This window comes from Kitasatospora sp. NPDC050463 (assembly GCF_040655255.1).
Classification (GTDB): Bacteria; Actinomycetota; Actinomycetes; order Streptomycetales; family Streptomycetaceae; genus Kitasatospora.
This window is the reverse complement of the sequence record NZ_JBFAJO010000018.1, coordinates 1-55,390: the sequence shown is the minus strand read 5'-3', so window position 1 is coordinate 55,390 and position 55,390 is coordinate 1. Positions and strand designations below refer to the sequence as shown.

52 protein-coding genes and 2 pseudogenes (1 of these 54 cut by a window edge) are annotated in these 55,390 nt (G+C 74.0%); 32 read left to right on the top strand and 22 right to left on the bottom strand.

All coding sequences use genetic code 11. The annotated features are described in order from the left end of the window. From AB0J08_RS14155 to AB0J08_RS14145, 3 genes are all read right to left on the bottom strand, one after another. Positions 1-179: the 5' portion of an MFS transporter gene (locus AB0J08_RS14155; RefSeq protein WP_360632176.1), read on the bottom strand. The gene continues 1,120 nt to the left of window position 1, outside the view; the window shows 179 of its 1,299 coding nt (coding positions 1-179); the start codon lies at positions 177-179; the stop codon falls past the left edge of the window. Positions 180-407: 228 nt separating this feature from the next. Beyond that, the gene (locus AB0J08_RS14150) at positions 408-1,355 is read right to left on the bottom strand and encodes an iron-siderophore ABC transporter substrate-binding protein (protein ID WP_360632173.1); all 948 of its coding nucleotides are present in this window, start codon (positions 1,353-1,355) and stop codon (positions 408-410) included. An 88-nt stretch (positions 1,356-1,443) separates the two neighbouring features. Further along, positions 1,444-2,262 (bottom strand): MerR family transcriptional regulator, encoded by an 819-nt coding sequence (locus AB0J08_RS14145; RefSeq protein WP_360632170.1) that lies wholly within the window; start codon positions 2,260-2,262, stop codon positions 1,444-1,446. Between the two features lie 201 nt (positions 2,263-2,463). Between AB0J08_RS14145 and AB0J08_RS14140 the strand changes: the two genes are divergently transcribed. From AB0J08_RS14140 to AB0J08_RS14130, 3 genes are read left to right on the top strand one after another with little or no spacing between them, the layout of a single operon-like run. Continuing rightward, positions 2,464-4,110 carry an NAD(P)/FAD-dependent oxidoreductase gene (locus AB0J08_RS14140; protein WP_360632167.1) on the top strand — a complete coding sequence of 549 codons (1,647 nt, stop codon included), beginning with the start codon at positions 2,464-2,466 and terminating at the stop codon, positions 4,108-4,110. Then, the gene (locus AB0J08_RS14135) at positions 4,107-5,054 is read left to right on the top strand and encodes an alpha/beta hydrolase (RefSeq protein WP_360632164.1); all 948 of its coding nucleotides are present in this window, start codon (positions 4,107-4,109) and stop codon (positions 5,052-5,054) included. Before AB0J08_RS14140 ends, AB0J08_RS14135 begins: the two co-directional genes overlap by 4 nt. Continuing rightward, entirely contained in the window at positions 5,051-5,944 is an 894-nt protein-coding gene (locus tag AB0J08_RS14130; RefSeq protein WP_360632161.1) for an SDR family oxidoreductase, read from the top strand. The genes AB0J08_RS14135 and AB0J08_RS14130 overlap by 4 nt, the downstream gene beginning before the upstream one ends. A gap of 97 nt (positions 5,945-6,041) precedes the next feature. Here AB0J08_RS14130 and AB0J08_RS14125 read toward each other — a convergent pair whose 3' ends face one another. From AB0J08_RS14125 to AB0J08_RS14110, 4 genes are all read right to left on the bottom strand, one after another. Next, positions 6,042-6,959: a serine hydrolase domain-containing protein gene (locus AB0J08_RS14125; protein ID WP_360632397.1), complete on the bottom strand. Its 918-nt coding sequence runs from the start codon at positions 6,957-6,959 to the stop codon at positions 6,042-6,044. A gap of 199 nt (positions 6,960-7,158) precedes the next feature. After that, the gene (locus AB0J08_RS14120; protein WP_360632158.1) at positions 7,159-8,085 is read right to left on the bottom strand and encodes a hypothetical protein; all 927 of its coding nucleotides are present in this window, start codon (positions 8,083-8,085) and stop codon (positions 7,159-7,161) included. Next, the gene (locus AB0J08_RS14115; RefSeq protein ID WP_360632155.1) at positions 8,082-8,924 is read right to left on the bottom strand and encodes a hypothetical protein; all 843 of its coding nucleotides are present in this window, start codon (positions 8,922-8,924) and stop codon (positions 8,082-8,084) included. Before AB0J08_RS14115 ends, AB0J08_RS14120 begins: the two co-directional genes overlap by 4 nt. A gap of 133 nt (positions 8,925-9,057) precedes the next feature. Continuing rightward, a complete protein-coding gene (locus AB0J08_RS14110) occupies positions 9,058-9,258 on the bottom strand; it encodes a hypothetical protein (protein ID WP_360632152.1) in 201 nt (66 codons plus the stop codon). A 156-nt stretch (positions 9,259-9,414) separates the two neighbouring features. Between AB0J08_RS14110 and AB0J08_RS14105 the strand changes: the two genes are divergently transcribed. Next, positions 9,415-10,188, top strand: a complete 774-nt coding sequence (locus tag AB0J08_RS14105) for an SDR family oxidoreductase (protein WP_360632149.1) — start codon at positions 9,415-9,417, stop codon at positions 10,186-10,188. Positions 10,189-10,414: 226 nt separating this feature from the next. After that, the gene (locus AB0J08_RS14100) at positions 10,415-12,232 is read left to right on the top strand and encodes an ABC transporter ATP-binding protein (RefSeq protein WP_360632146.1); all 1,818 of its coding nucleotides are present in this window, start codon (positions 10,415-10,417) and stop codon (positions 12,230-12,232) included. A 46-nt stretch (positions 12,233-12,278) separates the two neighbouring features. On the opposite strand, the gene AB0J08_RS14095 is transcribed toward AB0J08_RS14100, so the two are convergent. Beyond that, positions 12,279-12,947 carry a lysophospholipid acyltransferase family protein gene (locus AB0J08_RS14095; RefSeq protein WP_360632143.1) on the bottom strand — a complete coding sequence of 223 codons (669 nt, stop codon included), beginning with the start codon at positions 12,945-12,947 and terminating at the stop codon, positions 12,279-12,281. Positions 12,948-13,186: 239 nt separating this feature from the next. Between AB0J08_RS14095 and AB0J08_RS14090 the strand changes: the two genes are divergently transcribed. Next, positions 13,187-13,399 carry an EF-hand domain-containing protein gene (locus tag AB0J08_RS14090; protein WP_360632140.1) on the top strand — a complete coding sequence of 71 codons (213 nt, stop codon included), beginning with the start codon at positions 13,187-13,189 and terminating at the stop codon, positions 13,397-13,399. 109 nt (positions 13,400-13,508) lie between these two features. Here AB0J08_RS14090 and AB0J08_RS14085 read toward each other — a convergent pair whose 3' ends face one another. Beyond that, the gene (locus tag AB0J08_RS14085; protein ID WP_360632137.1) at positions 13,509-15,707 is read right to left on the bottom strand and encodes a bifunctional glycosyltransferase family 2 protein/CDP-glycerol:glycerophosphate glycerophosphotransferase; all 2,199 of its coding nucleotides are present in this window, start codon (positions 15,705-15,707) and stop codon (positions 13,509-13,511) included. Between the two features lie 777 nt (positions 15,708-16,484). Between AB0J08_RS14085 and AB0J08_RS14080 the strand changes: the two genes are divergently transcribed. Continuing rightward, the gene (locus tag AB0J08_RS14080) at positions 16,485-16,751 is read left to right on the top strand and encodes a hypothetical protein (RefSeq protein WP_360632133.1); all 267 of its coding nucleotides are present in this window, start codon (positions 16,485-16,487) and stop codon (positions 16,749-16,751) included. Positions 16,752-16,975: 224 nt separating this feature from the next. After that, positions 16,976-17,413: a YjbQ family protein gene (locus AB0J08_RS14075; RefSeq protein ID WP_360632130.1), complete on the top strand. Its 438-nt coding sequence runs from the start codon at positions 16,976-16,978 to the stop codon at positions 17,411-17,413. 24 nt (positions 17,414-17,437) lie between these two features. On the opposite strand, the gene AB0J08_RS14070 is transcribed toward AB0J08_RS14075, so the two are convergent. Next, a complete protein-coding gene (locus AB0J08_RS14070; protein WP_360632127.1) occupies positions 17,438-18,187 on the bottom strand; it encodes a DUF1990 domain-containing protein in 750 nt (249 codons plus the stop codon). A 278-nt stretch (positions 18,188-18,465) separates the two neighbouring features. Between AB0J08_RS14070 and AB0J08_RS14065 the strand changes: the two genes are divergently transcribed. Then, the gene (locus tag AB0J08_RS14065) at positions 18,466-18,687 is read left to right on the top strand and encodes a hypothetical protein (RefSeq protein ID WP_360632124.1); all 222 of its coding nucleotides are present in this window, start codon (positions 18,466-18,468) and stop codon (positions 18,685-18,687) included. Positions 18,688-18,770: 83 nt separating this feature from the next. Here the strand turns inward: AB0J08_RS14065 and AB0J08_RS14060 are convergent, their stop codons facing one another. Beyond that, on the bottom strand, positions 18,771-21,821 hold the full coding sequence (locus AB0J08_RS14060; protein WP_360632121.1) for an SMC family ATPase: 3,051 nt from the start codon (positions 21,819-21,821) through the stop codon (positions 18,771-18,773). Next, complete coding sequence (locus AB0J08_RS14055) at positions 21,818-22,987, bottom strand: exonuclease SbcCD subunit D (RefSeq protein WP_360632118.1); 1,170 nt, start codon at positions 22,985-22,987, stop codon at positions 21,818-21,820. The genes AB0J08_RS14060 and AB0J08_RS14055 overlap by 4 nt, the downstream gene beginning before the upstream one ends. Before the next feature lie 529 nt (positions 22,988-23,516). On the opposite strand from AB0J08_RS14055, the gene AB0J08_RS14050 reads away from it, so the two are divergent. The 4 genes from AB0J08_RS14050 (at position 23,517) to AB0J08_RS14035 (ending at position 26,797) form a co-directional block, all read left to right on the top strand. Next, a complete protein-coding gene (locus AB0J08_RS14050; protein WP_360632115.1) occupies positions 23,517-24,428 on the top strand; it encodes a hypothetical protein in 912 nt (303 codons plus the stop codon). Between the two features lie 205 nt (positions 24,429-24,633). Next, positions 24,634-25,302 carry a hypothetical protein gene (locus AB0J08_RS14045; RefSeq protein ID WP_360632112.1) on the top strand — a complete coding sequence of 223 codons (669 nt, stop codon included), beginning with the start codon at positions 24,634-24,636 and terminating at the stop codon, positions 25,300-25,302. Between the two features lie 4 nt (positions 25,303-25,306). Next, entirely contained in the window at positions 25,307-25,777 is a 471-nt protein-coding gene (locus AB0J08_RS14040) for a glyoxalase (protein ID WP_360632109.1), read from the top strand. 240 nt (positions 25,778-26,017) lie between these two features. Further along, positions 26,018-26,797 (top strand): SGNH/GDSL hydrolase family protein, encoded by a 780-nt coding sequence (locus AB0J08_RS14035; protein WP_360632394.1) that lies wholly within the window; start codon positions 26,018-26,020, stop codon positions 26,795-26,797. Between the two features lie 106 nt (positions 26,798-26,903). Here the strand turns inward: AB0J08_RS14035 and AB0J08_RS14030 are convergent, their stop codons facing one another. From AB0J08_RS14030 to AB0J08_RS14020, 3 genes are all read right to left on the bottom strand, one after another. Then, complete coding sequence (locus tag AB0J08_RS14030) at positions 26,904-27,782, bottom strand: nitroreductase/quinone reductase family protein (protein WP_360632106.1); 879 nt, start codon at positions 27,780-27,782, stop codon at positions 26,904-26,906. Positions 27,783-28,148: 366 nt separating this feature from the next. Continuing rightward, positions 28,149-29,276 carry a polysaccharide deacetylase family protein gene (locus AB0J08_RS14025; protein ID WP_360632103.1) on the bottom strand — a complete coding sequence of 376 codons (1,128 nt, stop codon included), beginning with the start codon at positions 29,274-29,276 and terminating at the stop codon, positions 28,149-28,151. Positions 29,277-29,488: 212 nt separating this feature from the next. Next, positions 29,489-31,318, bottom strand: a complete 1,830-nt coding sequence (locus AB0J08_RS14020; RefSeq protein WP_360632100.1) for an AMP-dependent synthetase/ligase — start codon at positions 31,316-31,318, stop codon at positions 29,489-29,491. Positions 31,319-31,824: 506 nt separating this feature from the next. Here AB0J08_RS14020 and AB0J08_RS14015 point away from each other — a divergent pair. The 8 genes and pseudogenes from AB0J08_RS14015 to AB0J08_RS13980 form a co-directional block, all read left to right on the top strand. After that, positions 31,825-34,692 (top strand): nitrate- and nitrite sensing domain-containing protein, encoded by a 2,868-nt coding sequence (locus AB0J08_RS14015; protein ID WP_360632097.1) that lies wholly within the window; start codon positions 31,825-31,827, stop codon positions 34,690-34,692. Continuing rightward, on the top strand, positions 34,689-35,108 hold the full coding sequence (locus AB0J08_RS14010) for a roadblock/LC7 domain-containing protein (RefSeq protein ID WP_329490565.1): 420 nt from the start codon (positions 34,689-34,691) through the stop codon (positions 35,106-35,108). The genes AB0J08_RS14015 and AB0J08_RS14010 overlap by 4 nt, the downstream gene beginning before the upstream one ends. Positions 35,109-35,116: 8 nt before the next feature. Next, on the top strand, positions 35,117-35,584 hold the full coding sequence (locus tag AB0J08_RS14005; RefSeq protein ID WP_360632094.1) for a DUF742 domain-containing protein: 468 nt from the start codon (positions 35,117-35,119) through the stop codon (positions 35,582-35,584). 70 nt (positions 35,585-35,654) lie between these two features. Next, positions 35,655-36,203, top strand: a complete 549-nt coding sequence (locus tag AB0J08_RS14000; RefSeq protein ID WP_360632391.1) for an ATP/GTP-binding protein — start codon at positions 35,655-35,657, stop codon at positions 36,201-36,203. Between the two features lie 230 nt (positions 36,204-36,433). Then, a complete protein-coding gene (locus tag AB0J08_RS13995) occupies positions 36,434-36,565 on the top strand; it encodes a hypothetical protein (protein WP_360632091.1) in 132 nt (43 codons plus the stop codon). Positions 36,566-36,817: 252 nt separating this feature from the next. Continuing rightward, positions 36,818-36,946, top strand: a complete 129-nt coding sequence (locus tag AB0J08_RS13990; protein WP_360632088.1) for a hypothetical protein — start codon at positions 36,818-36,820, stop codon at positions 36,944-36,946. 325 nt (positions 36,947-37,271) lie between these two features. After that, positions 37,272-37,880, top strand: a complete 609-nt coding sequence (locus AB0J08_RS13985; protein ID WP_360632388.1) for a winged helix-turn-helix domain-containing protein — start codon at positions 37,272-37,274, stop codon at positions 37,878-37,880. A 145-nt stretch (positions 37,881-38,025) separates the two neighbouring features. Further along, a pseudogene (locus tag AB0J08_RS13980) lies at positions 38,026-38,238 on the top strand (alkanesulfonate monooxygenase); the annotation flags it as partial. Here the strand turns inward: AB0J08_RS13980 and AB0J08_RS13975 are convergent. Both AB0J08_RS13975 and AB0J08_RS13970 read right to left on the bottom strand, forming a co-directional pair. Further along, the gene (locus tag AB0J08_RS13975; protein ID WP_360632425.1) at positions 38,215-38,346 is read right to left on the bottom strand and encodes a hypothetical protein; all 132 of its coding nucleotides are present in this window, start codon (positions 38,344-38,346) and stop codon (positions 38,215-38,217) included. The pseudogene AB0J08_RS13980 and the gene AB0J08_RS13975 overlap by 24 nt on opposite strands. Before the next feature lie 122 nt (positions 38,347-38,468). Then, on the bottom strand, positions 38,469-39,458 hold the full coding sequence (locus AB0J08_RS13970; protein ID WP_360632085.1) for an aldo/keto reductase: 990 nt from the start codon (positions 39,456-39,458) through the stop codon (positions 38,469-38,471). A 379-nt stretch (positions 39,459-39,837) separates the two neighbouring features. On the opposite strand from AB0J08_RS13970, the gene AB0J08_RS13965 reads away from it, so the two are divergent. The 4 genes from AB0J08_RS13965 (at position 39,838) to AB0J08_RS13950 (ending at position 42,487) form a co-directional block, all read left to right on the top strand. Beyond that, the gene (locus AB0J08_RS13965) at positions 39,838-40,404 is read left to right on the top strand and encodes a TetR/AcrR family transcriptional regulator (protein ID WP_360632082.1); all 567 of its coding nucleotides are present in this window, start codon (positions 39,838-39,840) and stop codon (positions 40,402-40,404) included. Between the two features lie 57 nt (positions 40,405-40,461). Next, positions 40,462-41,037 (top strand): DUF4865 family protein, encoded by a 576-nt coding sequence (locus AB0J08_RS13960; RefSeq protein WP_360632079.1) that lies wholly within the window; start codon positions 40,462-40,464, stop codon positions 41,035-41,037. Positions 41,038-41,054: 17 nt separating this feature from the next. Beyond that, the gene (locus AB0J08_RS13955; RefSeq protein ID WP_360632076.1) at positions 41,055-41,492 is read left to right on the top strand and encodes a carboxymuconolactone decarboxylase family protein; all 438 of its coding nucleotides are present in this window, start codon (positions 41,055-41,057) and stop codon (positions 41,490-41,492) included. A gap of 89 nt (positions 41,493-41,581) precedes the next feature. Then, a complete protein-coding gene (locus tag AB0J08_RS13950; RefSeq protein ID WP_360632385.1) occupies positions 41,582-42,487 on the top strand; it encodes a phosphotriesterase in 906 nt (301 codons plus the stop codon). Positions 42,488-42,538: 51 nt separating this feature from the next. Here AB0J08_RS13950 and AB0J08_RS13945 read toward each other — a convergent pair whose 3' ends face one another. Both AB0J08_RS13945 and AB0J08_RS13940 read right to left on the bottom strand, forming a co-directional pair. Continuing rightward, positions 42,539-42,931 (bottom strand): hypothetical protein, encoded by a 393-nt coding sequence (locus tag AB0J08_RS13945; RefSeq protein ID WP_360632073.1) that lies wholly within the window; start codon positions 42,929-42,931, stop codon positions 42,539-42,541. Positions 42,932-42,975: 44 nt separating this feature from the next. Continuing rightward, complete coding sequence (locus AB0J08_RS13940) at positions 42,976-44,034, bottom strand: FHA domain-containing protein (protein ID WP_360632070.1); 1,059 nt, start codon at positions 44,032-44,034, stop codon at positions 42,976-42,978. Positions 44,035-44,419: 385 nt separating this feature from the next. Here AB0J08_RS13940 and AB0J08_RS13935 point away from each other — a divergent pair, with 385 nt between their 5' ends. Next, positions 44,420-46,534 (top strand): ATP-binding protein, encoded by a 2,115-nt coding sequence (locus AB0J08_RS13935; RefSeq protein WP_360632067.1) that lies wholly within the window; start codon positions 44,420-44,422, stop codon positions 46,532-46,534. Positions 46,535-46,575: 41 nt separating this feature from the next. Here the strand turns inward: AB0J08_RS13935 and AB0J08_RS13930 are convergent, their stop codons facing one another. Continuing rightward, entirely contained in the window at positions 46,576-47,757 is a 1,182-nt protein-coding gene (locus AB0J08_RS13930) for a hypothetical protein (protein ID WP_360632064.1), read from the bottom strand. Positions 47,758-48,638: 881 nt separating this feature from the next. On the opposite strand from AB0J08_RS13930, the gene AB0J08_RS13925 reads away from it, so the two are divergent. After that, complete coding sequence (locus AB0J08_RS13925; protein WP_360632061.1) at positions 48,639-49,034, top strand: STAS domain-containing protein; 396 nt, start codon at positions 48,639-48,641, stop codon at positions 49,032-49,034. A 77-nt stretch (positions 49,035-49,111) separates the two neighbouring features. Here AB0J08_RS13925 and AB0J08_RS13920 read toward each other — a convergent pair whose 3' ends face one another. After that, entirely contained in the window at positions 49,112-49,543 is a 432-nt protein-coding gene (locus tag AB0J08_RS13920) for an Hsp20/alpha crystallin family protein (protein WP_360632058.1), read from the bottom strand. Positions 49,544-49,664: 121 nt separating this feature from the next. Continuing rightward, positions 49,665-50,318, bottom strand: a complete 654-nt coding sequence (locus AB0J08_RS13915; RefSeq protein WP_360632055.1) for a phosphoribosyltransferase family protein — start codon at positions 50,316-50,318, stop codon at positions 49,665-49,667. A 344-nt stretch (positions 50,319-50,662) separates the two neighbouring features. Between AB0J08_RS13915 and AB0J08_RS13910 the strand changes: the two genes are divergently transcribed. The 5 genes and pseudogenes from AB0J08_RS13910 to AB0J08_RS13890 all read left to right on the top strand — a co-directional run. Next, positions 50,663-51,097, top strand: a complete 435-nt coding sequence (locus AB0J08_RS13910) for an Hsp20/alpha crystallin family protein (RefSeq protein WP_360632382.1) — start codon at positions 50,663-50,665, stop codon at positions 51,095-51,097. A 183-nt stretch (positions 51,098-51,280) separates the two neighbouring features. Continuing rightward, positions 51,281-51,670: pseudogene (locus tag AB0J08_RS13905) on the top strand (DUF2267 domain-containing protein); the annotation flags it as partial. A 231-nt stretch (positions 51,671-51,901) separates the two neighbouring features. Next, positions 51,902-53,758, top strand: a complete 1,857-nt coding sequence (gene dnaK, locus AB0J08_RS13900) for a molecular chaperone DnaK (RefSeq protein ID WP_360632052.1) — start codon at positions 51,902-51,904, stop codon at positions 53,756-53,758. A 161-nt stretch (positions 53,759-53,919) separates the two neighbouring features. Next, positions 53,920-54,873, top strand: coding sequence for an NmrA/HSCARG family protein (locus AB0J08_RS13895; RefSeq protein ID WP_360632049.1), 954 nt, complete (start codon positions 53,920-53,922; stop codon positions 54,871-54,873). A 140-nt stretch (positions 54,874-55,013) separates the two neighbouring features. Continuing rightward, positions 55,014-55,390, top strand: a 377-nt coding sequence (locus AB0J08_RS13890) for a transposase domain-containing protein (protein WP_360632046.1), incomplete at its 3' end; no start/stop codon positions are given.

Below are 55,390 nucleotides of genomic sequence, written 5' to 3'. Positions count from 1 at the left end.
CCGACGGCCAGTGCCCCGGCCACCACCGAGCCGCGCCAGACGCTGTCGGTGTTGCGGGTGACCAGCAACAGGGTGCCGATCGGGCACATCGCGTTCGGCAGCCGGCCGAGCAGCGACCAGAGCAGGACCGGACCGCCCGTCAGCTGCGCCGCCGAGCGGAACTTCGTGACCACGGACATGTGTTGACCCCCACACGGAGCCGGAGTGGGCGCCCGCCTCCCACCACCGGCCCGACCTGGTGGCAGCGGCCCGCGGGTGAGTTCCGACCGTACGGCCCGGATGATCGACCGGGTAACCGTGCGATCACCCAGCGCAGCCGAACCGAGGCGCTCGGTCACCTTGGAGGACCACCCAACGACGGGCCGCCCACCGGCCGATGGAACGTCCGGCCCCGGCGCCCGCCCGGCTCAGCCGACCAGGTTGGTGCGGATCTGGTCCAGGATCAGCCTCGCGCCCGTGTAGCCGATGCCGAGCATCCAGAGGCCGTCGTCCACCTGGTACACCCGCCCGGCACGCACCGCGTCCAGGTTCTTCCAGAGCGACCCGTCGATGATCCTGGACCGGTCCGACTTGGCCGCGTCGCCGTACACCGAGTAGAAGATGACGTCGGCCGCAGCCTGGTCGACCTGCTCGGGGCTGATCTCGATGGAGAAGCCGGGCTTGTCCTGGTTGGCCGGCCGGCCCATGCCGAGGTCCTTGAGGAGCGAGCCGACGAAGGTGTCGTTCAGGTAGAGCCGGGTGGGCGCGCCGGCCAGGAAGCGGGCCATCTCCACCCTGGTGGCCGCCGCCTTCGCCGGCCCGCCGAGGGCGGTGACCAGCTCGGCCACCGCGGCCCGGTACGCCGACTCCGCGGCCGCGGCCTCGCTCTGGCGGCCCAGGGCCTCGGCGTGCAGTCGGACGTTCTCCTTCCAGGCGGGCCCGGTGGTTCCGGTCAGGACGGTCGGCGCGATCTTGGACAGTTCGTCGTACCGCTTGTCGTCGCGGACCCGGTTGCTCAGGATCAGGTCCGGCTTCAGCGCGGCGATGCTCTCCAGGTTGGGCTGGCCGATGGTGCCGACGGCCCTGGTCCCGGCCAGCCGGTCGGCCGACAGGTAGCCGGAGAACGGCGCGCCCTCGGCGACGGTGGTGGCGCCGACGGGGATGACGCCGAGCGTGACCACGGCGTCCAGGGCGTCGGTGTCCAGGGCGACGACCCGGGTGGCGCGCTCCGGCACCGCACTCTCGCCGCGCGCGTGCCGCACGACACGGGTGGCGGCCGGTGCGGCCCCCGGGCGGCTCCCGGACGAGCCGCAGGCGGCGAGCACCAGTCCGGAGGCGAGGGTGAGCACGGTGCGGCGGGGCAGGGCGGGGGGCATCGGGCGACTCCGTTCCGGCGGGCGGCGGGGTGCCCCGATCCCTGCCCGCCGGCGGGCGCGGCTACGCCCGCGGGCGGGCGCGCGCCGGTCAGCCTTCCGCGAGCTCGCGGTCGTCCTCGCGGTCGTTCCCGCGGTCGTCCTCGCGCTGCTCCAGCCGCTGCCGCAGGAGTTCGTCGTACTCGGCGTGCACCCGTCGGTCCATGGCCAGGGCGAACTGGGCGTCCGTGACCGTCCGCGCCAGCGGTCGCACGCGCAGGATCTGCTCGGTGAGGCGGGCCGCCTCACCGGGGGCCAGCGGGGTGTCGGCGGCGAGCGGGCCGAGGAGCTGGTCGCGGACCAGCGCGGTGAAGATCTCGGCGATCGCGTCCACGTGTTCCTGGGTGCGGCGGCTCGCCTCCAGTACCAGCGAGAGCGGCACCCCCTCGGCGACCAGGGCGGTCGTGGCGTCCAGCAGCCGGCGGCTGACGTGGGTGATCCCGTCCTCCTCGACCGTGACGTAGCCCTGGGCGACGGACTCGGTGGTGTTCTCCTCGGTGAGCTGGTCGCCGAAGGTGGCCTTCAGCTCGTCCCAGTCCAGGTGGACCGGCGTCTCGTCCGACCAGGGCGCGACGATCGCCGCCTCCAGGCCGATCAGCTCGGCGACGTCCCGCCCGCTCTCGCCGGCGCCGATCAGCTCGGCGATCCCGCCCAGGGTGTGGCCTCGTTCCAGCAGCTCGGCGATCACCCGCAGCCGGGCCAGGTGGGCCTCGCCGTACCAGGCGATCCGGCCCTCCTTGCGCGGCGGCTGGAGCAGTTTGCGCTCGCGGTAGAAGCGCAGCGTCCGGGTGGTGATGCCGGCCGCCTCGGCCAGCTCCTCGACCCGGTACTCGCGCCGTCCGTCGTCCGCTGCTGCTCTGACCTTGTCCACGGCGCTCAGCATAGGACCGGCGGTCGCCGAAGTGACGTGGTCGGGCTTCTTCCCTCCGCTGTCGCCAAGGGCTACTCTGCCAATCGTGCCAGTGATTGCTGGCACGGTCATCGCGACGGCACGACGGCACCATGGCAGGACGCACGACGGCACGTCGCGGCAGTGCGCACCTCACGGCCCCCACCCTCAGGAGGACGCCGCATGGCATCCAGCACCAAGCGCCCCCGCCCCGACGCGTCCGACCGGGACTCCCTCGACGTCTCCACCGGCGGGGCCGCCACCGGCCCGGCCGCTTCGGCCGCCGCCGCGCCCGAGGCGCCCGCCGTGACCGCCGCGCCCGACGTCCCGCACGTCCGGGTGGCCGTCATCGGCTCCGGCTTCGGCGGCATCGGCGCCGGTGTCCGGCTGCGCCGCGCCGGCATCACCGACTTCGTCATCCTGGAGCGCGCCGACTCGGTCGGCGGCACCTGGCGGGACAACAGCTACCCCGGCTGCGCCTGCGACGTGCCCTCCCACCTGTACTCCTTCTCCTTCGCGCCCAACCCCGACTGGCCGCGCAGCTTCTCCGGCCAGCCCGACATCCGCGCCTACCTGGAGAAGGTCACCGACGTCTTCGGCGTCCGCCCGCACCTGCGCTTCAACGCCGAGGTCACCGAGGCGCGCTGGGAGGCCGACCGGACCCGTTGGCGGGTCACCACCACGGCCGGTCAGTGGACCGCCGACGCCGTCGTCTCCGCCGCCGGGCCGCTCGCCGACCCGCGGATCCCCGACCTGCCGGGCCTGGACACCTTCCCCGGCAAGGTGTTCCACTCCTCCCGCTGGGACCACGACCACGACCTCGCCGGCCAGCGGGTCGCGATGGTCGGCACCGGCGCCTCCGCCGCCCAGATCATCCCGAACATCCAGCCGCGGGTCGGCCGGCTGACGGTCTTCCAGCGCACCCCGGCCTGGGTCCTGCCGCGCCGCGACCGCGCGATCACCGAGGCCGAGAAGTGGCTGCACAACCGGCTGCCCGTCACCACCAAGCTCCGCCGGGGCACCCTGTTCGCCCTCCGGGAGCTCCAGGTGGACGCCTTCGTCCGCCGGCCCGGCCTGCTGAAGGTGGTCCAGCGGCTCGCCGAACGGCACATCGCGCAGGGCGTCGCCGACCCCGCGCTGCGCGCCAGGCTGACGCCGGACTACCGGATCGGCTGCAAGCGCATCCTGCTCAGCAACACGTACTACCCGGCCCTCGCCGCCGCCAACACCGAGGTGGTCGCCGCCGGGCTGCGCGAGGTGCGCGGCTCGACCCTGGTCGCCGCCGACGGCAGCGAGCACGAGGCGGACGCGATCGTCTTCGGCACCGGCTTCCACGTCACCGACATGCCCATCGGCGCCCGGGTGTTCGGGGCCGACGGCACCAGCCTGGCGCAGGAGTGGAAGGACGGCATGGAGGCGCTGCGCGGCTCCACCGTGCACGGCTTCCCGAACCTCTTCTTCGTGATCGGCCCCAACACCGGCCTCGGCAACAGCTCGATGATCCTGATGATCGAGTCCCAGCTGAACTACCTGGTCGACGCCCTCACCACGCTCGGCTCGGTCGGTGCCACCGCGATGCAGCCGACCGCACGCGCCCAGCGGCACTGGAACCTCGAACTCCAGCACCGGATGGACCGCACCGTCTGGACCACCGGCGGCTGCCGCAGCTGGTACCTGGACAGCAGTGGCAAGAACACCGTGCTCTGGCCCGGTTCCACCACCTCGTTCCGCCGCGCCACCCGCAAGGTCGACCTCGCCGAGTACGAGCTGATCATTCGGACCGCGCCGGCCTCCCGCGCGGCCGCCGCGCCCGAGGAGGCCCTCGCATGAGCCCCGCGATCCCCGCCGACTGCGTCCTGCCCGCTCCCGCCGAGGAGTTGGAGATCCGCTCGGCGGACGGGAGCCGGCTGCACGCCGAGATCCACGGGCAGCCCGGCGCCCCGACCGTGGTGCTCGCCCACGGCTGGACCTGTTCGACCGCCTTCTGGGCGCCGGTGATCCACCGACTCGCCGACCGCTACCGGGTGGTGGCCTACGACCAGCGCGGCCACGGCCGCAGCGAGGTCCCGCCCAGCCGGATCCGCTACTCCACCCGGGCACTCGCCGAGGACCTCTGCGCCGTGCTCACCCGGACCGTCCCGGCGGGGGAGCGGGCCGTCCTGGTCGGCCACAGCATGGGTGGGATGACCGTGATGGCCGCCGCCGGCCGCCCCGAGGTGGTCGAGCGCACCGCCGCCGCGGTGCTGGTCTCCACCGGCGCGGCCGACCTGGTGGCCGAGCTGCGCGTCCTGCCGGAGGCGGTGCGCTCCCCGCGGCTGCGGCGCTTCCTGCACCGTCAGGGGCTGCGCTCGCGGCTGCCGCTCGGGCCGGTCGGTCCGGTCAGCCGGGCCGCACTCAAGTACGGCACCATGGGCCCGGGTTCGGCCGCCGACCGGGTCGAGGCGACGGCCCGGATCGTGCACGCCTGCCCGACCGTCGTCCGGGCCCGCTGGGCCGGCGTGCTGGACGTGCTGGACGTCCGCGCCGGGCTGGCGCGGCTCACCGTGCCGACCGCCGTCGTGGTCGGCACCGACGACCGGCTGACCCCGCCGGTGCACGCGCACCGGATCGTCGCCGCGCTGCCCGATCCGCAGGGCCTGCTCCTGCTGCCCGGGGTCGGCCACATGGCGCCGATCGAGCGGCCCGCCGAGGTCGCCGCCGAGATCGACCGGCTCGCGGCCGCCCACCTGCCCGCCGCCCACCGTCCTTCCGTCCAGAGGAGCGTGACCGCATGAGCGCCACCTTGCCGCTGTCCGCACAGGTCGTCGTCGTCACGGGTGCCGCGCGCGGCGTCGGCGCCGCCCTGGCCCGCAAGCTCACCCTGCGGGGCGCCAAGGTCGCCCTGCTCGGTCTGGAGCCGGCCGAGCTCAAGGACGTCGCCGCGCTCTGCGGCCCGGGCGCCACCGCCTGGGAGGCCGACGTCACCGACATCGAGGCGCTCACCGAGACCGCCCGGCAGATCAAGGAGCACTACGGCCGGATCGACGCGGTGGTCGCCAACGCGGGCATCGCGATCGGCGGGCCGCTGCTGGACAGCGACCACCGGGCGTTCAGCCGGGTGATCGAGGTGAACCTGCTCGGCAGCGTGGCCACCGCGCGGGCCTTCCTCCCGGCCCTCGCCGAGAGCCGCGGCTACCTGCTCCAGATCGCCTCGCTCGCCGCGCTCACGCCCGCCCCGCTGATGAGTGCGTACTGCGCCAGCAAGTCCGGCGTCGAGGCCTTCGCCCACTCGATCCGCGCCGAGGTCGCCCACCAGGGTGTCAGGGTCGGTGTCGGTTACCTGAGTTGGACCGACACCGACATGGTCCGGGGCGCCGACCAGGACGCCGTCCTCAAGCAGATGCGCGCCCGCCTGCCCTGGCCGGCCAACAAGACCTACCCGCTGGACCCGGCCGTGGACCGTCTGGTCGCCGGCATCGCCCGCCGCTCCGTCCACGTCTACGCCCAGCCCTGGCTGCGCGGCATGCAGCCGGTCCGCTGGATCCTGCCCTCGCTGATCGCCGCCGTCGGCTCCCGCGACATCGCCAGGCTCGCTCCGCAACTGGCCGCCACCGCCGCCTCCCGGCTCCGCCCGGTGGGCGCGGGCGGCGCCGCCGACAGCGCCGCGCACCCCGACAAGCGCTGACCGCACGGCCTGCGCCCGCGGCCGGTCACGTCGATCGTCGACGTGACCGGCCGCGGGCGTCGGGGCCGGGCCCGGATGCCGGGGTGGGGTGGGGTGGTCAGCGGGTCAGCGTCTTCAGGATCTCGTAGGCCTGCTGGACGAAGCGACCGTCCAGCGACGGGCCGCAGTTGGCCAGGGCGCCGACGGCGGTGCCGGTCTGCGGGCAGAGTCCGACGAAGGCCGTGAAGCCCCGGGTGGCACCGGAGTGGAAGAGCAGGTCGCGACCGGCGACGCGGCGGTGGTTCCAGACCAGGCCGAGCCGGTCGGCGGAGCGCGGCAGTCGCAGCCGCGGCCGCTGGACGTCACGAAGTGCGCTCCCCAACGCCCCGTCCCCGGGGTCGAGATGGCCTTGCAGGTAGCGCAGCAGGTCGGCTCCGGAGGAGCGGACGGCGCCCGCGCCGGGCAGGCCGGGGATGCGCCAGGGCGGGAGCGGGTGGCCGCGGCGGTGGTCGACGGCCCGGTCGGGCGTGTCCGGCCCGCAGGTGGTGGAGCGCAGGCCGAGCGGCCGGCCGACGCGGTCGGCGAGCAGTTCGGCGTACGTGGCGCCGCCGGTCTCGGCGAGCAGTCGGCCGAGTAGTCCGACGCCGAAGTTGGAGTAGGCGAACCGGCTGCCGGGGCGGTGCCGCACGGTGGTTCGGGCCAGACCGGCCCGTAGTCGCTGGTCGCCGTAGGCGGCGTACGGGTTGCTGAAGAAGGCGGGGAGCGCCGTACCCAGCAGCCCGGGCGGGAGGCGGGGGAGGCCGGAGGTGTGGGTGGCCAGGTGCAGCAGGGTGACGGGCGGTCCGCCGGCCGGGACGGCGGGGGGCCGCCAGTGCCGGGGGAGCCGGCGCTCGATCGGGTCGGTCAGCACGAGCTCGCCGCGCGCGGCCATGGTGGCGAGCAGCAGCGCGGTGAACGTCTTGGTGACGGAGCCGAGTTCGAAGACGGTGTCCGGAGTGCAGGGGGCGGCGCCGTCGTGCCGAGCCGCCCGCGGCAGTGCGCGGCCCGGTGGTCGCCGCGCGCCACCGCCAGCGTCACGGCGGTGGCGTACGGCGCGGCGGCCCGGACGAGCGCGGCCGACTCGCGCGCGCCGAAGGCGTCGTCGGCGTAGGCCGGGGCAGCCGGGGCGCCGTCGGTGTCCGCCGCTGACCGGGAGCCGGGCCGAGCGGACGCCGTGCCCGGGGGGTCCGTCGCCGTCATGCCGCCACGGCCGCGCCGCCGAGCGCCCGCGAGAGGGTGACGGTACCGGCCACCACCGCGACCACGGCGGTGTGCTCGTGGTCCTGGAAGGCCTGGGCCGGATCCTCGGCCACCGGCTCGGAGTTGTCGCGCGGGATCAGCCCGTCCTCGCGCTGGACGGCGGCCAGCGCCTCCCAGCCCTGCAGACCGGTGACCGGTTCGCCGATGCAGGAGTCCACCACCAGCAGCTCCCCGGCCAGGTCCCACTGACCGACCTCCAGCCAGATGTCCAGCCAGGCGCGCACGTAGTCGCGCATCGGCTCGGGCAGGTCCTCCGGGCGGGCACCCCAGTCGGTGAGGTGGAAGACGGTGTGGGTGATGTCGTAGCCGGTCATCCAGTCCACCGCCCACGGCTCCGGCGTGGCGCCGAGCCACGTCCCGGCGGCGAGGGCCGCCCAGTCGTCCGGCTGGTTGCGCAGGCCCACCACCCGGCGGGCGTTGGCCACGGCGAGCCGGCGGCTGGGCAGGATCTCGGCGGCCCGGACGGCGCGCAGCCTGCCGAGCGACTCCAGCAGCTCGTCCATGGCCGGGTGGCGGTAGCCGGCCCGGGCGAAGTGGACGTACGTCTCCAGTGGGTCGGTCATCACCAGGTGGCGCAACTGCCGTTCGTAGAGCAGGTTCCCCTCGCGCAGCTGGGTCCAGCCGAAGTCGAGGAGCTCGCGCGCGATCCGGGCGTCGTGCGGGCCGGTGACGCCGTCGCGCAGGACGAGCGAGGCGGCCAGTGCGCATTCGCCGAGCGGCTTGTAGGCGTTGTTGGGGTCGGCCAGGTCGATGGTGATGTCGTCCGAGAGCCGGCCGAAGCCCTGGTCGTGCGACGCGTGCAGCCAGGCCATCGCACGGGAGCCGAGCTGCTGGGCGGTGGCGAGGAGTCGATGGTCCGTCATGGCCGGGCTCCGTTCCCGTCGGTGGCCAGCAGTGCTTCACCGATGGCGAGTTCGAGGGCGGTGCGGGCGCTGCCGTCGCCGACGACCTGGATCCGCTCCAGGACCGGTTCGACCTCCAGGGGCAGCGGCAGGCCCTGGGCCTGCGTCCAGCAGAGCCAGCGGGCGAGCCGGGCGGCCACCCGGTGGTCGCGGCGCAGCATCGAGCGGACGGTTCCCCGGGCCAGCGCCAGGGTGTTGGCCCGGGCGGCCTCGTGCACCGGTCCGTCGAGCCCGGGCAGGGCGAGCGCGGACAGCTGGGCCATCCGTACCGACCAGCCCTGCCAGGCGGGCGGTTGCAGCTCCGGGACGTGCTCGGGCCGCGGTGCGGCCGGGTCGGGGCCGGGGAACCCCGGTGTGGTGACGGAGGGCAGCGTCCGGGTCAGCAGGACGCCGGTCGCCCAGTCCCGCCAGGCGGCGATCAGCGCCGCCCCGGCCGGCCCGTCCTCGTCGACGGGGGGTGACGGGGCGCCGGGAGCCGCCAGGGTGTCCGTGGCGGTCGCGGAGGTCGCGGAGGTCGCGGCGGTCGCGGCGACGATGGGTGACGGGAAGGCGTGCCGGGCCTCGGCCAGCAGCAGCGCGGTCTGCTCGTCCGGGCGTGCGCCGCCGAGCAGTTGCGGTGCGAACAGGTCCGGCCCGAGCACCCGGACGGCGGCCAGCAGTGGCCGGGGAGCGGCGGCGGTGCCGGGGCCGGCGAGCACGACCGCACCCCCGGCGCCCCGGAGGGCGTCGAGGGTCCGGCCCGCCAGCCGCTCGACCGCTGCGGCGTACTCGTCGCGGAGCGAGGTATCGGCGGTTGGCATGGTTGCGTGGTCCTCCTGACGGGGGTTTCACGAAGGCTCACGGGGGTCGTCGGGGGGAAGGCCCGAGGTGCGGGGGCTTCTCGGCGGTGACCCGACGCGGGCCGTTCGTGAGGGGCCCGGGTGTCGTCTCCGACTACCGGGTCTTCTCCTTGGGCTGCTTCGGGGAGAGCAGCAGAGCCAGCCCCACCAGCAGCAGCGCGGCGGCTTCGGGTCGGTACGTGGGCGCGTCGCTCACGACGGCCTCGTCCTCCACCATCAGCGCGCCGAGCGCATCGAGTTCGGCCCGGGTCGCGAGCGGCGCCGGGGCCCTTCCGGTCGTGTACTGAGTAAGCATCAGATGTGCCTCCTCAACAGGATCTTCACCGCCTGGTCCGGCGGTGCCCCTGACCGACCTTACGAGCACGAACGAACGCCTGTATCCGCAGCGCTCTGATCTGCGAAGTTACCGACGCGTTGGGTCAGCGGCGCCAGAGGTCGGTACCGTCGGGACATGACCACTGCCTTGATCACCGGCGCGACCGCCGGCATCGGAGCCGCGTTCGCGCGCCGGCTCGCCCGAAGCGGCTACCGGCTCGTCCTGGTGGCCCGGGACACCGAGCGGCTGGAGCGCGCGGCCGACGACCTGCGGGCGAAGTTCGGCGTCGACACCGAGGTGCTGACCGCCGACCTCGCCACCGAGGCCGGTATCGCGGCCGTCGAGACCCGGCTGGGTGACGTCGCCCACCCGGTGGACCTGCTCGTGAACAACGCCGGCTTCGGCAACAAGGGCGCCTTCCTGACCGTCTCGCTCCAGGACGAGCTGGACATGCTGAAGGTGCACGTGGAGGCGATCCTGCGGCTCACCACGGCGGCCCTGCCCGGCATGCGCGAGCGCGGGCGCGGCGCGATCGTCAACGTCGCCTCGGTGGCGGCCTTCCTGCCGCGCGGCACGTACGGCGCCAGCAAGGCGTGGGTGGTGAGCTTCACCCAGGGCGTGATGCGCGACCTCGGCGGCAGCGGCGTGCGGCTGATGGCGCTCTGTCCGGGCTTCACCCACACCGAGTTCCACCAGCGGGCCGGCATGGGGACGGGCAACATCCCGTCCTGGGGCTGGCTGTCCGCCGAGCGGGTCGTCGACGAGGCCATGCGCGACCTGGCGCGCGGTCGCTCGCTGTCCGTCCCGAGCAAGCGCTACAAGATCGCGGTCGCGATCGCCCGCCTGCTGCCGTCCGGCAAGCTCGGCGGGGTCTCCTCCAAGGCGGCGCGGACGTACCGGACCGACTGACGGGCGGCGCCGGGGGCGGGCGGGGCGGAGCGGGGCCTGGTCGGGCATTGGCGCGGGGCGGGTGACCGCCGGGAATAGAGAGAGCCTCACTATTAGCTTGGCTAACTATGAGCTATCCTCGCTATGCCGGTGGCCGCCCGACCGCCGTGCCCGCCAGGCCCGCCGCACCCCCGTGCGGCGCCGTGCCCGCCGCGCGTCCGCGCGTCCGACCCAGGGAGGTCCGCCCTTGAAGCCCGACGGCATCCGATGGACCCCGCCCGCCCTGGCCGAGGGCGAGCCCCGCCCGCCGGCCCAGTGGCGCCGCATCCTCGCGCTGTTCCGACCGTACTCCGGCCGGCTCACCGTGGTCGGCGCGCTGGTGGCTGCCTCCGCGGTCGTCTCGGTGGTGTCGCCGTTCCTGCTGAGGGCCGTCCTGGACACCGCCATCCCGCAGGGCCGTACCGGCCTGCTCAGCCTGCTCGCGCTCGGCATGATCGCGGCCGCCGTGATCAACAGCATCTTCAACGTGCTGCAGACACTGATCTCCACCACCGTCGGCCAGCGCGTGATGCACGACCTGCGCACGGCCGTCTACAGCCACCTCCAGCGGATGTCGCTGGCCTTCTTCACCCGTACCCGCACCGGCGAGGTACAGTCCCGGATAGCCAACGACATCGGTGGCATGCAGTCCACCGTGACCTCCACCGCCACCTCGCTGGTCTCCAACTTCACCAGCGTGATCGCCTCGGTGGTGGCCATGGTCGCGCTGGACTGGCGGCTCACCGTCGTCTCGCTGCTGCTCCTGCCCGTCTTCGTCTGGATCAGCCGCCGGGTCGGCAACGAGCGCAAGAAGATCACCGGTGAGCGGCAGAAGCAGCTCGCCGCGATGAGCTCGGCCGTGCAGGAGTCCCTCTCGGTCAGCGGCATCCTGCTCGGCCGCACCATGGGCCGCTCCGACTCGCTCGCCCGGGAGTTCACCGGGCAGTCCGACCAGCTCGCCGAGCTGGAGGTACGCGCCAGCATGGCCGGGCGCTGGCGGATGAACACCATCCAGATCGTGATGGCCGCGATGCCCGCAGTGATCTACTGGGCGGCCGGTCTGGCTTCGGCCGGTGGCTCGCCGATCGTCTCGGTCGGCACCCTGGTCGCCTTCGTCTCGCTGCAGCAGGGCCTGTTCCGCCCGACCATCGGCCTGCTCTCCACCGGCGTCCAGGTGCAGACGTCGCTGGCCCTGTTCCAGCGGATCTTCGAGTACCTCGACCTTCCGGTGGAGATCGCCGAGCCCGAGCGGCCGGCCGTCCTGGAGAAGGTCCGCGGCGAGGTCCGCTTCGAGGGCGTGGAGTTCCGCTACGACCCGGAGCAGGAGCGTCCCACGCTCGCCGGTGTCGAGCTCAAGGTCCCGGCCGGCAGCTCACTCGCCGTGGTCGGCGAGACCGGCTCCGGCAAGACCACGCTCAGCTACCTGGTTCCCCGCCTCTACGACGTGACCGGCGGCCGGGTCACGATCGACGGGGTGGACGTCCGCGAGCTCTCCTTCGACTCGCTCTCCCGGGCGGTCGGCGTGGTCTCCCAGGAGACCTACCTCTTCCACGCCTCGGTCGCCGACAACCTGCGCTTCGCCAAGCCGGACGCCACCGACGAGGAACTCGTCACCGCCGCCCGGGCCGCACAGGTCCACGACACCATCGCCGGGCTCCCGGACGGCTACGCGACCCTGGTCGGCGAGCGCGGCTACCGCTTCTCGGGAGGTGAGAAGCAGCGCCTGGCGCTCGCCCGGACCATCCTGCGCAACCCGCCCGTGCTGATCCTGGACGAGGCCACCAGCGCGCTGGACAACCGCACCGAACACGCCGTGCAGCAGGCCATCGACACCCTCGCGGCCGGCCGGACCACCATCACCATCGCCCACCGGCTCTCCACCGTCCGCGCCGCCGACCAGATCGTCGTGCTGGACCGCGGTGAGATCGTCGAACTGGGCAGCCACGAGGAGCTGGTCGAGGCCGACGGCCGGTACGCGGCGCTGCTGCGCCGCGAGGCGCCGTCCGCCGTGCTCGGGCAGCGCTAGGCGCGGGGGCGGGCGCGGGTAGGGGTGGGCAGGGGGTGGCCGGGGCTCAGGCGGCCTTGGGGATCTCGTTGTAGGTCTCCGCGACCTCCTGGCCGGAGAGCTGCTGGATCGCCCGCATCACCTCGTCGGTGACCTGCCGGCGGGCCTTGAGCGAACGGGCCTGCCCGTGCAGCTCGTCGAAGTGCAGCGGCTCGCCGAAGCGGACCGTCACCTTGCGCACCCGCGGGACGCGCTTGCCGATCGGGAGGATCTGGTCCGGCCCCTCCAGCGCCACCGGCACCACCGGGACGCCGGCGGTCAGGGCCAGCCAGGCCACGCCGGTCTTGCCCCGGTAGAGGCGGCCGTCCAGCGAGCGGGTCCCCTCGGGGTAGATGCCGAAGGCCTTGCCGTCCTCCAGGATCTCCAGGGCCGACTCCAGCGAGGCCTGGGCGGAGCGGTAGGTGCCGCGCTCGACCGGCACCGCGCCGATCGCCTCGAAGAAGCCCTTGGACAGCGCGCCCTTCATCCCGGTGCCGGTGAAGTACTCGGCCTTGGCCAGGAAGTGCACCCGGCGCGGCGCGGTCAGCGGGATCACCACGCTGTCGATGAACGAGAGGTGATTGCTGGCCAGGATCACGCCGCCCTTGCGCGGCACGTTCTCCAGGCCCTCGATGGTCGGCCGCCAGATCCCCCGCGCGAGCGGTTTCAGCACCAGCTTGGTGACGAGATCGAGCATGGGTCCCTCCCAGGACGAGCACGCCCGAGAGGTGCCCGGGCCTGAACAGTCGACGATCGGTGGTCGTTCCCCGGCCGGGCCGGGATCAGACCCGCAGACTACGACACCCACCCCCGAGCCCGTCCACTCCCGGGAACCGCGGCGCTCGCCACGGCCGGGTAGGGTACGGCCGTCGGAAACGCACATCAGCAGTCATGCAGATCATCGCAGTCATGCAGTTCATTCAGGAGGGGCCACCCATGGCAGACGTCGACACCATCCGCGCGGCGTTCGACAAGTACGACGTGAACGGCAACGGCCGGATCACCGCCGCCGAGTACGCGAAGGTCGCCCGCGAGCTCGGCGACCTGACCACGTCCATCTCGATGGCCGAGGCCATCATCAACCAGATGGACACCAACCACGACGGTGAGCTGACCTTCGACGAGTTCCTGGCCGCGCGCCAGGGCTGAGTCCGCTTCGGGCGGGGCTCCGGGACTCCCGGGGCCCCGCTGCCGCGTGTCCGGGCCGTTCGCGCTCGGCCGGTCACATCCCGGCCGTGCGGTCCCGGTCGGTCTCCGCTCAGGCCTCGACCGGGAACACCCGGCGGACCACCCGCTCGGCCGCCCCGCCGTCGTCCCACGGGCAGAACCGCTCCCGGAACTTCGCCCGCGCCGCCGGCTCGGGGTCGCCCGCCAGCAGCGCCGCGGCCAGTCCGTCGGCGTCCACCGTCACCGCGCCCGGCGGCTCAGCGAACAGGTCGAAGTAGACCCCGCGCACCCGCCGGTACTCCTCCCAGTCCGGTGCGAAGATCACCACCGGCCGGTCCAGCACGGCGTAGTCGAACATCATCGACGAATAGTCGGTGACCAGGACGTCCGCCGCCAGGTAGAGGTCCTCCACGGTCGGGTGCGCCGAGACGTCCACGATCTCGGCCGCGTCCTCGCCCGCGGCAAGGTCGCCGGGGCCGCCGGTGTGGAAGTAGTGGGTGCGCACCAGCAGCGTGAAGCCCGGGCCGAGCCGCCGGGCCAGCTCGCGCACGTCCAGCAGCGGCAGGTACCCGCCCCGGCCCTCGCGGTGGGTCGGCGCGTACAGCACCGCCGTGCGGCCCGGCGTCAGCCCGAACCGCGCGCGCATCGCCGCGACTTCGGCCGCCGTGGCGACGGCCAGCCGGTCGTTGCGCGGGTAGCCGGTGTCCAGCATCTCGTAGCGGCCGGGGAAGGCCCGGGCGAAGTGCTCACTGGTGTGCGGGTTGGAGGAGACCAGGAAGTCCCAGCGGTCGACGGCCTCCAGCAGCCGGTCGAAGTCCATCCCGTCGGCGGCCACCGGGTGGTCCCTGAGGTCCATCCCCATCGCCTTCAGCGGCGTACCGTGCTGCGTCTGGACATGCACCGTTCCCGGCCGCTTCGCCATGGTCCGCGGGAAGTTGACGTTGTTGACGAAGTACTTGGCGGTCGCCATCGCCTTGAGGTAGGCGGGCGTGTTGACGATCACGTACGGCACCCCGGCCGGCAGCGTGGCCGCCTGCCTGCGGTTCTCCACCACCCAGAGGCCCCGCACTCCCGGGGCCAGTTCCTTCGCCTTCTCGTAGATCGCCGCCGGGCTGCACGCGTAACCCCGGTGCCAGTACGCCGCGTAGACCGCCAGGTGCTCGTCCAGCGGGAGCCGGCGGAACGCGTTGTACGCGGTGAACCGGGCGCCGCTGCGCACCCCCTTCTTCACCGCCGGGGCGACCGCGCGCGCCCCCCGCTTGAGTTCGCGGGGCAGCCGCCCGGTGCGGCGCAGCTCCGCGTACGCGACCCGGGCGCCGCGCGCCGCCAGCCGGTACTGCACGCCGCGCAGGCCGCCGGGGTAGTGGTAACCGGCCGGGCGGTGACGGGCGAAGTGCTCGGCGATCCGCTGGAAGAAGGCCCTGCGCAGCTCGGCCGGGACCAGCCCCGGAGTGTCGTGGACGGTCAGTGCCTGCTGGACGGTCCGGTCGAAGACGAGGGTGCGCAGCGGGTCCGGAACCGGGCGGCCGGGCCGGTCCGGGCGGTCCAGGAAGTCGAAGATGGCGTCGTACTGGGCGAAGACGTCGGCGTGCTTGGGGGAGGCGGTGCTGGTGATCGCGCCGGGGCGGCCGCGCCGGTAGAAGTAGCAGGCGCGGTCGAGGTAGCGCAGCCGTCCGGCGGCCAGCAGGGCCGGGTAGGTGACCGAGATGTCCTCGTAGAAGCCGCGGCCGAAGGAGACGCCGAGACCGAGCAGGAAGTCGCGGCGGAACACCTTGTTCCACACCGACATCACGGTCCGGAACAGCGCGGGGTGCTCCGCGAGCGTGCAGCCGTCGACCAGCGGCGAGCCGACCAAGAGGTGGCGCCAGGGGTTGGGCTCGGTCCCGCCGTCGGGGTAGACGTGGGTGAAGTCGGTGAGCAGCACGTCGGCGGGCGTCTCGCGGGCGCGCTCCTGCGCGAGCTCGTCCAGGAGCGCGGAGACGGTGCCGTCCGGCAGCCAGTCGTCGCTGTCGACGAACCAGACGTACTCGCCGCGCACCTCGGGGAGGGCGGCGGTCCGGGCGCCGCCGAGGCCCTGGTTCTCAGTGAGGTGCAACACACGCAACCGGGGATCGCGGGCCGCGTACTCGTCCAGGATCGCGCCGCAGCGATCGGGGGAGAGGTCGTCGACCGCGATCACCTCGAAGCGCGACTCCCCGGCGGGAGTGGCCTCCAGGATCGAGTCGAGGCAGCGGGGCAGGTAGCGCTCGACTCCGTGGACCGGGAGCACGATGCTGAGGAGGACTGGCACGCTGGCCGAGTCTACCGAGCGCGATCGGGCGGCGGACTCGCGCGGTACGGGGTGGGGCGTGGGGAACTCCCGGAGCCGGAACCGCCGGAACCGCCGGAACGCCGGAGTCGGCTGGAGCCGGAACCGCCGGTGCCGGGCCCCGTGCGGGGCGGCACCGGCAGCCTGGTGGCGGCCCGGCCGACCCTCACGGCCGGCCGCCGGTCCCAGCACCTCCCGAGCCTGGCCACCGCAGCGTCGAGGCGGCCGGGCAGTGGCTCGGGGGAGCCGGAATTCTTCATCAGTCGAACGCACGGTTGAGCGATGCCTGAGCAGGCTCGCGCTTGCGCGGTCGATGAAGATATTGCTTGGAGGTTTCCTTCGCGTCAATCCCTAGATTGTGTTCACTTCCTGAACTGTTCGCTCCGAGTGAGTTTCGAGTGAGTTCGGGTGATCCGGGTGATCCAGAGGTTCCGAGTGCTCCGGGCCGCTACCGCAGGCGGGTAGGACGGCCGCCGGTCGCCTCCGGGTGCCACCGGTCGTGATGGCGGGTGACCCTGCGCGCCCGGCGCGTGCCTCTCCGGCAAGCGCCGGGCGTGTGACCCCGCGGCACCGGTGACGTGCGGCCGGTCGTGCACCATCATTGATGCCTAGTCGTGATCGCTCCGGGTGGCCCCTGGTGCGGCGTCAGTTGACGCCGCACGATACGGTGGCAGCACACCAGGACGGTTGCGCGAAGGCCGTCTGTCACGGATAGTCTTCGCCTCACGGCCCTGGCGCCTCGTAGGGGTGGGAATACTGATGGAACACATGCAAGTGCGGTCTCGGCCCCGCGTGCCGGCGATCCAGTGCGGCGTCGGCGCGACCGGCCGTCGGATCGAGCGTCACCTGGCTGTGCTCGGCGCGCCCGCACTCCCGGCGGTGGACACCGCCGAGGCGCTCGGGTTGATAAGGGAGCTGACGCCGCGCGGCGCCGGCCCCCTGACCGCGCCGCGCCGGCACGTGCGGGTGTCGTTGCTGGCGCCACTGCGTCGGCTGCGGCGAAGCCTGTTCGGCGGTCGCGGCTAGGGTTTTCAGCCCTCGCGCCCACCGGCATCCGGCCCGACGGACCTCAGGGACCGTCGGGTCTTTGGCGTGCCCGGGCCCCGCCCCTGGGACCCCGGCCCCCGCAGCGGGCTCGCGACCGGCGCGCAGCGGCCCGAACCGTCCACCGTACGGCACCGTGCCTCCGAGGCACGGAGAGTCGGCGAGGCGGTCCCCGGTGCCCCCCGCCGTGGGTGAGGATGATGGTCATGGCGGACAACATCGACTCCACGCCCTTCCACTCCACCACCTTCGAGATCACGACCGGCAGTCGCGAGGTCGCCCTCGACATCACCGACCGCTGCGCCGAGTTCCTCAACGACCGAGCCGCCGGCCGCGACGGTCTGCTCAACGTCTTCGTGCCGCACGCCACGGCCGGAATCGCCGTCCTGGAGACCGGTTCGGGCAGCGACGACGACTTCCTCGCGACGCTGCGCGACCTGATCCCCGCGGACGACCGCTGGCGCCACCGGCACGGCAGCCCCGGTCACGGCCGTGACCACGTCGTCCCCGGCCTGGTCGCCCCGCACGCCACCCTGCCGGTGATCGGCGGCCAACTCGCGCTCGGCCTCTGGCAGTCCGTCGTCCTGATCGACACCAACGGTGACAACCCGCGCCGGACGGTCCGGCTCTCCTTCCTGGGCTGACCAGGGGCGCCCGGGGCCGACCGGCTAGCGCGCGGCGCCCGAGTCGTCGGGAAGGCCCGACGACTCGGGGTCGTCGGATGACTCGGGTACGCCGGTCGAATCGGGGTCGCCGGTCGAATCGGGGTCGCCGGTCGGCCTGGGGAATCCCCCGGCCGTCTCCACCCGGGCCGTCCTCCCGGGGGCCTGCGTCGCGGGCGCCGGGGGGACGGCCGCTGCGGGGGCGGCCGCCGTGGCCACGGCGGCGAGGTAGCGCTCGATCGCCAGGTACTGGCAGAGCACCGCAACCGGACGGCCGAGCCGCGCGTACCAGGAGGCGAGCCGGGCGAACGCGGTGACCTCGAACCAGACCTCACCCGAGGCGTCCATGCTCACCAGGAACGCCTCCTCGCCGCACTCCGGGTGCCCGGGCAGCGTCCCGTACGCGAAACCGATCCGGTCCGGCTCGTCCACCGTCCACACCACCCGGCAAGGGATCACCAGCCGGGGCCGCCGCAGCCCGGGCAGGCTCAGCCGCAGCAGGACGGTCGCGCCCTCCTCGGCCGGCGCGTACGGGTGGACGGCGAAGCCGCTGCCCAGCTGGCTGCCCCAACCGAGCACGTACCGCCCGGCCCGCTCCAGGACCTCGGGCCCGTGTCCGAGGTGGATCCGCCGCCGCAGGTGCGCGTAGCCCGCGGGCAACCGGGCGTCCCGGGTGGCGCCCACCTCCGGGTAGGTGGGGGAGGTGGCGCGGGCGGCGAGCAGACGCGGGTGGAGTGCGGTGGGCGCTTCGGGCATGGGCCCACCGTAACCGGGCCCGGCCGACGGGCCCGGGGCGGGTGGGCGAGCGGAGCGGCCTGCCCGGTGTACGGCCGGGGGCGTCGCTCGCGCCTCGGGGTCCTTGCGACGCCGCCCGGTTCTGTCCGCTGCCCCGTGTCGGCCGCCTCCCGGTCACCGCCCGCCGGGTCGGCTCGCCGGGCTCGGCGTGCCGTTCCGACCGCTGCCCTGCGGGCCGCCCGGCGCAGCTGCCGGGCCCGGCCTTGCCGCGGGGTCGGGGCGCGGAGTATCAAGGCGGCATGAGCGAAGCGGTGAAGAACGACGACGGCCCGGTCTGTGAACTCGCCCCGGGCGGAGCGGGGCCGGAGGCGGCCCTGGTGCACGATCCGGAGCTGACCGGGCCGCGCGCGGACTGCGTGCTGTGCGGCGAGCCGACGGAACTGCCCGCCGACCACCCCGGCAGCACGCTCTGCCCCGTCTGCACCTGGCAGCAGGCGCAGCGGATCGCCTGCTCCGGCTGACGGAGAGGCCCCCGAGTCCGAGCTCGGCGGTCCCGGTGCCTCGGGGCCCCGGGTTCGCCGGCCCCGGTGCCTCGGGGCCCCGCTCAGGTGTCCTCCCGCCCGGCCAGCGCCAGGGTGGAGCCCCGGCGGCCCTTGCGGACCATCAGCTGGGCCGGGATGCGGCTCTTCAGATCGGCGACGTGGCTGACGATGCCGACCGCGCGATCCCGTTCGCGCAGGCCGTCGAGGACGTCCATCACCTCCTCCAGGGCCTGCTCGTCCAGCGTGCCGAAGCCCTCGTCGATGAAGAGCGTGTCCAGTGGCATGCCGCCCGCCTCGTCGGTGACCACGTCGGCGAGACCGAGGGCGAGGGCGAGCGAGGCGAAGAAGCTCTCGCCGCCGGAGAGCGTCGAGGTGTCCCGCTCGGTGCCGGTCCAGGCGTCCACCACCCGCAGGGCGAGGCCCGAGCGCTTGTTGCCGGTGCCCAGGCCGTCGCTGTGGACCAGGGTGTAGCGGCCGCCCGACATCCGGACCAGGCGGGCGCTCGCCGCCGCCGCCACCTGCTCCAGCCGGGCCGCCAACACGTACGACTCCAGCCGCATCCGCAGCCGGTTCTCGGCGGAGGTGCCGGCGGCGACGGAGGCCAGCCGGTTGATCCGGGCGTAGCGGTCCAGGGCCGGGGCCAGCGAGGAGGCCAGCTCCGCCAGCTGCCGCCCGATCCCGGCCAGCGCCTTGCAGCGCTCGCCGGCCGCCTCGTGCGCGGCGTGCGCCCGGCGGAGCCGGTCGGTGGCCGCCAGGAGCTCGGCCTGCGTGCCGGGGACGTCGGCCGGCGGGCAGCCGGCCGCCTCGGCCAGCTCGGGCAGGGCCAGCTGCTGCTCCGCCGCGGCCAGCGCCGAGCGGTGCCGGGTCAGTCTGGCCTCCAGCCGGTCACGTTCCTCCCGGGGCAGCAGGACGGCCGTCGCCTCGTCCGGGCTCGGGAACCCGGCTGCCAAGGCGGCCCGGGCCAGCTCGTCGTCGGCCTCCTTCAGCCGCAGTGCCGCGTCCGCGCAGGCCCGAGCCGCGCCGGCGACCGCGGCCACACCCCCGGCCAGGCGGGCCAGCGCCGAGGCCCGGTCGGACACCGACGCCGCGTCGCCCCGGGCCGCGGCCACCCGGCGGGCCAGCTCCTCCTGCTCACCGCCGAGCGTCTGGATCCGGGCGGTCAGCGCGGCGGTGCGCTCACCGGCGTCGCGCAGCGCGCCCAGCTGGCGGGCCTGGTCCTGCGCCAGGCGCTCCAGCTCCCGGGTGACCGGTCCCAGCCCCTCGGCCGCCCGCAGCGCGTCGCGGTACTCGCGCTCCATCGAGCCCAGCGCCTCGGCGAGCGCCGCGACGCTCTCCGGCCCGGCCGCCCCGGCGGCGGTCGCCTCGCGCACCCGCAGGTCCGCCAGCTCCCGCTCGGCGGTGTCGGCCGCCTGTTCGGCGTGCGCCTGGGCGGCCCGGGCGCGCTCCTCGTCCTGCGCGCCGACCTGGCCGCTCGCCGGCCGGGCCGGCTCCGGATGCTCGGGCGAACCGCAGACCCGGCAGGCCTCGCCCGCCCGCAGCTGCGCCGCAAGCTCGGCGGCCATGCCGGTCAGCCGGCGCTCCCGGAGGTCCTGGCTGTGCTCGCGGGCGTCGAGTGCCTCGGTGCGCCGGGCGAGGGCCCGGGGCTCGGCCAGGGCGATCGCCGCCCGCAGCTCGTCCCGGCGGCGGGCGGCGGCCAGGCGCTCGGCCAGCTCGCCGTGCCGGACGTCCAGCTGCTCGACCCGGGTGCCGGCGGCCCGGGCGGCGGACTGCTCCTCCTGGAGCGCGGCGAGCCGGCCGTCGAAGTCGGCCAGCCAGTCGGCCGCCTCCTCGGCGAGCTCCTCGGCGCGCCGTCGGTCGGCCTCCAGAGACGCCTGCTCCCGGCGGAGCTCCGCGCACCGCTGCTCGTCGGCCCGGGCCGCCTCCAGCCGGACCACCTCGGCCCGCAACCGGTGCTCGGCCGCGGCGAGCTCCTCGGCCTCGGCACGGGCCAGTGCCCGGCCCTCGGCGGCCGGTGAGTCGGCCAGCGCGGCGCGGTGGCGGCGTTCCTCCTCGCGGGCCGCGCGGTGGGCCGCCCCGGCGGCCTCGCGCAGGTGCAGCACCGACTCCACCCCGACCGCCGCCCGGGCGGCGGTCAGCCTGTCGACGTCACGTTCCATCGCCGGCGCGCCCTCGGCGAGGCGGGCCGCCTCCAGGGCCGCCTCCCGGTGGCGGCGCTGGCGCCCGGCCAGCTCGTCGGCGGCATCGCGGGCCGCCTGGGCCCTGCGGTGGCCGGCCTCGGCACCGGCCAGCGCGGCACCGGCCACGGCGAGCTGCTCGGCGGCCCCACTGCGCAGGATCGCGGCCCAGCCGAGCACGCCGGAGGTCAGGTCGACGGCGGGGTGCGCGGACTCCTCCTCGGCGGGCACCCAGCCGGCGGCGGGTTCGGCCTGCGGGCCGGCCGCCTGCTCGGCCTTGCTCGCCAAGTCCCGCAGGCGCCGGCGGCCGGTCTGGACGGCGGCCTCGTGCGACCGGCGCTGCTCGGCCAGCCAGGCCTCGACGTGCTGGAACCGCTCGGTGTCGAACAGCCGCCTGAGCAGCTTGCCGCGTTCCTCGGAGTCGCCGCGCAGGAACCGGGCGAAGTCCCCCTGCGGCAGCAGCACCACCTGGCAGAACTGCTCCCGGCTCATCCCGATCAGCCGGTGGATCTCCTCCCCGGCCTCCTGATGCGACTTGCTGACCGCCCGCCAGCCCGGCGTACCGTCGCCGCTGTCGGCGGCCCACTCGCGCAGCAGCGTCTGGGCGCGCTCGACGGTCGTGCCCTTGCCGACCTTCTTGGGGCGCAGCTGCTCCGGCAGGCGGGTGATCTCCAGGCGGCGCCCGCCGAGCGTCAGCTCCAGCCGGACCTGGGTGAGCCGCACCGGATCGGCGTGGTCGCTGCGGAGCCGGGCGGCCCGCCGGGCGCCGGGCACCTCGCCGTAGAGGGCGAAGCAGACGGCGTCCAGCACACTGCTCTTGCCCGCGCCGGTGGCCCCGCGCAGCAGGAAGAGACCGCCGGCGGCGAGCGCGTCGAAGTCCACCGTCTCGGTGCCGGCGAACGGCCCGAAGGCGGTGACGGTCAGCTTGTGCAGTCTCATCGGGGCAGTTCCGCCTTCCGGTCGCCCGACTCCCGGACGGTCTCGAAGCCCTCCCGGAGCCAGCCCAGCTCGTCCGCGTCCGGCTCGGCGCCGGGGCGCACGTGCCGCAGGAAACCCTCGGCGATCTCCAGGTCCGCCCGGCCGCTGACCCGGGCCGCGTACGAGGGGGAGGCGGCCGCCCCGCTCTCCTGGGGGTCGAAGAGCAGCTGCAGGGTGTGCGGGAAGCGGCGGCGCAGCTGCTCCATCGGCTCGCTCGGGCGGCCCGGGTCCGTCAGGGTGGCCTGGACCCAGGACTGCTCGTGCTCGGCGTGCCGCGGGTCGGACAGCAGCTCGTCCAAGCGGCCGCGCAGGCGGGCCAGTGGGCGCGGCTGCGGGCAGTCGATCCGCTCGGCCTCGACCGAGCCGTCCGCCGCGAGGGCGACCAGCCACATGGTCTTGCGGTGGGTGGCCTCGGAGAAGGAGTAGGCGAGCGGCGAGCCGCTGTAGCGCAGGTGCGGGGCGAGCGTCTGGCAGCCGTGCAGGTGGCCCAGCGCGGCGTAGTGCACGCCGTCGAAGACGGACGCGGGGACGGCCGCGACGCCGCCGACCGCGATGTCCCGCTCGCTGTCGCTGGGTGCGCCGCCGGTGACGAAGGCGTGCGCCAGCACCACCGACCGGGTGCCCTCGGGGCGGGTCGCGAGGTCGGCCCGGACGGCGTCCATCGCCGCCCCGAGCACCGACGCGTGGCCGCCGCGCGCCAGCCCGAAGCGCTCGCGGACCAGCGTCGGCTCCAGATAGGGCAGTCCGTAGACGGCGACCGGCCCGTGCTCGTCGGACAGCAGGACGGGCACCGCACACTCGCCCGGGTCCGTCCGCAGGTGGACGCCGGCCCGGCCGATCAGGCCCGCGCCCACCCCCAGGCGGCGGGCCGAGTCGTGGTTGCCGCTGATGAACACCGTCGGCACACCCAGGTCGGCCAGCCGGTGCAGCACGTCGTCGAACAGGGCGACCGCCTCCAGACCGGGCAGGGCCCGGTCGTACACGTCGCCGGCGACGAGCACGGCGTCCACGCGCTCGGCCCGGACCACCGCCACGAGGTGGTCCAGGAAGGCGCGCTGGGCGTCGTGCAGGCTCTCCCGGTGGAAGGAGCGCCCGAGATGCCAGTCGGAGGTATGCAGCAGTCGCATGGTCCCCGACCATAACGTCCGGCACCGACAACGCGGGCCGGACCGGGATTCCCACCCGTCCGCGGGGCCTCCCGGGCGGTTGCTCAGGGTGGATTGTCAGTGACGGTGTGTATGTTCTCGATCGCCGGCCGCTTCGGGTCCCGGGGCGGCGCGGTACGAGCCCCTGGGAGGAACCATGTCCGTGCAGTTCCCGTTCTTCGACGGCTGTGAGGTCCGTGAGGTCCGCGAGGTCAGAGAGGTCCGTGAGGTCCGTGAGGCCGTCGCGTCCGGTGTCCGCGCGTCCGGTGTCCCCGAGCCCGCGGGGCGGGTCGGGCGGGGCCGGCGCCCGGCGCACGCCCGGGCGGGGCAGCGGCCGGGGCCGGGCGGTCCGTCCGCCGGAGGGCCGCCGGGTGGTCCGCCCGGTGGCCCTCCGTCCGGCGGCCGGCTCCCGGGCGGTCGGGCGGGTGGTCGGGCGGCCGGTGGTGGAGGCGGCGCCGGAGCCCGGCCCCGGCGACGGGGTGGCTCGCGCGGTACGCCGCCGCCGCAGCCGGTGGCGCTCGCGCTGGCCGTCCGCGCCGCCGACTTCGCCGAGCTGGCCCGGCACGGCCTGTTCGGCTCCCTCGCCTTCCGGGAGTACCTGCGGCGGACGGAGGCCGGGCTCCGGGCGCTGCGCGGGCAGGGCGTCGAGGTGCACCTGCGGGTGTTCGAGCCGGCCGACTACGAGGACTACTGCGAGGCGTTCGGCCTCGATCCCGGGTCGGCGGGCGCGCGCGTCGCGTACGCGGCCGACCCGGAGCTGGCCGGCGAGCCCTTCGTCTACGGCGGCGAGCGGCTGACCGAGCTGCTGCCGGTGCTGGCCGACGACCACCGGGCCCGGGTGCGGATCTCGATCGCCTGCGCCGCGCTGCTGGACGCGGTCGGCGACGATCCGTCCGGGCACGCGCGGCTGGTGGCCGTGATGCACCACGTCACCTCGGTCTACCTGGCCCTGGCCGAGGGCGCCGGGGAGGGCGGCCACCTGCTGACCCTGCGCTGCCACGGCCCCGAGGACGGCGAGCACCTCACCGCGGCGGCGGACGTGCGCACCGACGGCGGGCATCTCTTCGTCGGAGGCCGGGACGCCGAGGCGTTCTGCGCGACCCTGGCGGCCGGGGTGGCCCTCGGCGGCGCGGGCGCGCTCCTGCTGCACGCGGCCCCTCCGACGCCCGGTGGCCAGGTGGTGCGCGGCTGGGCCCTGGCGGCCGGCCGGTTGCGGCCGATGGCCGTCCGGGAGGTCGTCGACGCACTCGCCGACGATGCCGCCCTGGGCGTGCCCTTCCCGCCCGGGGCCGTTCCGCTGCCGGGCTTCCCGCTGCCCGCGCCGCCGGGGGCGCCGTCGTCGTCGGACGCGGAGCCGTGGCCCGGCGGGGCGTCGTCGGGCCCCGGCGACCTGGGCCCGGAGGGGGGTGAGTCGCTGCGCTGAGCACCCGGGTGAGGTCTCCGTGTCCACCAAGCGGCGCTGGGGACTGTTCATCGACCGCCTGTTCGGGGAAGATTTCGGGGAAGATCAACAGGAGAAGCGTGCGGTGCCCCACACCGCCGCCTCCCACCGCTCCGCCCTGTACCGCGCACGCAGGTCCTCCCCGCGCACCGCCGGTCCGGCGAGCCCGACACCGAAAGGGGGACGCATGAGCCGGATCGAGTACAGCGCGGAGATCGCCGAGCTGCTGGGCAAGGTGCGGCGGCGTCCCACGGCGGGCTGGCCGTGGCGGCCGGGCGAGCGGGTGCCGGCCGGGCTGCCGGTGAAGCAGTCGTGGGGCTGGCTGTTCGCGCCCGACGGCCGGGTGCTGACCCTGATCAACCCCAAGGACGGCATCGTCTCGCTCCCGGGCGGCTCGCTGGAGCCCGAGGACGACGGCGACCCGGGCTCCGCGCTGGCCCGCGAGGCGGCCGAGGAGGCCCAGGCGGCGATCGGCACGCCGTACTACCTCGGCTACCTCTACGACCGGGTCGGTTCGGCGAACGGCGGGCACGAGTGTGCCCGGGTCCGGATGGCCGCGGCGCTGCGGGCCGTCGGCCCCAGCGCGGCGGATCCGGCCTCGGGCCGGCACTACCGGCGGCTGCTGGTCGCTCCCGGCCTCGCGGTCGAGCTGCTCGGCTGGGGCGGGCCCGGCCTTCGCCAGGCGCGGGCGGCGGTCGCGGCCGGCGCCCGGTGGCTCGGGGTGCCCACGGCCGCCAACGAGGCGATCGAGGAGTTGCCGGTCGAGGGCTGCGAGGTCTTCCCCGGCGCGGTTCACCCCGGACCGGGTGCGGTCCTTCCGAGCCCCGGCGCCGGTCACCGCCCGGGTGGGGAGTGAAAGGGTGACGGTGCCGGATCCGGTGGGGCTCTTCCATCACGTCGAGCTCTGGGTGGACGACCTCGCCACCGCCGAGGCGCAGTGGTCCCCCGTGCTGCTCGCCCTCGGCTGCGAGCCGTTCCAGCACTGGCCCCGGGGCCGTAGCTGGCGCCTGGGGTCCGCCTATCTGGTGATCGAGCAGTCGTCCGCGCTGCTGCCGGGCGGCCATCAGCGCCTGCGCGCCGGGCTCAACCACCTCGCCGTGCACGGGTCGCGCTCGGCGGTGGCCGCCGCGCTCGCGGCGGGGTGGGCGGTCCGGGTGGACACCGGCGAGGCGGTGCACCTGATCGACGGTCAGGGCTTCGAACTGGAGATCGTCTGCGCGGTGGCTCAGAGTGCTCCCGCGACGTCCGCTGCTCCGTCGCAGGCTCCGGACTTCGCTCCCGCCCCGGATCCTGGCGCCGACGCGGATCCTGGTGCCGACACGGGTGGGTGACGGCCCGTCGGCCTCACGCCCGTCCCCCCGAACGGGGTATCGGCCACCGGCCCGGCCCGACGGCGCCGCCGGGGCCTGACCAGCGCACTTCCCGTATCACGCGGGGAAGTTCACTCCACCGTCGTCGGACGGACCGTCAATTGCCTTGGCATGACCACTTCCCGTGGTGGCTACTGCCTGGTATCACAGGTGTGACTCACGTCACTTCCTGGAGGTGCCATGCTACGCCCCACCCGTGCCATGTCCCTGGCCGCCCTCGCGGTCCTCCTCACGCTGACCACGCTCTTCACCGCCACATCCGCCAGTGCCGCCGGCATCAACTACGTCGCCCTGGGGGACTCCTACGCGTCCGGTCTCGGGGCCGGCAGCTACACGGCCGACAGCGGTAGCTGCAAGCGCAGCACCAACGCCTACCCGTACCTCTGGAAGAACGCGCACGCGCCGTCCTCCTTCTCCTTCGTCGCCTGCTCCGGCGCCAGAACCGGTGATGTGCTCAACAACCAGCTCTCGGCGTTGAACTCCGGCACCACGCTCGTCAGCATCAGCGTCGGCGGCAATGACGCGGGCTTCGCCAGCACCATGCAGACCTGTGTGCTGGACTCGGAGAGCGCCTGCCTCAACGCCGTCGCCACCGCGAAGGCCTACGCCACCGGCACCCTCCCCGGCCAGCTCGACCAGGTCTACGCGGCCATCCACGCCAAGGCGCCCAACGCCCGCGTGGTGGTGCTGGGCTACCCCCACCTCTACAAGATCGGCGGCAGCTGCATCTTCGGCATCGGTGACACCAAGCGTGCCGCGATCAACGGCGCGGCCGACACGCTCGACGGTGTCATCGCGAAGCGGGCCGCCGATGCCGGCTTCGCGTTCGGCGACGTCCGGAGCGCCTTCACCGAGCACGAGATCTGTGGTTCCCAGACCACTTGGCTGAACAGCACCACCCTGCCCGTGGAGGAGAGCTACCACCCGAAGGCCGTCGGCCAGTCGGGCGGCTACCTCCCGGTGTTCTCCGCGCAGGTGTAACCGGCGCGGTACCCGGGCGCCGGCCGGTCCCGTCCACCTCCGTGGCGGGGCCGGCCGGCGCAGTGGTCCCACCGCCGGGCTCACCGCCGGGCTCACCGCCCCGGGCTCACCGCGTCGGCGGGAACGGGACGCCGGCGAGCACCGGCAGCAACGCCTCCTCCTCGTAGGCCAGGTGAGCCTCCAGCTCGGTCGACATCCGGGTCAGCTCCGCCCGGAACCGCTGCGGATCGGCCGCCCCGATCCCGGACAGCAGGGCCACCAGTTCGTCCTTGATCCGGCCGACCACCCGGTGCTCCTCGCCCAGCCGGTCCAGCGTCTCGCGCAGCTGCGGGTGGCTCCGGGCCAGGGCGGGGAAGATCGCGGCGTCCTCACCGGTGTGATGGTGGGTCAGCCCCTCGCAGAACGCGAGGCAGTGCTGGCGCACCTGCAGCCCGAGGCCGGGCGGGCGGCCGTCCCCCGGCTGCCCGTCGGCGAAGTACGCGTCGACCTCCGCCCGCACGTGCCGCAGCTGGCCGCGCAGCCAGGTGTGCACCTCCAGCAGCTTGTCCGCGAGGTCGGCCACCTGGCGCGGCTCGGCCGTGTCCTGTTCCAGTACCACCACCGGCAGCACCCGCGTGGTGTGCGCCTGGTAGTCGCCGTAACCCGGTGCGGCCCGGACCGCCGCCTCGAACAGCTTGTCCCGCCGGGCGCCCTCGGCCGGCACCGCGATCGCCTCGAACACCTCGGTGCCGAGTTCCACCCGCACCACGGGGTGAGCCAGCAGATCGCGGTACCACTGCGGGTGGTCCGGCGCCCCGGCCGCAGACGCGACGACCAGCAGCAGACCGTCCGCGCGGATGTATCCGAGCGGCACCGTGTGCGCCTGCCCGGTCCGCGCGCCGGTGGTGGTCAGCAGCAGCAGGTCACCGCCCTCGAAGGGGCCGCCGACCCGCCCGGCGTTGGCACGGAATTCCTCGATGATCGTTTGATTGAAAGACATGGGCATACGCCTGTGGATTCTCCGGAACACGGGGAGTGAAGGCCACAGCGGCGCACCGGCTCGGACGCGGCAGGCAGCAAGGACGAAGCGAGCGCGCGGGCACCGCCGCAGCCACTTGCGTCAGATCAGGGGAGCGGAGTAAGAACTCATCGCGCATCGTCCCTCGGTGAAAGGTGCTCGCGCGGTCGCCGGCCGGCCCGGTTCTCTTTGGCCGACACCGCGCTGCACGCCCTCATTGAAGCCACCTGCTCCGCAATCTGTCAACGAGCGGGAACGGGCTTGAGCGGCTCGTCGGGGGTAGCCGGTCGGACCCGGGGGACAAGGCGGTGCGCCGTCGACCGAGCTGATCGGCCGGCGGCGCACCGGGGGCGGTCAGTGCAGGTAGGAGGTCAGGCCGGCGGGGGTCAGGCCGGCTGCGGTGGCGGCGGCGAGGGCGCGCTGGAGGTCTCCGGCGAGGGTGTCCGTCCAGTGGAGCAGCACGACGTCGCCGGGGGAGAGGGTGCCCTCGTGCCAGATGGTGGAGGCGCCCCAGCTGAAGTCGGCGTCGGCGGTCAGTACGGTGCGGATGCCGCAGTTGGCGGCGGCCTGCAGGGTGTCGGCGTTCCAGGTGAAGTACGGCGGGCGGAAGACGGTCGGGGCGGTGCCGAAGGTGCGGGTCAGGGCGTCGCGGGCGTCGCAGATCTCGACCTGCTGCGCGGCGGGGGAGAGCGTGGTCAGGTCCGGGTGGGAGACGCTGTGGTCCTGGACGGAGGAGCCGGGGACGGCGGTGACGCGCCGGAAGAAGTCCGGGTCGGTGGCGGCCGGCATCGGCAGCGGGAAGGCGGTGATCGGCAGCTGGTGGTCGGCGATGAACCGCTCCGCCTCGGGGGTGCGCTGCCAGCCGTCGTCCACGGTGAAGAAGACGACCCGGTCGCTGGTCGCCACCGTGCCGGCGGCGGTCGCGGGGGCGGCGGCCGGGCCGTCGACGCGGACGTCGTCGACGGCGAACGGGCCCTGCTGGTACCAGCCGTGGACGTACAGCCGCACGGTGCGCGCGGTGGGTCCGGTGGTGAAGCGGGCGGTGAGCTTCTGCCAGCCGCCGTTGGTGTTCTCCGTCCAGGCGGGGGCGACGTCACGGCCGGTGCCGGTGGCGCCGAGGTGGACGAACGCGCCGCGCACCCAGGCCGAGGCGGTGTAGGTGGTGTTGGGCTGGACCGAGACGGTCTGCGCGCACTCGCCGTTGGAGTCGTCGCCCGCCGGGGTGACGGCGAGGGCGGAGCCGCCGGAGTGCGGGGCGGTGGTGGTGACGCCCGCCTCGGCGGGGCCGCCGGTGCAGTGCCAGCCGGGGACGCTGCCCCAGTCGGCGAGCGAGGAGGCGGGGATCTCGAAGCCCGGGTTGGTGGCCAGGTTGACGGTGGGCGCCGCGGGCGCGCCGGGCGTGGGCTCGGCGGAGGCCGGCGCCGCGAGGCCGCAGACGGCGAGCAGCGTGCAGGCGGCCAGCGCCGACAGGCGCGAGGACATGGACACGTGAGACTCCTGCGTGGGGGCAGTGGGAACACACCCGTGGGGAGGGTGTGTGGAACGGGGTGGAGCGCTCCCCGAGGGGGTGGGAGCCGTCGGCGTGCCGCACTCGGACCGAGGCAAAACAATGGACTGGACCACTCGGATCGTCAAGGGAGTGGCGAGCCGCGGACGGGGCGTGCACCGTGCCGGGAAAGGGACAAGACGCACCGTCAGGTGGTGTAGAGCTCCTCGATGTCCGGCCGGTAGTACTCGGTGATCGCCGATCGTCGCAGTTTCAGCGAGGGCGTCAGCAGCCCCTGGTCGACGCCGAACTCGCGGGGCAGCAGGCGGAACGCGCGGATCGACTCGGCGCGCGAGACGGCGGTGTTCGCCGCGGCCACCGCCCGCTGGATCTCCGCGTGCAGCTGTTCGTCGGAGAGCACCGCCCACGGGTCCAGCTGCTCCCGCCCGTGCGACTTCAGCCAGTGCGCCAGTGCCGGCGGGTCGAGCGTGATCAGCGCGGCCACGTACGGGCGGTCGTCGCCGACCACCAGGCACTGCGAGACCAGCGGGTGCGACTGCACCCGTTCCTCCAGCGTGGCCGGGGCGAGGTTCTTGCCGCTGCTGGTGACGATCAGGTCCTTCTTGCGCCCGGTGAGGGTGAGGTAGCCGTCCTCATCCAGCCGGCCGAGGTCCCCGGTGCCGAACCAGCCGTCGTACAACGATTCCTCGGTGCACTCCGGGTGGTTGAGGTAGCCGCCGAAGACGCCGGCGCCGCGGACCCACACCTCGCCGTCGTCGGCGATGGCCACCGAGGCGCCGGGCACCGGCCGGCCGACCGTGCCCAGCTTCGGCCGGCCGGCCGGGTTGGCGGTGATCGCGGCGGAGGTCTCGGTCAGGCCGTAGCCCTCGTACAGGTCGAGGCCGATGCCGGTGAAGAACAGGGCGAGGTCCCGGTTGAGGGTCGAGCCGCCGCACATCACGCCCCGCACCCGGCCGCCGAGCACGGCCCGCAGCCGCTGGTAGACGGTCCGCTCGTACGCCAGGTGCCGCAGTCGCAGGCGGGGGCCGGGGCCGGGGCCGCTGCCCAGCGCGCGCTGCTCGCGGGCGGTCGCCCACTCGACGGCCACCTGCCGGGCCTGCTCGAAGAGTTCGCCGCGCCCGGCCTCCTCGGCCGCCCGCCGAACCTGCTGGAAGACCTTGTCGAAGACGTAGGGGACGAGGTGCAGGAAGGTCGGCTGGTAGGAGGCGAGCGCGGGCAGCAGGGCCTCGGTGGAGACCTCGGGGATGTGCCCGATCCGGAAGCCGCCGCGGATCGCCGCGATCTGCACCATCCGGCCGTAGACGTGCGCCAGCGGGAGGAAGAGCAGTGTGGACGGCTGGCCGCCGCCGGTGTCCGCGAAGACCTCGGCCCAGCCGTCGAGCAGGGCGTCGGCCGCCGAGGCCAGATTGGCGTGGGTGAGCAGGCAGCCCTTGGGCCGACCGGTGGTGCCGGAGGTGTAGACGACGGTGGCGACGTTCTCGGCCGAGACGCCGAGCCGCTGGCGGTGCACGAGCGAGTCGGGCACCCCGCGCCCGTCCTCCGTGATCGCGGCGACGCAGCCCCGGTCCAGCTGCCAGATGCCGGTGAGGTCGGGCAGCGCGTCGCAGACCGCGCCGACCGTCATGGCGTGGTCCTCGTCCTCGACCAGGCAGGCCACCGCCTGGGTCTCGGCAAGGATCCAGCGGACCTGCTCGGGCGCCGCGGTGGGGTAGATCGGGACGGTGATCGCGCCGATCGACCAGAGCGCGTAGTCGAACAGCGTCCACTCGTAGCGGGTGCGGGACATCAGCGCGACCCGGTCGCCGTACCGGACGCCCCGGGTCAGCAGGCCCTTGGCCAGCGCCAGCACCTCGTCCCGGAAGGCGGTCGCGGTGACCTCGTGCCACTGCGGGTCACCGTCCACCCGGCGGGCCAACTGGACCAGGTCGGACGTGCGTTCGGCGGTGTCGTAGAGCGAGTCGGCCAGCCCGCCGGTGGCCGGGGGCCCGGCCGGCGCGGGGGAGGTGAACTCGCGCACATTGCCCCCGATCCCGTTGTGGCCCCTGCCTGCCGGGCCCGTACGGGCGTCCGGATCGGCGGCGCGCTGAACGGTCGGGCAGGTGGAGCGAAACTATCGGATTGCTCTGTCACTGCCCAGGGTTGTGACCGTGGCGCGACGAGATCGGCACCTGCCCGTGTGGAAAGTGCCGTAACGGGGGATGGCTGGGAGGGGTGCCCAAGGGGTGAATCCGGGATGTCCGGGATGATTCGGACATGATCGGGGCGGGGGTGGGGAGAGGGCGGGTTCGACCCTCGAACGAGTGGTCAGGGCGTAGTAGGCTCTCGCAGACCTGCGGCCGGGGCCTTCCGGCCGGGCCTGCTCCAACCCTCGAAAACCCCGAACGAAACCCCGCGGGAACACCACCCCGCAGGGCCCGCAGAACCCCGCACCGCCGCCCTACCGCCACCACCCGCCCCGTCTCTGCCGACCGTCCCTTCGAACCGCTCCCCGTCCGCGCCTGGCACTTCCCGACCGAGGACTCCATGCGTCTGCGCAGCAGCTCGATCCGCGCGAAGATCATCGCGCTGCTCCTGGTGCCCATCGTCGCGCTCACCGCCCTGTGGGTGTACGCGACCCTCGCCACCACCGGAGACGTCTGGAGCCAGCTGGCGGTCAGCAGTACGTACAGGGAGTTCGGCAAGCCGGTCGACCAGTACGCCTACGACCTGCAGAACGAGCGCCGCGCCGCCGTCCAGCGGCTGGCCGATCCGGCTTCGCAGGCCGCCCGGGACGCCTTCGAGCGGGCCCAGGCCGTCACCGACCGGGACCTCGCGGTGCTGCGGGAGAAGAAGACCGGGGACGGCGGCAAGCTCGACACGGCGCAGCGCGGCCGGTACCTGCAGATCCTCGCGGCCGCCGACCAGCTGACCCCGCTGCGCAGCCAGATCAGCCGCTCCTCGCTCAACTGGGAGTTCGCGCTCGGCCAGTACGGCGACCTGGTCAAGCCCACCTTCGGCTTCCGGTCCGCCTTCGTCGCCCGCCAGAGCGGCCAGCTGCCCCGTCAGGGGACGATCCTGATCGAGCTGGCCCGGGCCCGCGAGTACCTCTCCCAGGAGGACGCGGCGATGGAGGGCCTGCGCACCGCCCCCGGCCGGCCCACCGCCGAGCAGTACCAGGTCGCGCTGGACGCCCTGCACAACCAGCAGGCGCTGTTCACCGTCTACATCGCCGAGCTCGACCCGGTCGACCAGAGCGACTACATCGCGCTGCGCGGCGGCGAGGCCTGGGCGGCGCTGTCCCGGGCCGAGGCCGACTTCGTGGGCGCGGGCGGGCCGGAGCGGGTGGTCCAGGCGATCAACGGCGACTCCTGGCGGGAGACCGCCGACCGGGCGCTGGGCGACCTCGCCGCGATCAACACCCGGCTGGCGGGCGCGATCGGCGACCGCGAGCGCTCGTACGCGATCGGGCTGCTCTGGCGCGGCGGCATCGCCGGTGCGATCGGTCTGGTCGCCGTGGTGCTGTCGGTGATGATCTCCTACCGAATAGGCCGGGGCCTGGCCCGCGAGCTGATCGGCCTGCGCAACGCCGCCAACGAGCTGGCCGGCACCCGGCTGCCCTCGGTGATGCTGAGGCTGCGCCGGGGCGAGGCGGTGGACGTCGCGACCGAGGCGCCGGAGCTGCAGTTCGGCCCGGCCGAGATCGGCCAGGTCGGGCGGGCGATCAACGCCGTCCAGCGGGCCGCCGTCGAGGCGGCCGTCGAACAGGCCGATCTGCGGCGCGGGGTCTCGGCCGTCTTCGTGAACCTGGCCCGCCGCAGCCAGGTGCTGCTGCACCGCCAGCTGACGCTGCTGGACACCATGGAGCGCCGCACCGAGGATCCGGCGGAGCTGGAGGACCTCTTCAAGGTCGACCACCTCACCACCCGCATGCGCCGCCACGCCGAAGGCCTGATCATCCTGGCGGGGGGCTCCCCGGGGCGGGCCTGGCGCAAGCCGGTGCGGATGGTGGACGTGGTCCGCGCCGCCGTCGGCGAGGTGGAGGACTACGCCCGGGTGATCGTCCGGCCGTTCCCCGGCACCGGGCTGCTCGGCAGTGCGGTCGCGGACGTCACCCACCTGGTCGCCGAACTGGTCGAGAACGCCGCCGTCTACTCCCCGCCGAGCACCCAGGTGACCGTCCAGGGCGAGGTGGTGGCGCACGGATTCGCGCTGGAGATCGACGACCGGGGGCTCGGGCTGAGCGAGCAGGCGCTCGCCGAGATCAACGAACGCCTCGCGGTGGAGCAGGAGTTCGACCTCGCGGACACCGACCGCCTGGGCCTGTTCGTGGTCAGCCGGCTGGCCCGGCGGCACGGCATCCGGGTCCACCTGCGGCCGTCGCCGTACGGGGGGACGACCGCGGTGGTGCTGATCCCGCGCGAGCTGCTGGCGGACGCGTCGGACGGGTCGGCGGCGGCCGGGGCGGCGCCCGGTCGGCGTGCGGTGCCGGCCCGGCACGGTGAGCGCGACCTGGCCGTGGTGCCCGCGCCGGGCGACTCGGGCACCAGGGGCGGGGCCGACGTGAGCGGTACGGCCGACGGCGGGGCCGGGGCCGGGGTGGAGAGCCGCCGGGCCGGCGGGACGCAGTCCGACCAGGGCGGACGGCACCGGGGGAGCGGTGGCCCGCGTCCCTCGGCGCCCGAAACGGCCCGTACCCCGGGCGGTCTGCCGCGCCGGGCCCGGAACAGGAGCGGGCCCACGCCGGTGACGGCGTCGCCCGACGAGGACGTCCGGGGCTCCGGCCGCCACCGCCGGGAGGGCCTGGCCGCGTCGGTGGCCGCCGAGGCCGGCTCGCCGGACGTCGTCGCCCGCCGTCGGGACGGCGCTGCCGCCGACACCACGGGCAGCACGCCGGTCGAGCGGCCGCAGCAGGCCGCGCGGGCCGCCGAGCCGCTGCCGGCCGTGCGGGCCGCCGAGCAGTCGCGGCCGACCGGCCGGCGCCCCGACGGGCCCGGCCCGCTGCCGCGCCGCGTCCGGCAGGCCAGCCTCGCGCCCCAGCTCAGGGAGCGCGCCGTCCAGCAGCCCGAGCGGCCCGCTGCCGAGACCCTCCGCGAGCGCTCGCCGGAGGAGGCGCGGGCGACGTTCGCCTCCTTCCAGCGCGGCTTCACCCGGGGGCGCGGATCCGCCGCCCCGGCGCCGACCCCGCCCGCCGGCGTGCCCGGCCGCCAGCCGTCGGACCAGACCCGTCGCGCGATCACCCCGGCGCCGGCTCCCGCTGCCCTGTCCGCCCCGCCGCCCGGCGACCGGGCCCCGCTCGCGCGCCGGGTGCCGGGCGGCCCGCTCGCCCCGCGCGCCACAGAGACAACACCCTCAACACCCGCAGTACAGGCACCACCCGCACCACCCGCTCCAGCGGAAGGAAGAGATTCATGACCACTTCGACGCAGTCGTCCGGGGACCTCAACTGGCTTCTCGACGATCTCGTGGGGCGCGTCGCGGCCCTGCGGCACGCGGTGATCCTGTCCAGCGACGGACTGGCCACCGGGGCCTCCCGCGACCTCGACCGCGAGGACGCCGAGCACCTGGCCGCCGTCGCGGCCGGCTTCCACAGCCTGGCCAAGGGCGCCGGCGGGCACTTCAAGGTCGGCGGCGTCCGCCAGACCATGGTCGAGCTGGACGAGGCCTTCCTCTTCATCACCGCGGCCGGCGACGGCAGCTGCCTGGCGGTGCTGAGCGAGGCCGAGGCCGACATCGGCCAGATCGCCTACGAGATGGCCCTGCTGGTCAAGCGGGTCGGCGAGCACATGGCCGCCGAGCCGCGCACCGAAGCCGCCCCGCCGGGGAGATGAGCGGTTCGATGGCGGAGGAGGAGGCGGAGCTGGAACAGGGGGACCTGGTCGGGGACGAGTCCGAGGTCGACCTGTTCCAGCCGCGCACCCCGGTCGACGACCGGTGGTTCGACGACGACGCCGGCCCGGTGGTGCGGCTGTACTCGATGACCCGGGGTCGCACCCGTCCGGTCGAGGACGGTCTGTTCGACCTGATCTCACTGATCACCGCCGCCGAACCCGCGCCGCAGGCCGGGGCCGTGCCCGCGCCCGTGCTCGACCCGGAGCACCAGACCCTCCTGGACTGGTGCCGCCGCGAGCCGCTGTCCGTCGCCGAGCTCGGCTCCTACACCGACCTGCCGGTCAGTGTGGTCCGCGTGCTGCTCGGCGATCTGTACGACGCCGAGCTGATCAGCGTCACCCGACCCGTTCCGCTCGCCGAGCTGCCGGACGAGCGCCTGCTGCGAGACGTGATCGATGGACTCCGTGCGCTCTGACCACCATGAGAACGCCGCCGCCGGTGCCACGGCCAACGACCCGCGCTGGCGCGGTGGTCCGGCGGCCGCGGTGAAGATCCTGGTCGCGGGCGGCTTCGGCGCGGGCAAGACCACGCTGGTCGGCGCGGTCAGCGAGATCCGCCCGCTGCGCACCGAGGAGGAGCTGAGCGAACTCGGCCGCCCGGTGGACGACACGGCGGGGGTGGAGGCCAAACGGACCACCACCGTGGCGATGGACTTCGGCCGGATCGACCTGCGCGCCGGGCTCGCGCTCTACCTGTTCGGTACCCCGGGCCAGGACCGGTTCTGGTTCGTCTGGGACGAGCTGGCGCGTGGCGCGCTCGGTGCGGTGGTACTCGCCGACACCCGCCGACTGGCGGACTGCTTCCCCTCGGTGGACTTCTTCGAGCAGCGCGGCATCCCCTTCGTGGTGGCCGTGAACTGCTTCGACGGCACCGAGCTGTTCGCCGTGGAGGAGGTCCGGGACGCCCTCGATCTGGACCCGGGGATCCCGGTGCTGCTCTGTGACGCCCGCCGGCGCGAGGACGGCAAGGACGTGCTGGTCGCCCTGGTCGAGCACGCCGGTGCGCGGCGCCGGCGCACCCCGGGGCGGGCCTGACCGGCGCGGCGCCGACGAACCGACGTCTCATTCGGGCGTCCGCATGCCGGACGGACGGCGGGCGGAAGGTTGCCTTGAGCCGGTCCGGCGTGGAAGGCTCTGGGACGAAGGCCGCCCGGCCCTGCCGTCGGGACGCCTCGGAGCACACCGGAACGCCGCAGGTACCGCCGCGGCGCACCACGGGCGCGGCCGCGCGCAGTCGTGTTCAGGACCAGGGGGAGGGCAGTACCGTGACCGTCGACCACCGCCGCGCCGTCGCCGAGCCCGCCCCGGTCACACCGGCCCTGACGATCCGCCGGTACATCGACCAGGCGCTGATCTGCAGCGCCTGCTGTCGTGGCGGATCGGCCCGCCCCCGGTAGTCCGACGGATCTCCCGGCCCGACCCGCCTGCCACGGCTGTCGCGCCATGTTCTGACCGTCCGTCAACTCGTCGACCCGGTCGCACCGGACGCCCTGTCCGGCGTGTTCCCGTTGCCCGGACCCGCTTCGCGGAGAGCACCAGTGAACCTCGCCCGCCCCACCTCCACCCCCGCTGCCGCCGAGCCCGTCGGCGCGCCGGGAGCGTCGCACCGAGCGCGGTGCAACGGTCCGTTCACATGGTTCAATAGGCGCATGAGCAACGTCGTGGACAGCAGCCGAGGTCACCTCGACCTCGAGCCGTTCTGGCCGTCCCGGCAGCCGCACCTGTTCGACCAGACGTGTCCGGGTTCGCCCAGCGCGTCCCGGCTCTCCGCCCGCTGACCTCGGTTCAGCCTCCGGCGGTACGCCCGGTCGACGCGCAGACGACTCCACCCCGTCCGTCACGCGCGAAATGAGCGGCACCATGTCTTCTTCCTCCACGGCCACCCTTCCCCTGCCCGCCGCGACCCCGCACCTGCGCGCGGTCCGCTCCGTTCCCTCGAACGCCGAACGATGGCACGGCGGGACGATCCCGCAGCACTCCGCCGCCCCGCAGCGCCAGGCGGCCCCGCAGTACCCGGGCGCCGGCCAGGCCCCGTCGCACGTCCTGACGCACGCCCCGGCCCCGGCGCCGCAGACCGGCCAGGTCGTACCGCCGCCGCAGGCGCTGCTCGCGGCGCTGCCGGAGGGGGCCACCGTGGTGGCCGCGCTCCCGCAGGGCTCGCTGCCGCAGGCTCTGCTCGCCCAGTACGGCGCGCAGTTCGGCGGTGCGGCCGGTCACCCGATGGTCGGCTACCTGGTGCTGGTGCCCGCTGAGAGCGGTGGGCCGTTCGGTGGGGCCGTTCCCGCGGCTGCCGTCCAGAACGGCCCGGGTCCGGCCGCGCACGCGCAGGCCGCCCAGGGGCAGGGCCGGGCCCAGGACCGGCTCCAGGGTCGGGTCGAGGCGCAGGTGGCGGCGCCGGCCGCCGTCCGTCCGGTCCGGCCCGCCGGTCACGGCATCGCCGTCGACGTCGAGCGCCGCAACGCCTACGTCGACGGGCGGCTGCTCGACCTCACCTACCTGGAGTTCGAGCTGCTGGCACACCTGACCGAGCACCCGCAGCGGGTGCACACCCGTGACCACCTGGTCTCCGCCGTCTGGGGCTACGGCCACGTCGGCGACGGCCGCACGGTTGACGTGCACGTGGCGCGCCTGCGCCGCAAGCTCGGCGCGGCCTACCGGGACAGCATCGTGACGGTCCGCCGGGTGGGCTACAAGTACACGCCGGTGGCGTGATCCGCCGCCGATTCCCATGGTGCGGGCCGGGCGTTCCTCCGAACGCCCGGCCCGCAGCCGTGTGGTGACCTCTCGTCGGTTCTGCCGGGTCGGGAGGCAGCAGCAGGACGGCGAGTGCGGCCGCGCAGGTCCGCGCGTGCCCGAGGAGTTGGAGAGCCATCCGGATCTCCGACCCGGGGCGAGCCTGGGCCGCGCCGGCCCCGGTACCGCGGTGGGCGGCTCGACCGTCCGGGCCGTCGAGCGCCTCCGGGAGTTCGAGTCGCTCGGCGTGGACACCTTCGTCCTCTCCGGCGAGTCGCTGCTCGAAGAGGCCCACCGGGTCGCCGGGGCGGTGCTACCCGCGCTCGGCGTCGGCCGCCGCCAGCGGATAGCGGAAGGTCCCCGGCAGGAGGGGGAACGGCACGGGCGAGGTCAGCGCCAGTTGCCGGGCGAAGCGCGCCAGGGTGCGCAGGAGGATCGTCCGCACGGGGACTCCCGGGGTCTCGAAGGACGTGTGCGGACGGTACAACGCCCGAAGTCCCGGCAGGTCACGCGGTGCGGCCCGAGACGGCTCGGCACACACCGGACGACCTGCCGGGGCGGGGCGGTTCAGCGGCTGAGCGCGTCGATCTCCGCCAGCTCCTCGGCGGTCAGCGGGCCGCCGTTCAGCGCGTCGATGTTCTGGTCGAGCTGGGCCACGCTGCTCGCGCCGATGATCACCGACACCACCCGGTCGTCCCGCAGGACCCAGGAGAGGGCCAGCTGGGCGAGGGTCTGCCCGCGCCGCTCCGCCACCTTGGCGAGCGAGCGCAACTGCTCCAGCTTCGGACCGGTCAGCGCCTCCTCCTTCAGGAACCGCCCGACCGACATCCGCGACCCGGCCGGCACGTCGCCGGAGAGGTAACGGTCCGTCAGTAGGCCCTGGGCGAGCGGGGAGTAGGCGATCAGGCTGGTCCGGGTGTCGCCCACCGCGTCCAGTACCCCCTCCTCCACGGAGCGGTTGAGGATCGAGTAGGCGGACTGGTTCAGCAGTACCGGGCTGCCCAGCTCGCGCAGGATCTCCACCGCCTCCCGGTGCTGCTCCGCCGGGTAGTTGGAGATCCCCGCGTAGAGGGCCTTCCCCGAGCGCACCGCCGCGTCCAGCGCGCCCATCGTCTCCTCGAGCGGGGTGTCCGGGTCGTAGCGGTGCGAGTAGAAGACGTCCACGTAGTCCAGGCCCATCCGGCCCAGTGACTGGTCCAGGCTGGCCAGCAGGTACTTGCGGCTGCCGCCGTTGCCGTACGGGCCGGGCCACATGTCCCAGCCCGCCTTGCTGGCGATGAACAGCTCGTCCCGGTAGGGGCGGAAGTCCTGCGCGAAGAGGTAGCCGAAGTTGCGCTCGGCGCTGCCGTACGGCGGGCCGTAGTTGTTCGCCAGGTCGAAGTGGGTGATGCCCCGGTCGAAGGCGCGGCGCAGTACCGCCCGCTGCACCTCCAGCGGTTGGGCGTCACCGAAGTTGTGCCACAGGCCGAGCGAGACGGCGGGCAGCTGGACGCCACTGCGGCCGGCCCGGCGGAAGGTCATCGAGGCGTAGCGGTCATCCGCGGCGAGGTACGTCATGCCGGACATCCTGCCAGGAATACCGCCCGGTCGAGCTCCGGCCCGTCCTGGATCCCGTCCGGGACGCCGAGGACCACGCGGTGGGACGCCGAGGGCCACGCGGTGCTCGGCCAACTCTCCGGCGGCCGAATCGAACTGATCGTCGGCAAGGGCGACGGCCCGCGCCACTTCGACCCGTTCGGACTGCCGGAGGAACGCCGGTGCGGCGCGGCGTACCGGGGGGCGGTGGTCACGCGGGGCCGTGGACCGGGGGACGGTGGTCACGCGGGGCCGTGGACCGCCGGGGCGGCCCACGGCCCACCCACGTCCGCAGGACCCGGCCGACATTCTGTACCTACTGGTATGTACAGCTGTACGTACCAGTAGGTACAGTGGCGGCATGGCAACCCAGGACCGCCTCATCGAGAGCACCCAGGAACTCCTCTGGGAACGCGGCTACGTCGGTACCAGCCCCAAGGCCATCCAGCAGCGCGCCGGCGTCGGCCAGGGCAGCATGTACCACCACTTCGCCGGCAAACCCGACCTCGCCGCCGCCGCCCTGCGCCGCAGCGCCGAGCAACTGCGTGCCCTCGCCGAGGCGGATCTGACCGCCCCCGGCACCGCCTACGAGCGGATCGCCGGCTATCTCGGCCGCGAGCGCGACGTGCTGCGCGGCTGCCGGATCGGCCGGATGGCGCAGGATCCGGACGTCGTCGCCGACCCGCAGCTGCGCGCCCCGGTCGAGGACACCTTCGACTGGCTGCGCGGCCGGCTCGCCGAGGTGATCGCGGAGGGTCAGGCCGCGGGTGAACTCACCCCCTCCGTCGACCCGGCCGACACCGCCGCCGCCGTGGTCGCCGTCGTCCAGGGCGGCTACGTGCTCGCCCGCGCGGCCGGGCGGGCCGAGCCCTTCGACCAGGCCGTCCGGGGCGCCCTGGGGCTGCTCGCCGCCTACCGCACCGACTGAGAGCCGCTCGGCCCGGCCTGCCCCAGCCCTTTCCGAAGCCCTCGCGAGGAGCCCGCCGTGCACGCGATGCAGTACGAGATCACCTTCCCCGCCGACTACGACATGGGGATCATCCACCGCCGGGTCGCCGCCAAGGGCCACCTGCTTGACGCCCACCCGGGCCTCGGCCTCAAGGCGTACCTGGTCCGCGAGTGCGGCCAGGACCTCTCGCCCGTCAACCAGTACGCCCCGTTCTATCTCTGGCGCACCCCCGAGGGCATGAACAGCTTCCTCTGGGGCCCGGGCTTCCGGGGCCTGAGCGCCGACTTCGGCCGCCCGGCCGTCCGGCACTGGCTCGGCGCCGGTCTGCGCCGCGGCACCGCGGACGGGGCCGCGGCGTCCGCCACCCGCCACCTCGAACGACTCCCGGAGGGCACCGACCCGGCCGAGGCCGTCGAGGCCGCGCTCGCGTCCCTGCCCGACGGCCCCGCCCTGCACACGGCCGCCGTGGCCGTCGACCCCGACCGCTGGGAGCTGCTGCGCGTCGCGCTCTGGAACGGCCCCGCGCCCGAGGCCGCCCCGGGCACCCGCTACCGGGTGCTGCACCTGTCCAGCCCCGAACTCGACCGGCTGCCCGCCGGCCGCCACTGGTGAAAGGACCACCACCCGCCATGAACCCCGCCTACCTCGTCCCCGCCCCGCTCGACCGCGCCGCCGGCTACGCGCTCCTCGGCGAACTGGCCGCACCGCAGACCCAGGCCGCCACCCTGCGCGGCCTGGACGAGCTGGCGCCCGGCTTCGCCGACTGGATCGTCACCAGCCTCTTCGGCGGCACCTACCAACGGCCCGGACTGGAGCTGCGGGACCGTCAGGTGGCCAACCTGGCCGCGCTCACCGCGCTCGGCGGGGTGGAGCCGCAGCTCGCCGACCACGTGCGCAACAGTCTGCGGGTCGGGCTGAGCCGGGCGGAGATCACCGAGGTGCTGGTCCACCTCGCGCCCTACGTCGGCGTGCCCAAGGCTCTGGCCGGCCTGCGGGTCGCCAGGGCCACCTTCGCCGAGGCGGACGCCGGCTCCACCGGGGCGGACGCGGGGAGCCGGGCCGCGTGACCGCCGCCGCTCCGGCCGGGGCGGACGCCACCGCTGCCGCCGCCACCCTTTCCGACACCACCGATACTGCCGTCGGCGGCGGGAGCGGCGTGATCCGCACCGTCCTCGGCGACCTCGACCCGGCCGAGTTCGGTGTCTGCGACGCCCACGACCACCTCTTCCTGCGCAGCCCCCGGCTGGCCGGCGAGGAGCTGGACGACCCGGTGGCCGCCGAGCAGGTGCTGCGGGACTTCGCGGCGGCCGGCGGCCGGGCACTGGTCCAGTGGACCCCGTACGGCATGGGCCGCGGCGCCTCGGCGCTCGCCGGACTCTCCCGGGCGACCGGCGTCCACCTGGTCGCGGCCACCGGCCTGCACCAGGCCGTCCACTACGACCCGGAGCTGCTCGCCGGGCTCTACGACGGGCTCGCCGAGCTGTTCACCGCCGAGCTGACCACCGGCCTGCGCGACGCGCCGCCCGGCGTCCGGGCCGGACTGATCAAGGTGGCGGGCGACTACCACGGCCTCGGCCGGCACACCCACCGGGTGCTGGCGGCCGCGGCCGAGGCGCATCACGCCACCGGCGCCCCGATCGCCGTCCACCACGAACTCGGGACCGCCGCGCCGGACGTCCTCGACCTGCTCTGCGGACGGTACGGCGTGCCGCCACGCCGGGTGATCCTCGGCCACCTCAACCGCCTGCCCGACCTGCGCCTGCACCGGCACCTCGCCGCCTCCGGCGCCTACCTGGCCCTGGACGGACCCTCCCGCGCCCACCACGCCACCGACCACCACCTCTTCGACACCGTCGCCGCACTGGTCGAGGCAGGCCACGCCGACCGGCTCCTCCTCGGCGGCGACACCACCACCCGCACCGCCCGCCACAGTCCCGGGCCCACCCATCTGCTCACCGTCCTCGGGCCGCGCCTCGACCGCGAGTTCGGGCCCGACCTGCGCCGGCGGGTTCTCGTCGGCAACCCCGCCGAGGCCCTGGCCGTCCCCCGGACCGCCAGCTGAGGGGCTCGGGTGGCCCGCCCGCGCGCCTGCTCCCGCGCGCGCAGGCCCGGCTCAGCCGCCCAGGGCCCGCAGGATCGGCTGGCCCAGGGCGCCGAGCCAGCCCGCCAGCGCGGAGAGCGGTCCGAGCAGCCCGGTACCGGCCGCGACGAGCGCACCCGCCGAGGTGAGCAGCCGGGTGATCCGGGTGAGCCGGCCCGCCACCGCCTCGCGATCCGGCTCCGGCCGGGCGACCTCCGTGTCCAGCGCGTCGAGCTCGGTCCGCACCTCGGGCGCGAGCACCGGTGGCAGCTGCGCCCGCTCGACGGCGGTGCGGAGGTCGCCGACCAGCACGCGCACGTCCTGCCCGTCGGCCGTGAAGTGGCCCGACAGGCCGCCCCGGACGGTCTGGTCGCCGGCGACGTTGTTGATCACGCCGCCCTGCTGGTTGCCGATGTTGAAGACCATGACGGGCCTCCGGTGGGGAGTCGGTCCGTGGAGCCTGCGGGGACTCAGCGGGGTGGTGGTGCCTGCAGCCGCTGTGCTTCCTCCGTCTCGAAGCGGCGCCGCCGGGAGGTGGCCACGATGTGCAGGACGATTCCGACCACGATCAGCACACTGCCGATCGCCGCCACGGCGAAGCCGATGGCGCCCACCGGCATCCCGCCGATCTCCGGTCCGAGCACATTGGGCACGTTGAGGTCGGGGCGTTCGGAGCTGACCGCGTCGTTGGTCTTGGCGATGAAGTCGATGATCGCCCAGCCGTAGACCGCGCCGCCGACCACGAACAGCAGGAAGCCCGTCACGACCAGGTGCCGCGCCCTGGTCCGGGTGGCGGCGATCTCGCGGAAGAAGCTCTCCCGCCGGGCCTGGACGTAGTTGTACTGGTTGCCGGCGACGTTGCTGAGGTTGCCGGCCTGCTGTTGCCCCACGTCGAAGCGGGGCTCCGCCCCGAGCGGCGGTGCCAGCGGCCGGCCGGGCGGACCGGGTCGCGGCGGGGGCTGGTCCGGTGGAGGCCGGTCCGCCGCGGGCCGGTGCGGCGGCGAGTACCGGCGCGGGGGCTCCGGCGGCGACGGCGGCACGGGTGGCGCGGGTGACACGAACGGCCCCTGCGCCTGACCCGGCCGCTGCGGTTCGCGCGGCTGCCGTGGGTCGTCCGGCTGAGGCGGTTCCGGCCGCAGCGGCAGTGCGGCGGTCCGGGTGGCCGCCGTGGGACCCTCCACGCCGAGGCCGGGGACGGTGGCGGCCTCGTACGGGTCCTCGTAGTGCACCTCGAAGGGCCCGAAGTCCAGGACGTCCCCGGCGTGCACCTCCTGCTGCCCCTGCACCGGGTGGCCGTTCAGCCGGGTGCCGTTGGTGGAGGCCAGGTCCTCGACGGTGGTGTGACCCGCGGACCGCGACACCACGGCGTGGCGTCGGCTGACGCCGGGATCGCCCACCCGTATCTGACAGGTGGAGTCCCGGCCGACCAGCATCGGCTGGTCGGCGAGGACGAAGACCCGGCCCCGGAGCCGCTCCGGACTGTCGACGACGAGACGGGGTAAGGCCTGCTCTCGCGAAGGTGAGCTCATGGCACGGCCTCCTGCCGGGCGAGCCGCTGAACCACCGGCGGCGGCAACACCGTGCGGTGTCCGTCCGCCGGCTCGGGTGCCCTCCCTTCCAGTAAAGGCCACCTCGGCGCCCGGGAACAGCCCCGTCGGGACGCCGTGCACTGACCTGCCGGAGTGCTCGCCAGGGATGTGCGTGCAGGGTTGCGGGCCCGGTCGATCCGGAGGTGCCGGGAGGCGGCCGCCCGCGACGTCCCGCGACCTCCCCGGGCTCGGTCGGAATCCGGCGTCGGCCCAGGCCGCAGACGAGTTCACCACGTCCGGAACGACTGCTCCGGGCCGCGGCCGCGGGATACAGTCCGCCTAGGGACGATCGGGGCGACCAGGGGGAGCCATCGTGTTGGAGATCATGGCCGCTAGCGCACTCACCGCATTTCTCACCGCGGTGGGGAACGGCGCGGCGGGCGAGATGGGAAAGCAGCTACTCCTCACGACGGGCGCGCTGACGCGCAGGACTCTGGGGCGGGAGGCACCGTTTCCCCGCACGGAGGAGGCTCGTGAGAGCCTGGCCGCCCGGCTGCACGCCCAGATGGCGCACGACCCGCGACAGGCCGCCGAATGGGCGGCCCTCGTCGCCAGCGTTCCCGAGCGGACCGATCACCTGTCGGCCGGAGGCGGGCTCCCACCCGCGCCACGCGACTTCACCAACCACAAGGCAGTGCTGCGCAAGCTGCGCAGGGAGGCGACCCGCCCGGCCGCCGGACGGCCACGGGTCGCCCTGCTGTACGGGCCGCCCGGAATCGGAACCACGTCGGTGGCACTGCATCTCGGTGCCACCCTTGCCGATCGGTTCCCCGACGGACGCTTCTACCTCGACCTGAGGGACGGTACGGGCGACGCCCGCCCCGATCGGTCCGTGGTCCTGCTGCGGCTCCTGCGGGAGATGGGGGTCGCCCCCGAGCGCATCCCGCCGACGGAGGCCGGCCGGGAGCGGCTCTACCGTCGGCTGCTGGAGGGGCGCAGGGCTCTGGTCGTGCTGGACCATGTGACGTCCCACGCCCAGGTCCGCGGTCTGGTCCTCTCCACACCGGACGTGCTCCTGCTCGCCGTCGTCTCGGGCGGCCCCTTCCTGCTGGAGGCGGAGCGGGTCGAGGTCTCCCCGCTGCCGGGCCGTCACGCGATGAGGGTCGTGCGCAGCACGGCCGGCCCCGAGGGGTACGACCGCATCAAGCCCCGGGTGCGGGAACTCCTGGAGCAGTGCGCGGGGAACCCGCTGGCCCTGCGGTCCTGGACGGTGGGCCTGTTGCACGAACCGGGCCCGGTGACGGCAACGGCGCCTGCCGGCCCCGGTTCCACCGATCCGCTCGGGGCGGCGATCCGGCAGGCCTGTTCCGGGCTTCGGCCGGAGGCGGCGCGGCTGTGCAGGCTGGCCGCGCTGGCCGGGCTGCCCTTCGTCGACGCCGAGCTGGCGTCGGCCGCTGCCCGCACGACGCCCGACGAGGCGGCCGGCATCCTCGACGAGGCGGTTGAGGCCCGGGTGGTCGATGCGCTGGGTGACGGCCGCTACCGCTTCCGCCCCCGGACCCGCCGCCACCTGGCCGACTCCGCGGCCGTCGAGTACGGCATCCCCGAATGCACCGCGGCCGTGCGCCGCACGGTCGACGCACTGCTCCTGCGTGTGCGGCACGCCGCGCATGCCGCGCTGCCGCAGAGCTGGCGCACCGAGCCCGCGCCTCAGGAGGGGACGCGGTGCCACGGGGAGGCGCAGGGCGTGGCGGTGCTGGAGGCCGAACTGGGCAACGTGGTCCAGGCGGTGTCCCTGGCCGAGGAATACGGCCTGTCGGCGGCCGCGCCCCGCCTCGCGCGGACGCTGTGGCCGCTCCAGCTCAAGGCCGGCCACTGGGACGAGGTGCTTCCGGCACTGCGTGCCGCGGTCCGCTGCGTCGAGGAGTACGAGGTGGACCTGCGGGCCGCGGCCCTCCTGCAGTTCCAGCTCGCCCACTGTCTGGGCGAGCTGGGCCTCGTGGAGGAGGCCGAGGTGGCGGCTCGGGCCGCCGTGGCGAGCGAGCGGGCGGCCGGGCACCTGCGAGGCGAGGCGTCCGCGGTGGAACTGCTGGGACTGCTGAACCTGCACACGTGGAAGTACCCCGAGGCACACGAGAGGTTCCTGGAGTCCGAACACCTCTACCGGCGAATCGGCCCCGAGGACGAAGGGGCGGCGGACGTTCCGCGGGCGCTCGCCCTGTCGCAGCGGCACCAGGGGCGGGCCCTGTGCGGTGTCGGAGACCTGGTGGCATCGCAGCGCCTGCTGGAATCCGCGGTGCGGTTCTTCGCCACCCACGGCGAGGCGTACAACCAGGCCCGGGCCTTGACAGACCTCGCGGAGACCCTGCACGAGGCGGGCCAGAACGCCGAGGCGCTGACGACGGCAGCGGAGGCGGAACAGCTGCTCCCACCGCAGGCTCAGCCCCATCGCCAGATCCTCGCCGCGCTGCGGCTGCGCTGCGAGGCTGCCGGCCGCTGATCGTCCCGGCCCTGCCCGGCCCGGTCAGGCGCGGGACGGGATCAGCTCTCGCGGACCTCCGGTCGCCCGACCAGCATCCGGTGACGGCCTTCGGCGGTGTGCACCCGCAGCGTCACCGCCCCGGTGGCCGGAACGGTACCTCCGCTCGCCAGCCACGCGTACAGGGCGGAGGCGTACGCCGCCGGATCGGCATCCCCACCCGGGCCGGCCTCCACCTGGAAGGCCCCGTGGGCGCGAATCCTGACGACGCACCGGTGCGGATCGGTGACGTAGGCCGCCACGGTGCATCGCGGATGCCGACGAAGCACCTCCGCCGTCCACAGCTCGGGTCCGCCGAACCGGGGATCGTCCGGAGCGGCCGTCTGCGTGATCATGTCGGCCGACGTGAGCACGCTGCGGTCGCGGGTGTTCTCGTGAACCGCGAGGTGGACGTCCCCGGCCGCCCCGTACGGCACCTCCACGGATCGTTCGATCCTGATCTCGGCGCCGTCGACGATCGTCCGCACCTGCAGAGGATCTGTCCGAAGGGGAGGCTCGTACGGCGGAAGCGGGAGCGGTTCGAGCAGGGCCGGGCCCTCCGGCTCCGCGAGGCCGAGGAGTGCGTAGAAGTGCTCGCGAAGCAGTACGGCTGAGCCTCCGGGCGCCGAGGTGACGAACTCCTGCGGGCCGGGAAGCGGACGGTGGGACGCCGCCAGGTCCTCGAACTGGGCGCGCAGCGGAAGGTAGGGGTCGAACCGCGGCGCTCGCGTGACGAAGTCCGCGACGGGTGACTCCGGGTCCAGGCGGTCCTGGCCGTCGGCTGCGAGCATCACCGGGGTGCCGAGTGCGGCGGCGTAGTAGGTCACCGCTCCGAAGTCCCCGAGGACGAGATCGGCCGCGATGAGGGCCTGCCGCCAGCTGTGGACGGGATCGATCAGCGTGAGGCCGTTGCGCCGGGCCCGGTCCAGCCACGCCCGGATCTGCCCAGGGCCGTGGCCGTACCAGATGTTGGGGTGCAGGACGGCCGCCACCCGGTAGTCGTCGGCGGGAAGTTCGGCGGTCAGGCGGGGGAGCAGACCGGGCAGGAGATCCTGGCCGGCGTCACCGAACAAGCCCTCGGGGTTCCAGGTCGAGTTCAGGACGAGCAGTCGCTGCCCGCGGCGAACGCCCAGCGCGCGGCGGAAGCGCTCACGGTACGGGAGGGCGTCGAGCATGCGGTCGAAGCAGGGATCACCGCCGAGCACGGCCGCACTCTCAGCCTCCGGGCAGGCACGCCGAAGCCGTTCCACCTGCTCGGGGTGGGACAGGACGAGGCCGTCGACGAACGGCTCACCCTCCTCCAGCAGCCATTCGGCCGACAGGCCGAACGTCGGCTCCCGGCTCCCGGCTCCCGGCTCCCGGCTCCCGGCTCCCGGCTCCCGGCTCCCGGCTCCCGGCTCCCGGCTCCCGGCTCCCGGCTCCCGGCTAGCCTCTTAGTGTATCCGGCACCATGTGATACGACGCTCAACTTGCCGGGGATGCTTGACAGTTGACCGCCGAAGCTGGCCGAGATGGAGAGGTCGACAGGCAGTGACAGCGCCTGATCCCAGGGGACGACGGGGAGGCCGAGGTCGCTGAAGAGATCTCCGATTCCATCCTGGAAGGCCGACGAGCCGGTCGAGGTGACGAGGAGCTGAATCCGGAAGTCGTCGTGGAACAGGGGTGCCACGTCCATCAGGCGCCCCGCGGACGTCACGTTGTGCACCACCAGCAGTACGTTCCGCTGCGCCGCCCGGCTGGTCCACCGGCTGGATCCCTCTCCCACCGGCACCCGTATCGGCCGTGACTCGACTCCCATGTGTTCCCCTCGACCACGCATTCCGGAACGCTCGCCGGTCGATCATTTCAGAATGAGCCGCGGCTGCGGGGTTGCGCTCGCCCCTGCGCCGGCCTTGTCAACGCCGCCCTTCCCGAGGTATACGAAGAATCTGGACGAATAGGCCGTTCGCCTGTCGGCCCCCAGATCTGTCCGGCCCGGGAGGCGGTCAAGGAGGGAGGCGGAGCCGACGTCGACACCCTGGACCGGGCGGCCGCCGCAGGTCCGGCTGTCCGCACACGTTGGGAGTGAACTGGGCAGGGGTGTGCCATGGACCTGAAACTGTCGTCGCGCCGGGAGGGCGGCTGGGTCGTCATGCGGGTGGAAGGCGAGCTGGACATCGCCACCGAGGACCGCCTGCGCAGGAGACTGAACCGCGCCCTCGTCCGGCGGGGTCGCCACGCCCGTTTCGTGGTGGACCTGTCCCGTCTCGACTTCTGCGACGCGAGCGGCCTCTCCGCGCTCGTCGACGCGCATCGCACCGCCCTGCGTCATCGGGGACAACTGCGCCTGGCCGTCCCGAAAGGGAGGGTGCTGCGGGTGCTCCGGCTGACGGAACTGGACCGCGTGCTGCCGGTGTACCCCACGGTGGGCGACGCCGTCGCGGGCCGCGACAGCGCGCGCCATGCCTTTCGCGACGGCCCCCCGGTCGAACAACCCGCCTGATCGGCGTGGCGTCACGACAGCGTGCTGCACGCCGACCGCGACGGCGTGCAGCACGTCCCTCTTCCCGTTCCTTGTGCTCAGTCCTCGCGCTTCACCTCGATCTGCCGGGCGGCCGGGCGCTCGGTGCCCAGTGGCACCGTCACGCGCAACACGCCCTTGGCGTACGTCGCGGCGACTTCGTCCTCCTTCGCCTGGGCGGGCAGCTGGATCGTGCGCACGAAGGAGCCGTAGCGGAACTCGGAGCGCTGCTTGTCCTTGTGCTCCTCGCTGCGCTCGGCCCGGATCGTGAGCGTCCCGTCCTGCACGGTGATCTCCACGTCCTCGTCCGGGTCGATGCCCGGCAGTTCCGCCTCGACCACGTACGCGCCGTCCCTCTCGAACTCCTCGATCCGGATGGGGTGCTGGTCGGACGGGAAACGCAGACCGAAGGGCAAACTCTCGAACCACTCGGACAGGTCCGGGTGCCAGGGCGAGGACGAGTGCCACCTGCGTGCGATGTCGGCAGGCATCGCTCCTCCCTTCTCGTGGTGTCCAATGAGACGGCTACCCCGCATCCCGGCCCCGACACGGCGTTCCCCCACCGCGCCCCGGCCGATGCGCGGACCAGACCGAGCCGGACGCTCCGGGGGGTCAGTGGATCGCGGGCCGGTGGTCCAGGACGGCGGCCACCTCGCGGTCGGAGACCTCGTGGAAGCTGTCGTACCAGACGCCGATCGCGTGCAGGTACCGGTGCGGGCTGAGGCAGACGAACTCGTCGGCCTCGTGGCGCAGTTCCTCGGCGGTCCGGGTGTCGCACACCGGCACCGCGAGGACCGTGCGGGCCGGCCGCCCGGCGCGGATGCGGCGCAGCGCCGCGCGGGCGCTCACGCCGGTGGCCAGACCGTCGTCGACCAGGATCGCCGTCCTGCCGTGCAGGACCGGCTCCGGCCGGTCGCGGCGGTAGAGACGCTCCCGGCGGTGCAGCTCGGTCCGCTGGCGATCCACCTCTGCGGCGAGTTCGTCGGTCGCGACGTCGAGCAGCTTCATCGCACGTCGATCGAAGACCGGCGGGTCCTCCCCGGCGATCGCGCCGACCTGCAGCTCGGGCTGGCCCGGCGTACCGATCGTGCGGGTCACCAGCACGTCCAGCGGCGCGTCCAGAGCACGGGCGACCTCCGCCGCGACCGGAACCCCGCCGCGCGGAAGGGCCAGCACGATCGGATCGGGCCATCGCCGAACCCGACCCAGGCCGGCCAGTGCGGTGGCGAGCTGGCGCCCCGCATCCGTCCTGTCCCGAAATCGCATCAGCGTCTCCGAAGAAGACCACTCGGGCGCCGCAACGGCGCGCAACGCTTTCCGGCTCTCGCGGCTTTCCGGCTCCCGCGCGGGCGAGAGATCCCCGAAAGGTCCCCGCTCACCCGTGCCTCGCGCGTTCCCGGGCGCACCGGGCCGAAACCGGCGGGGCGGTACCCGCACCGTGATCCCGGGCCGGGCTCGTCACTCGGGGGTGGGCCGACTTCTCACGCATCCATCCCACCGTCCAATGTCACCGTCCAGGCGACTGTCAACCTTGTCATCGGATGGATGACATGTTAGAACGGATTCAGAGCCCGCGCACTGGCACCCTGATCCGACTGGAGGTGTTCGCGATGCTGATGCGCACCGACCCGTTCCGCGAGCTGGACCGTCTGACCCAGCAGTTCCTGGGCAACAACGGCACCTGGTCGCGTCCCGCCCCGATGCCGCTGGACGCCTGCCGCGTCGGCGACGAGTACGTGATCTCCTTCGATCTGCCCGGCGTGGACCCGGATGCGATCGACATCGACGTCGAGCGGAACATGCTGACCGTCAAGGCCGAACGCCGGCCCCGGCACGAGGGCGAGGACGTGAGGTGGGAGCTCTCCGAGCGCCCGCTGGGCGTGTTCTCCCGCCAGGTCATGCTCTCCGACACCCTCGACCCCGAGGGGATCGGCGCCGACTACGAGGCCGGCGTGCTGACCCTGCGCATCCCGGTCGCCGAGAAGGCCAAGCCCCGCAAGATCGCCATCAGCCACAGCGGCGACCGCAAGCAGATCCGGGCCTGACCATCCAGGCCTGACCATCCCGGATGGTCGTCCCGCACCGGTCGTCCCGCACCGGCCGTCCCCCGGGCAGTGCGGGAGGACCGGGCAGCGCGGGACGACCTGCGGGCGGTCGGCTGCCGCGGCGCACCCGGCGCCGGGGGCCGGGGGCCGGCCCGCCCGCCTGGGACGGAGGGAGAGGGTGCAGTGACTCTTCGATGGGAGGCGTTCCTGGCCGAGGTCCAGGAACGCGGCGAATACGACACACCCGAGGAAGCCGAACGGACCGCCCGCGTCGTCCTGGCGCTGCTCGGCGCCCACCTGGTCGGCGACGTGCGCGCCGAACTGGCCGCCCGGCTGCCCGAGACCCTGGCCCTGGTCCTGCTCAATCCGCTACGGGCCGCCGAGCCGCTCAACCCCGAGCGGTTCGTGCGCGCCACCGCCGCCTGGATCGACGGCGCCACCGAGGCCACCGCCCTGTGGGACATCGGCGCGGTTCTCAGCACCACCGCCGACGCCGTCGGCGACGAACTGCTGCAACGGGTCCTGCTCCAGCTCCCTCCGGGCTACGAGCTGCTCTTCGGCCGTCCCCAGCCGGCCGGTGCCCGTGACCACGTCCGCGGCCCCGGCCCGTCCGTGCTTCAGCCGCCGGTCGCCGGGTAGGCGCTTCGTATCCGGCGACCGACCGGATGGCAGGGCATGCTTGACATGATTCGACCCATGTTTCATGAGTGCCTCGTTTCATGGGTGCCTCACAAGAGCGAAGGCATGGACGATGCGCCCGCCTGGCCGGGCCTCGCGGGTGCGGGTGGGTGAGGAGGTCGGACGATGACCCGGTCAGTGGGTATCGACCTGGGGACGACGAACTCGGTGGTCAGCGTGCTGGAGGGCGGCGAGCCGACCGTGATCCCGAACGCGGAGGGAGCACGCACCACGCCGTCCGTGGTGGCCTTCGCCAAGGGCGGCGACGTGCTGGTCGGCGAGGTCGCGAAGCGGCAGGCGGTCACCAATGTGGAGCGCACCGCGCGGTCGGTGAAGCGGCACGTGGGGGAGGCGCAGTGGCGCTTCCCGGAGGCGGGGTCGGTGGACGGCAAGCGCTACACGGCCCAGGAGATCTCGGCGCGGGTGCTGCAGAAGCTCAAGCGTGACGCGGAGGCGTACCTGGGGGAGGACGTGACGGACGCGGTGGTCACCGTGCCGGCGTACTTCAACGACTCCCAGCGCACCGCGACCAAGGAGGCCGGGGAGATCGCGGGCCTCAAGGTGCTGCGGATCGTCAACGAGCCGACGGCGGCCGCTCTCGCGTACGGGCTGGACAAGGAGAGCGACCAGACGATCCTGGTCTTCGACCTCGGCGGCGGGACCTTCGACGTGTCACTGCTGGAGATCGGCGAGGGCGTGGTGGAGGTGAAGTCCACCAACGGCGACACCCATCTGGGCGGCGACGACTGGGACCAGCGGATCGTCGACCATCTGGTCAGGCAGTTCAAGAACGGCTACGGCATCGACCTGGCGCAGGACAAGATGGCCGCCCAGCGACTGCGCGAGGCCGCGGAGAGGGCCAAGATCGAGCTGTCCTCCGCCTCCGAGACCACGATCAACCTGCCCTACGTCAGCGCCTCGGCCGAGGGCCCGCTGCACCTGGACGAGAAGCTCACCCGCGCCCAGTTCGAGCAGCTCACCGCGGACCTGCTGGACCGCTGCAAGACGCCGTTCCACCAGGCCGTCAAGGACGCCGGGATCAAGGTGTCCGACATCGACCACGTGATCATGGTCGGCGGCTCGACCCGGATGCCGGCGGTGACCGGGCTGGTCAAGGAGCTGACCGGGAAGGACCCGCACAAGGGGGTGAACCCGGACGAGGTCGTGGCGGTGGGTGCGGCGCTCCAGGCCGGTGTGCTGAGGGGCGAGGTCAAGGACGTCCTGCTGCTGGACGTCACCCCGCTGTCCCTGGGCATCGAGACCAAGGGCGGCGTCATGACCAGGCTGATCGAGCGCAACACGACCATTCCGACCAAGCGCTCGGAGGTCTTCACCACGGCCGACGACAACCAGCCGGCCGTGACCGTCCAGGTCTACCAGGGCGAGCGCGAGATCGCGGCGTACAACAAGAAGCTCGGCATGTTCGAGCTCACCGGCCTGCCGCCGGCCCCCCGGGGCATGCCGCAGATCGAGGTCACCTTCGACATCGACGCCAACGGGATCATGCACGTCGCCGCGAAGGACCTCGGCACCGGCAAGGAGCAGAAGATGACCGTCACCGGCGGCTCCGCGCTACCCAAGGACGACATCGAGCGGATGGTCCGCGAGGCCGAGCAGCACGCGGAGGAGGACCGCCTGCGCAAGGAGGCCGTCGAGACCCGCAACCAGGCCGAACAGCTCGTCTACACGACGGAGAAGCTGCTCCAGGACAACCCGGACAAGGTGCCCGGCGACGTGAAGAGCGAGGTCGAGACCGCGCTGGCCGACCTCAAGGAGAAGCTCAAGGGCGAGGACAGCGCGGCGATCCGCGCCTCGATGGAGCGGGCGAGCACCACGGCGCAGAAGATCGGCGCGGCCCTGTACGCCCGGGCCCAGGGCGCTGCGGGTGGCGGACCGTCGCCCGGCGCCGGGACGGGGGGCGAGGAGGAGGTCGTCGACGCGGAGATCATCGACGACGAGAACCCGAAGGGAGCGGCGCGATGAGTCGGACGGGCGGCCCCACGTGCCCGCGATGCGGCGAATGAGTGGCCGGGGCGCCAACGGCTCGGGACCGCCCTGTTCCGCTCCCCGCTTGCCGACCTCGATGGCGTGAGTTGCGCTTGAAGCGTCCGATCCCGCGTGCGAGAGAGGCGATGAAGGGCGACATGGCGGAGAAGAAGATCATCACAGTGTTCGGAGCGACCGGTGCCCAGGGCGGTGCGGTGGCCAGGGCGATTTTCGCCGACGCGAGCGGCGACTTCGCCGTGCGCGCCGTCACCCGGCACCCGGAGTCCGACCGGGCGCGGGAGCTGGAGCGGCTCGGGGCCGAGGTGGTCCAGGCGGACATGGACGAGGAGGCGACTCTCGGCCCGGCCTTCGAGGGCGCCTACGGTGCGTACCTGGTGACCAATTTCTGGGAGCACATGTCCGCCGAGCGCGAGAAGGCCCAGGCCGCCGCCCTCGCCGGGGCGGCCGGACACGCCGGTGTGCAGCACGCCGTCTGGTCCACCCTGGAGGACACCCGTGAGTGCGTCCCGCTCGACGACGATCGGATGCCCACCCTCCAGGGCTCCTACAAGGTGCCGCACTTCGACGGCAAGGCGGAGGCCGACCACTACTTCCCCGACGCCGGCGTGCCCACCACGTTCCTGCGCTCCACGTTCTACTGGGAGAACCTCATCGGCCAGTTCACCCCGCGGCAGAGTGAGGACGGAGTCCTGCAACTCGCCCTTCCCCTGGGGACGAGCAGGCTCTCGGGCATCGCCGTCGAGGACATCGGCAAGGTCGCCCTGGCCGTCCTCCAGCGCGGAACCGATCTGATCGGCGCCACGGTCAGCATCGCCGGCGAGCACCTGACCGTCACCGACATGTGCGCCGCCATCACCAAGGCCATCGGCCTGCCGGTCCAGTACCTCCCCCTCACCCCGGACGCGTTCCGCGCGCTCGGGTTCCCCGGCGCGGACGAGGCGGGCAACATGTTCCAGTACTACGCGGACTGTGAGGAGCGGTTCACCGGGGCCCGCGACCTGGAAGCCGTCCGCGAACTCGACCCGGACCTCCAGGACTTCGACACCTGGCTCGCCGCGCACCGCGAGCAACTGCTGGCCGCCTGGACGTGAGCCGCGGCGCCTCGGCCCGGGACATGAGCTGCGGCGCGTCGCCCCGGGTCGTCGGCCGAGTACGTGACCGTCGCGCCTAGGCGCAATACCAGTGACTTAAGGATCGCTGATGGTAGGCTGCCTGCCCAGGAGGTGCCTGGATGCCACGCCCTGGGCAGGTCAAGCCGGCGACGGACGAGCGACTGTCGGACCGGATCGCGATCGGACTGCTGACTCGCACGTTTCCGCCGGAGCTGGTGGACCGGATGGTGGAGGAGTCCGGGAAGTCCGGCCAGCGTCAACGGCTGTTGCCACCAAGGGTGGTGGTGTACTTCGTCCTCGCGATGTGCTTGTTCTCCGGGCAGGGGTATGAGGAGGTCGCGAGGTTGCTGACCGAGGGGCTGGCCTGGGCCCGGCGCTGGTCCGGGTCGTGGCAGGTGCCCACCACCGCGGCGATCTCCCGGGCCCGGGTCAAGCTCGGACCGGAGCCGCTCAAGGCGCTGTTCGAGCAGGTCGCGGGGCCTGTAGCGACCGACTC

Excerpts from the sequence above, each read along its gene's own strand:
- AB0J08_RS14045 (WP_360632112.1), top strand. The coding sequence starts at position 24,634 with ATGAGCCGGATCGAGTACAGCGCGGAGATCGCCGAGCTGCTGGGCAAG.
- AB0J08_RS13965 (WP_360632082.1), top strand. The coding sequence starts at position 39,838 with ATGGCAACCCAGGACCGCCTCATCGAGAGCACCCAGGAACTCCTCTGG.
- AB0J08_RS13970 (WP_360632085.1), bottom strand. The coding sequence starts at position 39,458 with ATGACGTACCTCGCCGCGGATGACCGCTACGCCTCGATGACCTTCCGC.
- AB0J08_RS14060 (WP_360632121.1), bottom strand. The coding sequence starts at position 21,821 with ATGAGACTGCACAAGCTGACCGTCACCGCCTTCGGGCCGTTCGCCGGC.
- AB0J08_RS14025 (WP_360632103.1), bottom strand. The coding sequence starts at position 29,276 with ATGTCCTCGCGCCTGTCGGCGCTGGCCGCCTGCACGCTGCTCGCCGTC.
- AB0J08_RS14120 (WP_360632158.1), bottom strand. The coding sequence starts at position 8,085 with ATGACGGACCATCGACTCCTCGCCACCGCCCAGCAGCTCGGCTCCCGT.
- AB0J08_RS14135 (WP_360632164.1), top strand. The coding sequence starts at position 4,107 with ATGAGCCCCGCGATCCCCGCCGACTGCGTCCTGCCCGCTCCCGCCGAG.
- AB0J08_RS14005 (WP_360632094.1), top strand. The coding sequence starts at position 35,117 with ATGGCGGAGGAGGAGGCGGAGCTGGAACAGGGGGACCTGGTCGGGGAC.
- AB0J08_RS14075 (WP_360632130.1), top strand. The coding sequence starts at position 16,976 with ATGGCGGACAACATCGACTCCACGCCCTTCCACTCCACCACCTTCGAG.
- AB0J08_RS13895 (WP_360632049.1), top strand. The coding sequence starts at position 53,920 with ATGGCGGAGAAGAAGATCATCACAGTGTTCGGAGCGACCGGTGCCCAG.
- AB0J08_RS13945 (WP_360632073.1), bottom strand. The coding sequence starts at position 42,931 with ATGGTCTTCAACATCGGCAACCAGCAGGGCGGCGTGATCAACAACGTC.
- AB0J08_RS13935 (WP_360632067.1), top strand. The coding sequence starts at position 44,420 with ATGGCCGCTAGCGCACTCACCGCATTTCTCACCGCGGTGGGGAACGGC.
- AB0J08_RS14010 (WP_329490565.1), top strand. The coding sequence starts at position 34,689 with ATGACCACTTCGACGCAGTCGTCCGGGGACCTCAACTGGCTTCTCGAC.
- AB0J08_RS13915 (WP_360632055.1), bottom strand. The coding sequence starts at position 50,318 with ATGCGATTTCGGGACAGGACGGATGCGGGGCGCCAGCTCGCCACCGCA.
- AB0J08_RS14055 (WP_360632118.1), bottom strand. The coding sequence starts at position 22,987 with ATGCGACTGCTGCATACCTCCGACTGGCATCTCGGGCGCTCCTTCCAC.
- AB0J08_RS13925 (WP_360632061.1), top strand. The coding sequence starts at position 48,639 with ATGGACCTGAAACTGTCGTCGCGCCGGGAGGGCGGCTGGGTCGTCATG.
- AB0J08_RS14115 (WP_360632155.1), bottom strand. The coding sequence starts at position 8,924 with ATGCCAACCGCCGATACCTCGCTCCGCGACGAGTACGCCGCAGCGGTC.
- AB0J08_RS13920 (WP_360632058.1), bottom strand. The coding sequence starts at position 49,543 with ATGCCTGCCGACATCGCACGCAGGTGGCACTCGTCCTCGCCCTGGCAC.
- AB0J08_RS13955 (WP_360632076.1), top strand. The coding sequence starts at position 41,055 with ATGAACCCCGCCTACCTCGTCCCCGCCCCGCTCGACCGCGCCGCCGGC.
- AB0J08_RS13990 (WP_360632088.1), top strand. The coding sequence starts at position 36,818 with ATGAGCAACGTCGTGGACAGCAGCCGAGGTCACCTCGACCTCGAGCCG.
- dnaK (WP_360632052.1), top strand. The coding sequence starts at position 51,902 with ATGACCCGGTCAGTGGGTATCGACCTGGGGACGACGAACTCGGTGGTC.
- AB0J08_RS13940 (WP_360632070.1), bottom strand. The coding sequence starts at position 44,034 with ATGAGCTCACCTTCGCGAGAGCAGGCCTTACCCCGTCTCGTCGTCGAC.
- AB0J08_RS14015 (WP_360632097.1), top strand. The coding sequence starts at position 31,825 with ATGCGTCTGCGCAGCAGCTCGATCCGCGCGAAGATCATCGCGCTGCTC.
- AB0J08_RS14110 (WP_360632152.1), bottom strand. The coding sequence starts at position 9,258 with ATGCTTACTCAGTACACGACCGGAAGGGCCCCGGCGCCGCTCGCGACC.
- AB0J08_RS14070 (WP_360632127.1), bottom strand. The coding sequence starts at position 18,187 with ATGCCCGAAGCGCCCACCGCACTCCACCCGCGTCTGCTCGCCGCCCGC.
- AB0J08_RS14140 (WP_360632167.1), top strand. The coding sequence starts at position 2,464 with ATGGCATCCAGCACCAAGCGCCCCCGCCCCGACGCGTCCGACCGGGAC.
- AB0J08_RS14065 (WP_360632124.1), top strand. The coding sequence starts at position 18,466 with ATGAGCGAAGCGGTGAAGAACGACGACGGCCCGGTCTGTGAACTCGCC.
- AB0J08_RS13910 (WP_360632382.1), top strand. The coding sequence starts at position 50,663 with ATGCTGATGCGCACCGACCCGTTCCGCGAGCTGGACCGTCTGACCCAG.
- AB0J08_RS14090 (WP_360632140.1), top strand. The coding sequence starts at position 13,187 with ATGGCAGACGTCGACACCATCCGCGCGGCGTTCGACAAGTACGACGTG.
- AB0J08_RS14095 (WP_360632143.1), bottom strand. The coding sequence starts at position 12,947 with ATGCTCGATCTCGTCACCAAGCTGGTGCTGAAACCGCTCGCGCGGGGG.
- AB0J08_RS14150 (WP_360632173.1), bottom strand. The coding sequence starts at position 1,355 with ATGCCCCCCGCCCTGCCCCGCCGCACCGTGCTCACCCTCGCCTCCGGA.
- AB0J08_RS14130 (WP_360632161.1), top strand. The coding sequence starts at position 5,051 with ATGAGCGCCACCTTGCCGCTGTCCGCACAGGTCGTCGTCGTCACGGGT.
- AB0J08_RS14105 (WP_360632149.1), top strand. The coding sequence starts at position 9,415 with ATGACCACTGCCTTGATCACCGGCGCGACCGCCGGCATCGGAGCCGCG.
- AB0J08_RS14030 (WP_360632106.1), bottom strand. The coding sequence starts at position 27,782 with ATGCCCATGTCTTTCAATCAAACGATCATCGAGGAATTCCGTGCCAAC.
- AB0J08_RS14080 (WP_360632133.1), top strand. The coding sequence starts at position 16,485 with ATGGAACACATGCAAGTGCGGTCTCGGCCCCGCGTGCCGGCGATCCAG.
- AB0J08_RS14035 (WP_360632394.1), top strand. The coding sequence starts at position 26,018 with ATGTCCCTGGCCGCCCTCGCGGTCCTCCTCACGCTGACCACGCTCTTC.